We start from the raw sequence: 45,388 nt of genomic DNA, 5'->3' as shown, positions 1-45,388 counted from the left end.
CGCGAGCGCGGGTGCCGCGCGGGCTGGTCGGGCAGGGGCGCGCGTGGCGCCGCGCGGATCAGCCGCGGGCGAGCCAGCCGCCGGGGCCAGCGTTGGGCGTTCGGGACAGGGCGAAGCGGGGCGGCGCGGCTGCAGCATCCGTGGCCAGGTCCGCGAGGATCCGCCCGACCGTCGGCGTGAACTTGAACCCGTGCCCGCTGAAGCCGGCGCCGACCGTGACCGGTCCGACCCTGTCGAGCACGAAGTCCTCGTCTGCCGTGGTCGTGTATGTGCAGCTGACCGGCTCGAGGACGTCGGCGTCGGCACCCGGCAACCACTCGCGCACGTAGCGCTGCAGGGCCGCGAGCTGCACGGGCTCGGGCAGGAAGCTGCGTCGGTCCGGATCGGTGACCGGACCGACACCGTGCCAGCCGGCCTTGATCCCCTCTCCCGGGGTGCGCATGCCGTAGACCGGGGAGTACCAGTAGCCGTACCGCGGGTCCGTGGTGTCGCGGGCGTGGTTGAAGCCGGGCCAGTCCTGGGCCGCCGCGTCGCGCTGGGCGAAGTGCGCCGGCTGCTCCTGAGTCACCCGAAGCCGCGGCACCGCGAGCACCCCGGTGAGCAGGCCGGAGGTCCACGCGCCGACCGTGACGACGACGTGTCGCGCTTCGATGACGCCGGTCTCCGTCGTCACGCGCACCCGGTCGTCCCCGAGCACGTCGACCCGCAGCACCCGCACACCGTTCCGAACCTCGGCCCCTGCTGCGGCCGCGGCCGCCTGCAGTGCCGCCACCGCAGCATCCGCGTTGATGCGCCCGGCGTCGGGGTTGTGCAGCACCCGGCCGTCGAAGCGGATGCCCGGCCAACGCTCCCCCGCCGCCTCCGGAGTGAGGAACTCGGCTCCGAGCCCCGCTGAGCGGAGCGCATCCGCGACGGCGTCGAACGCCGGGTTCGGCCCATGGTTGACCACGCCGACCTGGTCGAAGACCGCGGCCCCCGACTCGGCCTCGAGCTCGTGCCAGAGCGGCACGGCCTCCGCGAGCATGCCGACGTAGGTGGGATCGGCGTACGCGGTGTTGAAGTTGCGCGATGCGCCGTGCGAGGCGCCGTTCTTGTGGCCCGGCTCGAAGCGCTCGAGGAGGAGCACGGGGTGTCCGCGCCGCGCGAGCAGCCACGCCGTCGCCGACCCCATGGCCCCGCCGCCGATGACGACGGTGTCGACGCGCTCGACGGGGGCGGTGTGCACAACTGATCCGAGGCTCATGCGCCCATCCTGCCAGCCTGCGCGGGCACCGGCCCAGCCCGCGAGTCGCTCGGCGTCACAGACCGGCTGAGGTGTCGCAGATCGACGTTCCCCGGCCCAGGGAACGTCGATCTGCGACACCTCAGCACCGGCCGGGCGAGCCGACACCCGGACAGGGCGACCGCGCGCCCCCGGACGCGGGCGGCCGACGCGCATACGATGGACGGATGTCCGCGTATGTCTCGGCCCTCGATCTGTTCTCCATCGGGATCGGCCCCTCCAGCTCCCACACGGTCGGCCCGATGCGGGCCGCCCGCGCCTTCGCCGCCCACCTCACCGAAAGCGGCCGGCTCGGCGAGGTCACCCGGGTGAGCTGCTCGCTCTACGGTTCGCTCGGCTCGACGGGCCTCGGCCACGGCACTCCCGACGCCGTCCTCGCCGGTCTCACCGGCTTGCACCCGGAGACCTGCGACCCTGCCGCCGTCCACGGATCGTGGGCCGACCTGGACGAGGGCGCAACGCTGCTCCTCGACGGCCGCCACACGATAGCGGTCGAGCGCGGCGACATCCGCTTCGAAGCGCGCACCAGGCTGCCCGGCCACCCCAACGCGCTCACCCTGCAAGCGTGGTCGGCGACGGATGCCCTCCCCCTGTTCGAGGAGACCTGGTACTCGATCGGAGGCGGCTTCATCCGGCGCGAGGGCGACCCCATGGTTCCGCCGACGACCTCTCCCCGGCCGATGGACTACGACTCGAGCGCCGAGCTGCTCGCACTCTGCGATGCCCGCGGGGTCGACATCGCCGCGATCGCCCGCGAGAACGAGGAGTCCATCCACGGGGCCGAAGCCCTCGACGCCGGGCTCGACGCGATCTGGGACGCGATGCACGTCTGCGTCGAGGCCGGATTGGCCACGGCCGGCACCCTTCCCGGGGGCCTCAAGGTCAAGCGCCGTGCCGCCGCCATTCGCATGCAGCTCGAGGAATATGAGCTGCTGCCCCTGCGCGAGCGAGACACCTCGACCGAGTGGCTGCACGCCTTCGCCCTCGCGGTCAACGAGGAGAACGCCTCCGGAGGCCGCGTCGTCACGGCACCGACCAACGGTGCGGCGGGAATCATCCCGGCCGTCGGGCACTACTACCTGCGGTTCGTCCCTGGGGCGAACGCCGAGGGCATCCGCCGCTACCTGCTCACGGCGGCCGCGATCGGATCCCTCGTGAAGGCCAACGCCTCCATATCCGGCGCGGAAGGCGGCTGCCAGGCCGAGGTCGGATCAGCGTGCGCGATGGCCTCCGGCGCGCTCTGCGCGGTGCTCGGCGGCACCCCGCGCCAGGTCGAGAACGCCGCCGAGATCGCGATGGAGCACCACCTCGGTCTCACCTGCGACCCCGTCGGAGGCCTCGTGCAGGTGCCGTGCATCGAGCGCAACGCGATCGCGTCGTCGACGGCGGTCTCCGCTGCCCGCCTCGCCCTGCACGGCGACGGCACCCACCTCGTCTCCCTCGACACCGTCATCGAGACCATGCGCCAGACCGGCCTCGACATGATGACGAAGTACAAGGAAACGAGCGAGGGCGGTCTCGCCGTCAACGTGATCGAATGTTGACCCGACCAGCCTAAACTGGGCAGGCACACGCGATACGGATGTCGGGCGCAGCCCTTTCGTTCCCCTGTCGCGCCGCATTCATCACGTTCACGGCATTCCGGGGGTCTCATGCGTATTCGGTCGTCCCAGCACTCATTCCGGGCCGCGGGCCCATCCACCGCGATCCTGGTCTCCGGGATCCTCGTTCTCGGCCTTTCCGGGTGCGCGGCGGCTCCGGCGCCTGCGGTCGTCACGGCCACCGTCGTCGTCACCCAGACACCGACTCCCACGCCGACGCCCACCCCGACGCCCGTGGAGGTGCCGCTCATCCCCAACCCGCCGAAGGGATCGGCACCCACGACAACCCCGAACGCCGCTGCAATCCCCGTCGCGCCGATTCCGGAGGGGCCTGCGACCGATCTGGGAGCGACAGCGGGCGCCGAGGGATCCGCCGCGTCAAACGGCGCCGGCGCACTCCAGACCTACACGGTCGTCGAAGGCGACGACTTCTTCGCGATCGCGCAGCGCTTCGACGTGCCCGTGCAACAGCTCCTCCGGATGAATCCGTCGGTGCCCGGCCTCGGCGAGGACATCTACATCAACGACGTCATCAACCTCGACTGGACAACGAAGCGCTAGTCACACGCCATTCCCGGCGCACGCGCATCAGATTCCCCGCGGATCGCTCCACAGCCCGCACGCGCCTGCCCGGCAGCTTCGTCCGGCAGGGTGGAACCGGCGCCGATACCCGGTCGCCGGGAGGCCGGGAAACGGCACCTCTCGTTCAGTCAATCCACACTGCTCGTTCATCTCGGTGAACGAGAGTACAACCAGTCCCAACGTGTTGGGGCGCTGAAGCCGACCGGCATCGGTCGGACCGGAAGAACGTGATGCGCGGGCGAGCACACGGTTGCCCGGTCCGGCCGGGGCCGGTCGCTTGCTTTAAGCGGGCATCCACCGCACCGAGCGCGGGTGTTCCGCCGGTGCGCGCGTGGTCGACCACGCGCGGAGCGGCGCAACACCAGCGCTCGACGTCGACGTTCGACCGCCCGGCGAGCGGATGCCGCTAACGGGTCTGGCGGAAGATCCGCTCGATGATCCCGACCACGCGCAGCGAGTCCTCCGGGTCGACGGGAGCGGGCGCACCGCGCAGCAGCGCGTCGGCGAGTCCCCGGTAGAAGGCCGCGTAGTCGCCGGGTTCGGTGGGCACCGCGTGCTGGGCGCCGTCGAGCCCGAGCATGCCCCAGGCCGACTCGTGCTCGATACCGAAACCGGCATCCGTCGGAAGAGCACCGGCGGCAAGGGTGGCCTCCTGGCCGTCGAGGCCCCACTTCGTGTACCCCGATTCAGAGCCGAGCACGTGGAAACGCGGCCCGACCTGGGCGGCGGTCCCGTTCATCCACAGGTGCGATCGCACCCCGGAACCGTGGTGCAGCGACACGAAGGTGTCGTCGTCGGCGTTCCCGCCGGGCACGCGGGTCGCGATCTCTGCGTAGATGTCATCGACCGGCCCGAAGAGCTGCAGGGCCTGGTCGATCAGGTGCGCGCCGAGGTCGAAGAGAATCCCGCCGCCCTCACGGATGCCGGCGCTCGCCTTCCAGGCCTTGGCCGACGGTGTCGGGCGCCAGAACTCGAACCGCGACTCGAAGTGCCGCACCTCGCCGAGGGCGCCCTCATCGATGAGCGCCTTCAGGGTCAGGAAGTCACCGTCCCAGCGCCGGTTCTGGAACACGGTGAGCAGCAGGCCGAGGCGTTTGGCCTTCTCGATGAGCCCCTGGCCTGCGATGCTCGTGGGAGCGAACGGCTTGTCGATGACGACGGCGAGGCCCGCGTCGAGCGCGGCATGGGCGAGTGCGACGTGGCTGCCCGGCGGGGAGCCGATCACGACGAGGTCGAGGTCGTCCGCTGCGGCGAGGAGCTCGTCGACGGTGTGCATAAGGCGCACACCCGGATAGGTCTCTGCCGCCTGCTGGCGCCGCACGGGGTCGCCCGTGACGATCGCGTCGAGGGAGAATTCTGGGTTCGCGGCGAGGAACGGGCTGTGGAACACCCTCCCGGAGAGGCCGAAGCCGATCACGGCGGATCGGATCGGACGGGCGATGTTGTCGGCTGCACTCATGCTTCCACGCTACTCCGCGGGGCACCCGCCGCCCGCCGCCACCGCGCTCCAAGCACCAGGTACGGTCTGCACCAGGTAAGGTCTACACCAGGCACGGGCCGACCTTAGAGCCGATTGACCGCCGTGACCCGGACGTGCGCGGCGCCGAGGTCGTCCGATTCGGCGAGGTCGATCGTCGCGCTGATCCCCCAGTCGTGATCGCCCTCCGGGTCGTCGAGGATCTGCCGCACGGTCCACTCCGTTGCGCCCTCGTCGAGGATCAGCATGCCGGACCCGCGCGCGTTGGCGTCGGTGAGGACCTCGTCGTGTTCGGCGAAGTATCCGTCCATGGCGTCTCCCCAGGCATCCGCCGTGAAGCCGTGCTCGCGGTCGAGCTCGCCGAGCGCGTCGTAGTTCTCGAGCGCCGCGAGCTGAACGCGCCGGAACAGCTCGTTGCGCACGAGGATCCGGAAGGCGCGCACGTTCGTGGTGAGCCGACGCGGGGGCGGCGGCAGCACGGACACGGCGCCCTGCTCGTGCGCTTCGAGGTCGGGGTGGATGAGCTCCTCCCACTCGTCGAGGAGGCTCGAGTCGACCTGGCGCACGAGTTCGCCGAGCCACTCGATCAGGTCGAGCAGGTCCTCTGTCTTGGCCTCGTCCGGGATGGTCTGCCGGGCGGCCCGGTAGGCGTCGGACAGGTAGCGCAGCACGACGCCCTCTGAGCGAGCGAGCTTGTAGAACGCGATGAACTCACCGAACGACATCGCACGTTCGTACATGTCGCGCACGACCGTCTTGGGGCTGAGCTCGAAGTCCGCGATCCAGGGCTGCGACTCCTTGTAGGTCGTGAAGGTGTAGGTCAGCAGCTCCTCGAGGGGCTTCGGCCAGGTGATCTCCTCGAGCAGCGCCATCCGCTCGTCGTATTCGATGCCCTCGCGCTTCATCGCGTTGACAGCTTCGCCGCGGGCCGCGAACTGCTGGCCCATCAGCACCGGACGCGGGTCGTCGAGGGTCGCCTCGACGATCGACATCATGTCGAGCGCGTAGGTCGGCGACTCCGGGTCGAGCAGGTCGAACGCGGCGAGCGCGAACGGCGAGAGCGGCTGGTTGAGAGCGAAGTTCGGCTGCAGGTCGACGGTCAGGCGGATGTCCCCGCTCGCGCTCTGCTCGACGATCCCGGCCGCGCGCAGCGTCTTGTAGATGCCGAGGGCACGGCGGGCGTGCGCGAGCTGGCGCTTCCACGGCTCGTGGTTGTCGAACACGAGCTCGTAGACGTGCGCGAAGGCGTCGCCGCCGCGGCCGATCACGTTGATCAGCATCGCGGCGGTCATCTGCATGCTCGAGTGCAGTGTCTCCGGCTCGGCGCTGACGAGGCGCTGGAACGACGGCTCGCCCCAGGACACGAAGCCCTCCGGCGCCTTCTTGCGGATGATCTTGCGCTTCTTCTTGGGGTCGTCCCCGGCCTTCTCGATCGCCTTGAGGTTCTCGGTCTCGTGGTCGGGGGCCTGGATCACGACGGTTCCCGCGGTGTCGTACCCGGCCCGGCCGGCGCGCCCGGCGATCTGGTGGAACTCGCGGGCGTTGAGCTGGCGCATCTTGACGCCGTCGTACTTGGTCAGGGCGGTGAAGAGCACCGTGCGGATCGGCACGTTGATGCCGACTCCGAGGGTGTCGGTGCCGCAGATCACCCGGAGCAGGCCGCGCTGGGCGAGCTGCTCGACGAGTCGGCGGTACTTCGGCAGCATGCCGGCGTGGTGCACGCCGATGCCCATCCGGATCAGCCGCGAGAGGGTCTTGCCGAAGCTCGTCGTGAAGCGGAACTCGCCGATCAGTTCGGCGATCGCTTCCTTCTGCTCCTTGGTGGCGACCTTGACGCTCGAGAGCGCCTGCGCGCGTTCGAGGGCGGCGGCCTGGGAGAAATGCACGATGTAGACGGGCGCCTGGCCGGTCTTGAGCAGGTCCTCGACGGTCTCGTGCACCGGCGTGGTCTCGTAGTAGTAGTTGAGCGGGACCGGGCGTTCGACGCCCGTGACGACCGCGACCGGCCGGCTGGTGCGGCGGGCGAGGTCGTCGGCGATCTCGGTCACGTCCCCGAGGGTCGCGCTCATCAGGATGAACTGCACCCGGGGCAGCAGGAGAAGCGGCACCTGCCAGGCCCAGCCGCGGTCGGGGTCGCCGTAGAAGTGGAATTCGTCCATGACGACCTGGTCGACCTGGGTGTCCTCGCCGCTGCGGAGGGCGAGGTTCGCGAGGATCTCGGCCGTGCAGCAGATGATCGGGGCGTCCGAGTTGACCGAGGAGTCCCCCGTCATCATCCCGACGTTCTCCGCGCCGAAGATCTCGACGAGGGAGAAGAACTTCTCGCTCACGAGCGCCTTGATCGGCGCGGTGTAGAAACTGCGCTTGCCCGCGGAGAGCGCGGCGAAGTGCGCTCCGACCGCGACGAGGGACTTCCCGGTTCCGGTCGGCGTGCTCAGGATCAGGTTCGCCCCCGAGACGATCTCGATGAGCGCCTCCTCCTGGGCGGGGTACAGCGAGAGGCCCTGGTCCGTCGCCCACTCTTCGAATGCCGCGAACAGGGCGTCGGGATCGGTGACGGACGGGAGGGCGCTCAGAGTTGCCATGATCCTTCGATCCTGCCCTATCGCGCTGGCCGTTGCCTGCGGAGGGGGCGGAGGACGGGCAAGCGACGGCTGGAGACTCTGGCGAAAACACCAGCGAATCGTAAGGAATGCGCGGGCGCGCCCCGGTGCGGCCGCCTTAGGCTGAACGGATGACCGGCCCCGACGCGCGCACGCCCTCCCCTGGTTCCCGCGCGCGCCGGACGTGGACCCGCAGGCCCACCGTGCTCGCGGCCCTCGCCGGGATCGCGGCCGCCCTCGCCGGTCTCGGCGCCGCCGAACTGGCCGCTGCGCTGCTCGCGCCGGCCGGCAGTCCGGTCCTCGCCGTCGGCGCCCTCGTGATCGACCTCGTGCCCGGCTGGGTCAAGGAACTCGTCATCTCCCTCTTCGGCACGAACGACAAGGCCGTGCTGATCGTGACCCTCGCCCTCGGCGCAGCGGTGCTCGCCGCGGCCGCCGGGGTGCTCGAACTCCTGCGCCCGCCGGTCGGGCGCGTGCTCACGGTCGCGGCGGGCGGACTCGCCGTGTTCGCGGTGCTCAGCAGGTCGAGCGCTTCGACCCTCGACGCCCTTCCCTCCGTCGTCGCCATGGTCGTCGCGGCCGTGCTCCTGACCGTGCTGATCACCCGGCTCCGCGCCGAGACGGCTCCCGCGCCCGCGCACACCGCACCGGGCGGCGCTGACGTCGACCGTCGCCGCTTCCTCGCCTACACGGGCGCGAGTGCTGCCGTCGGCGCGGTCGCCCTCGTGATCGGCCAGGTCGTGTCCGCCGGCACCCGGGCAGCGGATGCCGCCCGCGCGCTCTTCACCCTGCCAGCGCCGTCCGTCACGGCGCCCGCGATCCCGCCAGCGGCATCCGTCGCCGTTGACGGCATCTCGCCGCTCATCACCGCCAATGCGGACTTCTACCGGATCGACACCGCACTCCAGGTGCCCAGGATCGACCCGAGCACGTGGAGGCTCAAGGTCACCGGAATGGTCGAGAGCGAGGTCGAACTGAGCTTCGCCGACCTGCTCGCCCTGCCCCTCGAAGAGAGCACGACAACGCTGATGTGCGTTTCGAACCCGGTCGGCGGCGACCTGATCGGCAACGCGACGTGGCTCGGATACCCGATCAGGAACCTGCTCTCCCGTGCCGTGCCGACCGCGGGCGCCGACATGGTGCTCTCCCGCAGCCAGGACGGCTGGACCGCGAGCACCCCGCTCGAGGTCCTCACCGACACGGGCCGCAACGCGATCCTCGCGGTCGGCATGAACGGCGTCCCGCTCCCGCTCGAACACGGCTACCCGGTGCGGATGGTCGTGCCCGGCCTCTACGGCTACGTCTCGGCCACGAAATGGGTCGTCGAACTCAACGTCACCCGGTTCGACCAGCACACCGCGTACTGGACGGACCGCGGCTGGTCCGAGCGGGGCCCGGTCAAGGTGTCCTCCCGGATCGACGTGCCGCGCTCGGGCGCCAGGGCCGGAGCGGGCACCGTGACCGTCGCGGGTGTCGCGTGGGCCCAGCACACCGGCATCCGCGGGGTGGAAGTGCAGGTCGACGGCGGCGCCTGGGCCGAGGCGACCCTCGCCACGGCGATCTCGGCCGACACCTGGCGCCAGTGGACCTGGTCCTGGCCTGCGACGGCCGGTGCACACACCCTCCGGGTCCGGGCGACGGATGCCGCCGGCCTCGTCCAGACGGATATCAGGCAAGACGTCATCCCCGACGGTGCGACGGGTCTCGACGAGGTCAGCGTCACGATCGCATAGGGGTCGCGGTTCCCCCCCGCCACTCCATCGGCCACTCCATCCGCCCTCCCCCGGCGCCGGTTCGAGCACGTTGTGCACCAATGCGCAAGCCCCGAGACAGCCCGGAATGCCGGGCGTATTCTCGTCAGAACATTCTGGCTGCCCGTTCCACGGGTGGCCTCAGCGCGAAAGGACCAACCATGCGCACCCACGCCAACTTCACCGCCGCAGAACTCCGTCGCTTCGAGCGTCTTCTCCTCGAAGAACGCCACGACGCATTCCTGGCCAAGGGCCGCATGGACGAGACCCTCTCCGGGGTGCTCGACGCCCGCAACAGCGGAACCGACGACGACGAGCACGACCCCGACGGCCCGACGCTCACGATGGAGTGGTCCCGGATGTCGGGCGTGCACAGTGAACTCGTCGCGAAGTCCGCAGCGATCGACCGTGCGCTCGCCCGGATCCACGAGGGCACCTATGGCCTGTGCGTGCGCCGCGGTGAGCTGATCAGCCGCGAACGGCTCGAGGCCCGTCCTGCCGCGGAACTCTGCATCGACTGCGCCCGCGAGATCGAGGCCGGAGCGCGATAACAGCACCGGCGAAGAAACCCCCGGCGTTCGTCACGCCGTGACGACCCGTCCCACGACGCACAGCACGGCGAGCAGGCCGAGCGCACAGGTCGCGGCGGCGAGCGCCGCGAACGGCCACGCACCACGGGAGGCGAGCGTTGCGGAGTCCCGCAACTCGGCGTGCACTCGCCGGTAGCGGTAGCGCACGCCGATGTACGCGGCAAGGGCGAGCGCGAGCCCGGCCGCGCCGAAGAACACGGCCACGACCCCCACGAGCGGTGCCGCGAACCGCACCCCGGCCGCCACGGCGACGGCGAGCGCGAGCACCGTGCGCTGCCACGCCAGCAGGGTCCGTTCGGGTTGCAGTCCGGGATCGAACGGATGCTCGGCGCCCTCCGGTACCTCCGTCACGACCCCGCCCGCCGGCATCCGCTCACCGGAACTGACCGCTGTTCACGAGACTGCGCCCCGTCAGAGGGCTGCGCCCCTTCACAGGACTGCGCCCCGTCAGAGGGCTGCGCCCCTTCACAGGACTGCGCCGCTTCACGGGGCTGCATCGCTTCACAGAAACAAGCCCGCGAAGATCAGCAGCCCGCCCACGACGATTCCGACGGCGAGAACACCGGACAGCGCTGGGGCCGGCAGTGGCCGGTCCTCGCGGAGGGCGCGTTCGATCCGGCTCCAGTTCAGCCACGCGTGCACGGGAGCCAGCAGCCCGAGCACCAGGAAGACGACGGCCGAGGCGACCCGGAAGTCCCCCCGGATCGGCAGCTCGAGCACCTCGAGGGCGACGCCGACCGCGAGGAGGGCGAGCGAGGTGCGGATCCAGGCGAGGAAGGTGCGCTCGTTGGCGAGGCTGAACCGGGGGTCCGGTTCCCGGCCGTGTCCGTAGACCGACCGGGGAAACCGTCCTTCGGGCATCTGCCTAGACCTCGTCGGTGACGGGAGCGGCGAACTGGGAGTTGTAGAGGGCGAAGTACGCGCCCCCGGCGAGCAGCAGTTCCTCGTGCGTGCCGAGCTCGACGATCCGGCCGGACTCCATCACGAGGATGAGGTCGGCGTCGCGGATCGTGGAGAGCCGGTGCGCGATCACGAAGCTCGTGCGGTCGGCGCGGAGCGCGCTCATCGCCTTCTGCACGAGCACCTCGGTGCGGGTGTCGACGGAGCTCGTCGCCTCGTCGAGGATCAGCACGCTCGGCTTCGCGAGGAACGCCCGTGCGATCGTCAGCAACTGCTTCTCACCGGCGCTGACGTTGCCGCCCTCGTCGTCGAGCACCGTGTCGTAGCCGTCCGGCAGCGAGTGCACGAACCGGTCGACGTAGGTGGCGCGCGCGGCGGCCTGGATGTCCTCCTCCGAAGCGTCCGGACGGCCGTAGGCGATGTTCTCCCGGATCGTGCCGCCGAACAGCCAGGTGTCCTGCAGGACCATGCCCATCCTGCCGCGCAGGTCGTCCCTGGTCATCTTCGCGATGTCGATGCCGTCGAGGGTGATCCGGCCGGAGTCCAGCTCGTAGAAGCGCATCATCAGGTTGACCAGGGTCGTCTTGCCCGCCCCGGTCGGACCGACGATCGCGACCGTCTGGCCCGGTTCCGCGACGAGGTTGATGTGCTCGATGAGCGGCTGGTCTGCCGAGTAGCTGAACGACACGTCCTCGAAGGTGAGCCGGCCGTGGTTGTCCGTCGGGCTCTCAGCGGGCTCGGGGTCTGCGCTCTGCTCTTCGGCGTCGAGCAGGCTGAAGACGCGCTCAGCGGATGCGACGCCGGACTGCAGCAGGTTGGCCATCGACCCGAGCTGCGCGAGCGGCTGGGTGAACTGGCGCGAGTACTGGATGAAGGCCTGCACGTCACCGAGCTGCATGGCGCCGGAGGCGACCTGCAGCCCGCCGACGACGGCGATGCCGACGTAGACGAGGTTGCCGATGAACGTCATCGCTGGCATGATCAGGCCGCTGATGAACTGGGCGCCGAAGCTCGCGACGTAGAGTTCCTCGTTCTTGGCCGCGAAGCGCTCCTCGACCTCCTTCTGGCGTCCGAACACCTTGACGAGGGCGTGGCCGGTGAACGTCTCCTCGATCTGGCCGTTGAGCTCGCCGGTGTTGGTCCACTGGCCGACGAAGAGCTTCTGCGAGCGCTTCGCGATCAGCATCGTCGTCACGAGGGTGAGCGGGATCGTGACGAGGGCGATCAGGGCCAGGAGCGGCGAGAGCAGGAACATCATCACGATGACGCCGACCACGGTCAGCAAAGACGTGACGATCTGGCTCATCGACTGCTGCAGGCTCTGCGAGACGTTGTCGACGTCGTTCGTCACGCGGCTGAGCAGCTCGCCGCGCTGAACGGTGTCGAAGTACTTGAGCGGAAGCCGGTTGATCTTCGCTTCGATCTCCGCGCGGAGGCGGAACACCGTGCGCTGTACGACGCCGTTGAGCACGTAGGCCTGGATCCAGCTGAACGCCGAGGACAGCACGTAGAGGATCATCGCCCAGAGCAGAACGGTGGAGAGCGCGGCGAAGTCGATGCCGAGGCCCGGGGTCAGGGTCATGCCGCTCAACAGGTCGGCCTTGCCGGTGTCGCCGGAGGCGCGGAGGCCCGCGATGACCTGGTCCTGGGTGACCCCGGCCGGGAGCGCCTTCGAGACGATGCCCGCGAAGATCAGGTTGGTGCCCTGGCCGAGGAGGCGCGGGCCGATCACGGAAAAGGTGACGCTGATCACGGCGAGCACGACGACGACCAGGAGCCAGAGCCGTTCCGGCCGGAGCTTGCCCATCAGGCGCTTGGCGGAGGGGCCGAAATTCATGGCCTTCTCCACGGGCATGCTCATTCCGCCCATCGGGCCGTGGCCGCCGCCGGGACCGCGTCCGCCTGGCCCGCGGGCCGGTGCTGCCGCCGCGGGGCGTTCGGTTGACTCGCTCATGCTGCTTCCTCCGCTGTGAGCTGTGAAGACACGATTTCCTGGTAGGTCGTGTTGGTGTCGAGGAGCTCCTCGTGGGTGCCCCGTCCGACGATCCGGCCGTCCTCGAGAACGAGGATCTGGTCGGCGTCGATGATCGTCGACACCCGCTGGGCGACGATGATCATCGTGGCCCCGTCGGTGCCGACCTTGAGCGCCGCCCGGAGCCGGGCATCCGTTGCGAGGTCGAGCGCGGAGAAGGAGTCGTCGAAGATGTAGATCTCCGGCCGTTTGACCAGGGCCCGCGCGATCGCGAGCCGTTGCCGCTGCCCGCCGGAGACGTTGGTGCCGCCCTGGGAGATGGGCGCGTCGAGGCCTTCTGGCATCTCCTCGACGAAGTCCTTCGCCTGCGCGATCGTGAGCGCCTGCCAGAGTTCGGCTTCGGTCGCGTCAGGCTTGCCGTAGAGCAGGTTGCTGCGCACGGTGCCGGAGAACAGGTAGGGCTTCTGCGGCACGAGGCCGATGTGACCCCAGAGCAGGTCGGGGTTGAGCTCGCGCACACCGACGCCGTCGACGAGCACGGTGCCGCTCGTCGTGTCGAAGAGCCGTGGGATCAGGTTGATCAGGGTGGTCTTTCCGGAGCCGGTGCTGCCGATGATCGCGGTCGTCTCGCCGGAACGGGCGAGGAAGCTCACGTTGCTGAGCACGGGCTGCGCGGCGCCGGGGTATTCGAAGCCCACGTCGAGCAGTTCGAGCTCGCCGTGGCCGACGGTGGCGTTGACCGGGTTCTGCGGCGGGCGCACGCTCGACGGGGTGGCGAGCACCTCGCCGATGCGGTCGGCGGAGACGGTCGCCCTCGGGATCATCACGGCCATGAAGGTCGCCATCATGACGGCCATCAGGATCTGCATCAGGTAGCTGAGGAACGCGATCAGGGTACCGACCTGCATCGAGCCGTCCTGGATCCGGAAGGCGCCGAACCAGATCACGGCGACGCTCGACACGTTCAGCACGAGCATCACGATCGGGAACATCAGCGCCATCAGGCGGCCGGCGCGAAGTGCAACGTCGGTGACGTCCTCGTTGGCGACCGCGAAGCGGGCCGTCTCCCGGTCCTCGCGCACGAAGGCGCGAATGACCCGTATGCCGGTGAGCTGTTCCCGGAGGACCCGGTTGACGGTGTCGATCTTGACCTGCATCGTGCGGAACAGGGGAATCATCCGCACGATGATGAGCCCGACGGCGATGAGGAGGACCGGAACGCTCACGGCGATCAGCCAGGACAGCTGCACGTCCTGGCGAATGGCCATGATCACGCCGCCGATGGAAAGGATCGGGGCGGAAACCATCAGGGTCGAGGTCATCAGCACGAGCATCTGCACCTGCTGCACGTCGTTCGTGGAGCGGGTGATCAGCGACGCGGCGCCGAACCGGGTCACCTCCTGCTCGGAGAACTCGCCGACCCGGGTGAAGACCGCGCCGCGCAGGTCGCGGCCCAGGGCCATGGCCGACTTCGCGCCGAAGTAGACGGCGATGATCGAACAGATGATCTGCGCCAGGGTGATCAGCAGCATCAGCCCGCCGGTGCGGAGGATGTAGCCGGTGTCACCGGTGGCGACGCCCTGGTCGATGATGTCGGCGTTGAGCGTCGGCAGGTACAGCGAAGCGATCGACTGCGCGAGCTGGAACACCACCACCGCCGTCAACAGCCGCCAGTATGGCCGTAAGTACTTCACGAGTAATTTCCAGAGCATCGGTTCTCCTAGGGCAAAGCGGGGATCAGGGTGGCGTCTGTGGCCGGCGCGGGGGCCGGGAGGGTGGTGTCGACGAGTGGTGAGCCGGGCGCCGTCGGGCCGGGCGCGGGGGATCCGTCGATCCCGTGCAGGATCAGGGCGGCGATCTCGGCGTCGTCGAACTCGGGCCCGTTACGGACGTGAGGGACCGACGCGGCCAGGGTCAGCATCCGGATGACCTGGGCCGCACGCTCGGCGGACACCGTGAGCCGGTCGAGGTCCGGCGCGAGGATCCGCGCGATGATCTCGACGAATTCCCGTCGAGAGTCGTCGCCGGGGTGCGGGCCGCGGTGGCCGATCACGGACATCAGGCTGAACACCGTCGTGAACCGGTCCCGCATCAGGGCGACGATCGCGGTGATGCGTTGCTCGAGGGGCAGGGTGGTGTCGATGCCGCGCAGCCGGCGCCGGAACGGTTCGGGGTCGACCTGCCGGGCGACGACGGCATCGATCAGGTCGTCCTTGCTGTCGAAGGCCCGGAAAATGGTGCCCTCCGCAATACCGGCCCTGTCGGCGATCTGCCGGGTCGTGACGGCGTTCCCGTGCTCGAGCAGCAACGGAAGGGTCGCTTCGATGAGCATCGCCCTCCGGTCCTCGACCGGCAGCGGCTTGGCACGGGGCGGCTTGGCTGACATCCCCCCAGCTTAGATGAGTGAGCGCTCACTCACAAGCGGATGCCCGGCGAATTTCTCGTGAACAGCCGTCGGCTTCCGGAAACTGCTTGCACACTCCCCGAGAGTGAGTGTACAGTCACTCACATGCCAGCCCCCACCGTTCGCCTGTCCACCGCCGAAGCGCGCCGATCGATCGTGATCGACAGCGCGATCGAGGTGTTCGCGCGGACCGGGTACCTCGGCACGCCGATCGCGGCGATCGCCGAACACGCCAGGATCTCCCCCGCCTACGTCTCCAAACTGTTCCCGAACAAGGAGGCGCTCTTCGTCGCCGCACTGGACGAATGCTTCGATCGTGCGGGGGCCGCCCTTTCCCGCGGGGCGGACACCGGCGTCGACCGGAGCCCCGACGGCATCCTCTCCGCGATGGGCGGCGCATACGCCGACCTCATCGCCGACAGGTCGCTCCTGATGCTCCAGGTGCATGCGCAGTCCGCCGCCACCGTTCCCGAGATCGGTGCGGCGCTCCGGCGGGGCATCGAATCGATCACGACTCTGGTCCGCTCACGCTCGGGGGCATCGGACGAAGCGGTGCAGCGCTTCGTCGCCTACGGCCAGCTCTGCCACCTCATCGTCACCACCGGACTCGACGAGGTACCGGCCGAGTGGGCGCGCCTGCTCACGGCCGGCATCCGCCACCCCTGACGCGCTCCCCCTCACCGGGCCCCGCAGCCCGACCCAGCATTCGTCACTCTCGCATCGTTCATTCTCGCCATCAGTGAGTGATCAGTCACCCACTTTCCGTTTCCGACACGACACCAACACCAACACCAACACCAACACCAGGAGAACACCATGACGAACAACATCCAGCCCGCAATGACACCCGCGACGGCCACCGCTACACCGAACGCCTCCCCCACGCTCACCACCGAGATCGTGATGCCCGGCGTGGTCGAACCGGACGGCTTCCAGATCCGGCGGCGGATGCTGCCGGCACCGTCCCGGGGCCAGGCCCGGGTGCGCGTCGAGGCGAGCGGCATCTCGTTCGCCGAACAGTCGATGCGTCGCGGGCGCTACCCCGGCCAGCCCGCGTTCCCGTTCGTTCCCGGCTACGACCTCGTCGGCGTCGTCGAGGCCGTCGGCCCGGGCGTCGATTCCGCTCTCATCGGCGGGCGTGTCGCCGCAGCGACCAAGACCGGCGGCTGGGCGAGCGAAGCGCTCGTGCCCGCCGCCGACCTCGTGCCGGTGCCAGCCGGGCTCGATCCGGCGATCATCGAGTCTGTCATCGTCAACGGGATCACCGCCTGGCAGATGCTGCACCGGAAGGCGCGTGTCGAGAGCGGCCAGACCATCCTCGTGCACGGGGCGAGCGGCGGAGTCGGCACGATTCTCGTGCAGCTCGCCCGCCACGCGGGAATCCGGGTGATCGGAACGGCCGCTCCCCGGCACCATGAGGCCCTCCGCGGCCTCGGGGTCGAGCCGGTCGACTACTCGGACCCGGACCTCGCCGCCCGCGTCCGCGAGCTCGCCCCCAGCGGTGTCCACGCCGCCTTCGACCACCTCGGCCTCGCGAGCGCCCGGATCTCGAAGAGCCTGCTTGCTCGCGGAGGCACCCTGGTCTCGTACGGCATCGCCTCGGCCCTCAAGGACACCGGGTCCCTCCTGCCGCTCTTCATCGGGCTGCTCGCCCGGCTCACCCTCTGGAACACCCTGCCGGGCGGCCACCGCGCCCTGTTCTACGACTTCTGGGCCGGGCACCGGGTCACGCCGACCGCCTATCGCAGGCACCACAGGGAGGACCTCACCGCGGTCCTCGACCTCGTCGAGCGCGGCATCGTCACCCCGCAGATCGCCGCACGGTTCCCGCTCGTCGAGGCCGCGGCCGCGATGCGGCTCGCGGAGTCGCGCAGCGCCCTCGGCAAGGTGATCCTGATCCCCTGAGCCGCGGCATCCGGCCCGGGCACGGATGCCGCGCCTCCCCACCAGACGCGGCTCGCGCCGGGTTTTCCCCAGGTCCGAAACCCGCCAGAGGCGCGCGCGGACGCCGACTACAGTCGAACCATGGACAGCATCCCGACCGCCTTGATCCGTCTCCCCAGCCCCATCGGCCGGCTGGAACTCACCGGCGACGACGTCGGCGTCCTCACGCTCGCCATCGAGCGCGACGGGCACCTGCCGCTCGAAACCCAGCCGGAGCACCCCTCCCCCGTGCTCGAAGAAGCCGCGAAACAGCTCACCGAGTACTTCGCGGGCACCCGCACCCGTTTCGACGTTCCGATGCACCTCGCCGGCGGCACCGCATTCCAGCGTGCGGTCTGGGCGCGCCTCGACGAGCTCGACTTCGGAACGGTCACGAGTTACGGCGAACTCGGCCTCTCCATCGACCGGCCGGGCTCCGGGCGAGCGATCGGCGGGGCCGTCGGCGCGAACCCGCTGCCGATCCTGATCGGCTGCCACCGCGTGCTCGCGAGCAACGGCCGCATCACCGGCTACAGCGGCGGCAGCGGCATCCCGACCAAGGAGTGGTTGCTCGGCCACGAGGGCATCGAGTACCGTTCGTGACCGACCCGGCACCCAGGGGCGGTGCGACGGCACTCCCGGCGGTGCCCCCGAGCGCCCTCCGCACCGGTGACGACGGAGTCGTACGCTGCGCGTGGGCGAACGGCGACCCCGAGTACCGCCGGTACCACGACGAGGAGTGGGGTCGCCCCCTCCGCGACGATGAGCGGCTCTTCGAGAAGCTCTGCCTCGAGGGGTTCCAGGCCGGGCTCTCCTGGATCACGATCCTTCGTCGTCGACCGGCGTTCCGTGCGGCGTTCCACGGCTTCGACGTCGACAGGGTCGCGGCCATGACCGCGGCCGACGTCGAACGGCTCCTCGACAACGCCGCCATCATCCGGCACCGCGGCAAGATCGAGGCCGCGATCGGCAATGCCAGGGTCACCCAGAACCTCGGCGAGAGTCTCAGCGACCTGATCTGGAGCTTCGCTCCGCCCGCCCGCGCCATCCGGCCGCGGGAACTCGGAGACGTCCCGGCGATCACCCCGGATTCGACGGCGCTCAGCAAGGATCTCCGCACCCGCGGCTACCGTTTCGTCGGCCCGACGACGATGTACGCGCTGATGCAGTCCGCGGGCCTCGTCGACGACCACATCGCCGGCTGCCACCGCGCCCCCTGACCGAGCGAGAGTTCCTTTTCCGGTCGAGAGTGACCGACGCATCTGGCACTTTCGACCGGAAAGGTAACCCTGGCCGAGAGTGAAGAGGCGGTCAGCGGGCGGCGGGAAGAAGGCCGAGGGCGCGCACGTGGTCGCGTTCCTCGATGAGTTCGGCAACGGATGCGTCGATCCGGGTCCGGGAGAAGGCGTTCAGTTCGAGGCCCTGCACGATCTGCCACTGGCCGTCGACCGACCGCACCGGGAAGGAGCAGACCAGGCCCTCCGGCACCCCGTATGAGCCGTCGGAGACGATTGCGGCGGATGTCCAGCGCGCGCCGGTGCCGTGCACCCAGTCGTAGACGTGGTCGATCGTCGCCTCGGCTGCCGACCCCGCCGAGGAGGCGCCGCGCGCGGTGATGATCTCGTAGCCGCGCTTCTCGACCCGCGGAATGAAGGTTCCGGCGAGCCAGTCCTCGTCGACGAGCTCGCGAACCGGTCGCCCAGCGGCCGTCGCGTGGAAGACGTCCGGATACTGCGTCGCCGAGTGGTTGCCCCAGATGGCGAGGCCGTCGATCTCGGAGACGTGCACCCCGAGCCGCACCGCGAGCTGGGCGACGCCGCGGTTGTGGTCGAGCCGGGTCAGCGCGGTGAAGCGCTCGGCGGGAATGTCCGGGGCGAACGCGGCGGCGACGAGCGCGTTCGTGTTGGCCGGGTTGCCCACGACGAGCACGCGAACGTCGGATGCCGCCCCCGCGTTGATGGCGGTGCCGTGCGGCCCGAAGATGCGGCCGTTCCCCTCGAGAAGCGCAACGCGTTCCTCGCCGATGCCGCGCGGACGGGAGCCCACGAGGAGGGCGACGTTCACCCCGTCGAAGGCGCGCGTGGGGTCATCCGTCACCATCACGTCCCGCAACAGTGGGAAGGCGCAGTCCTCGAGTTCGAGGGCCGTCCCCGCCGCGGCGGCGAGCCCGGCCGGGATTTCGAGGAGCCGGAGGTTGACCGGAGTCGTCGGGCCGAACATCTGGCCGGACGCGATCCGGAAGAGCAGCGCGTAGCCGATCTGGCCGCCGGCGCCGGTTACGGTGACATTCATCGTTGGAGTGGACACGCTGCCAGCATACGGCCGGGTGCCGGGGTTCGTCAGGCGAGGGCCCTGGCGAGCGGCGCGTCTTCCAGAAGCTCGAGCGAGGCGGGCCCCGCCGCACGCAGGGTGAAGCCGGCGCCGGGAGCCCAGTCCAGCAAGTCGTCGAGGGTCGCGAGCTCGGGGGCGCTCCGGATCAGGGCACGGGTGAACCGGCCCTTCGCGGTCTTGTTGAAGTGGTTGAGGGCGCGCACCTGCCCGTCGGGGGTCTCCGTCACGACGCGGAGCACGACCGAGCCGACCCGGGCCGGTGCGGCACCGAGGGCGACGTAGCCCGCGGAGCGGAGGTCGAGCACGAGGCCGGGCTCCTGGGCGAGCAGTGCCGCGATGCGCGGGCCCCAGTGCTGCTTCAGCACGAGTCCGGGCAGCCGGCTCGTCGTCGACAGCCGGTAGGCCGGAATCGGATCGAGGGCGCCGATCGGACCGAACAGGGCCGAGTGGACCAGCACGTGGGCCGCGGCCCAGTCGCGGTCGGCGAGGGTCAGGGTCTGGGCGTCGAGCGCGTCGTAGAGCACTCCGGTGTACCGGTCGAGGGCCGCCGTCGTCGGGGCGGTTGTGAGCGCCCGGTTGTGGGCGACCTCGCCGGACTGGGTGCGGCCGAGCTTGAGGGCGGCCATCATGGCTTCGGGGTGCCGGGCGAGTGAGCGCAGCTCACGCACGAGTACCCGCCGCTGAGCGTTCAGCGACGGGTACCTGAGGTGATTCAGATCGAGCGGTTCGCCGGTACCGCCTGTGCGTTTCGTCTCGGACGGCGGCAGCAGGAGCAGCACGGGCTAGATCGACACGGCTAGACGAGCCCCGCTTTGCGCGCGACGATCGTGACCTGGTTGTTGGCGACCGACAGGAAGCCGTCCTCCGCCTGCGCGACGATCTTCTCGCCGCCGGGCAGGGTCAGGCGCACTTCGCCGCTCGCCAGGATGGCGAGCAACGGCTCGTGGCCAGGCAGGATGCCGATCTGGCCTTCGACGGTGCGCGCGACGACCATGGTCGCCTCGCCGGACCAGACTTCCTGGTCGGCAGAGACGACGCTGACGGTGAGCGGGGCTCCTGCCATGGCTAGTCGTTCTCCTTCTGGATTTTCGCCCACTTCTCTTCGACGTCGGAGATGCCACCGACGTTGAAGAATGCCTGCTCGGCGACGTGGTCGAAGTCACCATTGGCGATCGCGGTGAAGGATTCGATGGTGTCCTTGAGCGAAACCGTCGAGCCCTCGACACCGGTGAACTTCTTCGCCATGTAGGTGTTCTGCGAGAGGAACTGCTGGATGCGACGGGCCCGCGAAACGGTGACCTTGTCTTCCTCGGAGAGTTCGTCAACACCGAGGATCGCGATGATCTCCTGGAGTTCCTTGTTCTTCTGGAGGATCGCCTTGACGCGGACGGCCGTGTTGTAGTGGTCGACGCCCAGGTAACGGGGGTCGAGGATACGGCTGGTCGAGGTGAGCGGGTCGACGGCCGGGTAGAGGCCCTTCGACGCGATCTCGCGGGACAGCTCGGTCGTGGCGTCGAGGTGGGCGAAGGTCGTCGCCGGTGCCGGGTCGGTGTAGTCGTCAGCGGGCACGTAGATGGCCTGCAGCGACGTGATCGAGTGGCCACGGGTCGAGGTGATGCGCTCCTGGAGGATGCCCATCTCGTCGGCCAGGGTCGGCTGGTAGCCCACGGCGCTCGGCATGCGACCCAGCAGGGTCGACACCTCGGAGCCGGCCTGGGTGAAGCGGAAGATGTTGTCGATGAAGAGCAACACGTCCTGCTTGGCGACGTCGCGGAAGTACTCGGCCATGGTCAGCGCGGAGAGGGCGACGCGGAGACGCGTTCCCGGCGGCTCGTCCATCTGGCCGAACACGAGGGCGGTCTTGTCGAAGACTCCGGCCTCTTCCATTTCCTTGATGAGGTCGTTGCCCTCACGGGTGCGCTCGCCGACTCCGGCGAACACCGAGACACCGCCGTGGTCCTGCGCGACGCGCTGGATCATTTCCTGGATCAGGACGGTCTTGCCGACGCCGGCTCCACCGAAGAGGCCGATCTTGCCGCCGAGGACGTACGGCGTGAGCAGGTCGATGACCTTGATGCCGGTCTCGAACAGCTGGGTCTTGGCCTCGAGCTGGTCGAAGGGCGGCGGCTTGCGGTGGATGGGCCAGCGCTCCGTGATCTCGATCTTCTCGCCGGGCTCGGCGTTGAGCACCTCACCGATGGCGTTGAAGACGCGGCCCTTGGTGACCTCGCCGACCGGAACCATGATGGGAGCTCCGGTGTCCCGGACCTCCTGGCCGCGGACGAGGCCGTCGGTCGGGTTCAGCGCGATCGCTCGGATCAGGTCGTCTCCGAGGTGCAGGGCGACCTCGAGGGTGATCTCAGTGGAGACGTCACCGATGACGATGGTGGTCTTCAGTGCGTTGTACATGCCCGGGATCGAGTCGTGCGCGAACTCGATGTCGACGACCGGGCCCGTGACGCGGGCGATCCGGCCGACGGCAACGGTCGGGGCCGGCGCGTGGACTGGCGCGGTTGCGATGTCAGTCATTGCTCTCTCTTCTCTGGTTTAGTTCTTGGCGGATGAGAGCGCATCGGCCCCACCCACGATCTCGGAAATCTGCGAGGTGATCTCGGTCTGCCTGGCGTTGTTGGACAGCCGGGTGAAGGTCGTGATCAACTTGTCGGCGTTGTCGGCGGCCGACTGCATCGCCTTCTGGCGTGCTGCGTGCTCGGCGGCGGCCGACTGGAGCATCGCGTTGAACACGCGACTCTCGATGTACACCGGCAGGAGCGCGTCCAGGACCGTCTCGACGTCCGGCTCGAATTCGTAGAGCGGCAGGACCTGCCCGTCTCCGGGCTCCTCCACGCCTTCGACGACCTCGAGGGGAAGCAGGCGGACGACCTGGGGCACCTGGGTGACCATGCTCACGAAGCGGTTGAACACCACGTGAATCTCGTCGACGCCACCGTCTTCGGCATCGCGAAGAAAGGTCTCGAGCAGCGACTCGCTGATCTCCCGCGCAATCTCGAACTGCGGCTGGTCGGTGCCGCCGGTCCAGACCCGCTCGGACGCACGCCGGCGGAAGCCGAAGTAGGCAACAGCCTTGCGTCCGACGAGGAAGTAGACGACGTCCTTGCCCTGGCTGCGCAGCAGTTCGCTGAGTGACTCCGCTTCGCGCAGCACCTGGGAACTGAATGCTCCCGCGAGGCCTCGGTCCGACGTGAAGATGACGACCGCGGCGCGCTCGATCTTCTCCGGTTCGGTGGTCAGAACGTGCGCGACGTTGGAATACGTCGCGACGGCCGAGACCGCCCGGGTGATCGACTGCGAATACGGAGTCGAGGCCGAAACCCTCGCCCTCGCCTTCTGAATGCGCGAGGCCGAAATCAACTCCATGGCCCGAGTGATCTTCTTCATCGTCTGGGCAGACTTGATCTTCTGCCGGTAGACCCGAAGTTGCGCTCCCATGTGTCTCCTGTGCTTCCTTCTCAGTGAATAGTGGTTGTCTCAGCGCGCGGGTTAGCGGCGGTGCTTGACAATCTTTTCCTGGTTCACGTCGTCGGCGGTGATCGCTTCGAACTGTTCCTTGCCGACGGAGGCGAGCGGCTTGCCCTCACCGGTCTGGAATTCGCGCTTGAAGACGCTGACCTCACGCTCGAGGATCTCAACGGTCTCATCGCTCAGCACGTTCGTGTCGCGCAGCGTCTTCAACACCTCGGTGTTGCGTCCGAGGTGGTCGAGGAGGCCACGCTCGAAACGGAGCACGTCCTCGACGGGAACCTCGTCGAACTTGCCGGTCGTGCCTGCCCAGATCGAGACGACCTGGTCCTCGACCGGATACGGCGAGTACTGCGGCTGCTTGAGCAGCTCGGTCAGGCGGGCGCCGCGGGCGAGCTGGCGACGGCTGGCGGCGTCGAGGTCGGATGCGAACATCGCGAAGGCCTCGAGCGAGCGGTACTGCGCCAGTTCGAGCTTGAGCGTTCCGGAGACCTTCTTGATCGACTTGACCTGCGCATCGCCACCGACGCGCGAGACCGAGATACCCACGTCGACCGCCGGACGCTGGTTGGCGTTGAAGAGGTCGGACTGCAGGAAGATCTGGCCGTCGGTGATCGAGATCACGTTGGTCGGGATGTACGCAGACACGTCGTTCGCCTTGGTCTCGATGATCGGCAGGCCGGTCATCGATCCCGCGCCGAGCGCGTCGGACAGCTTGGCGCAACGCTCGAGCAGACGGGAGTGCAGGTAGAACACATCGCCGGGGTACGCTTCGCGTCCCGGCGGACGACGCAGCAGCAGCGAAACGGCGCGGTAGGCCTCCGCCTGCTTGGACAGGTCGTCGAAGATGATGAGGACGTGCTTGCCCGCGTACATCCAGTGCTGGCCGATTGCCGAACCGGTGTACGGCGCGAGGTACTTGAAGCCGGCCGGGTCGGACGCCGGGGAGGCGACGATGGTCGTGTACTCCATCACGCCGGCATCCTCGAGCGCGCCCTTGACGGCGGCGATCGTGGAGCCCTTCTGGCCGATGGCGACGTAGATGCAGCGAACCTGCTTGTTCACGTCTCCCGAGGCCCAGTTGGCCTTCTGGTTGATGATGGTGTCGATCGCGATGGCGGTCTTGCCGGTCTGGCGGTCACCGATGATGAGCTGGCGCTGTCCGCGGCCGATCGGGATCATCGCGTCGATCGCCTTGATGCCGGTCTGCATCGGCTCGTGCACGGACTTGCGGTCCATGACGCCGGGCGCCTGCAGCTCGAGGGCACGACGGCCTTCGCTCTCGATCGGGCCGAGGCCGTCGATCGGGGCGCCGAGCGGGTCCACGACGCGACCGAGGTAGCCGTCGCCGACGGGAACGGAGAGCACCTCTCCGGTGCGGTGCACCTCCATGCCTTCGACGATGCCGGCGAACTCGCCGAGCACGACAACACCGATCTCGTCTTCGTCGAGGTTCTGGGCGAGGCCCAGGGTGCCATCGGCGAACTTGATGAGCTCGTTGGCCATCACGCTGGGCAGGCCCTCGACGTGGGCGATACCGTCGCCGGCTGTCGTGACGTAGCCGACCTCCGCGGTCGCGGTCTTGCTCGGCTCGTAGGACTTGACGAAGTCCTGGAGAGCATCGCGGATCTCATCGGGGCTGATCGTTAGTTCTGCCATCATCTTCCCTTTCCCGTACGGCTGTACAGGTTCTGTCTTGAACGAAGCGTTGCCGCTCGTGGTTTTTCTGTTCCGTCTGACCAGAGGTCAGCCGGCAAGCTGGAGTCGCAAATCCTTGAGGCGGGTGGCGATGGTGCCGTCGATGACGTCGTCACCGATCTGCACGCGGACACCGCCGACGAGGGAGCGGTCGATGACCTGGTTGATCGTCAGCGTACGTCCGTATCGTGCCGTGAGGCTGGTGCGCAGGCGCTCCAGCTGTGCGGAACTCAGTAGCTCGGCCGTCGAGACGGTCGTGATCGCGGTGCCGCCCTCGTCCGCGACGATTGTCGCGGAGAAACGCAGGAGTGCACCGATGCGACGGCCGCGGGGCTGCTGCACGAGGTGGCGCACGATCACGAGGGTCTGTTCCGAAACCTTGCCGGTGAGCAGGGAATCGATGAGCCCGACCTTGGCGCTGACCGCGCCGAGCTTCGAGGCAAGTGCCAGTTCGAGTTCACCGTTCGACGCGACGGCCGTTCCGAATTCGAACAATTCCGCTTCCACGGCACCCGCGACCGGGGCAGAGGCCGCAACGGCCCGCAGCCCCAGTTCTTCGATGCCGGCGAGCAGGTCGGAGTGACTCGACCAGCGCGCGGCGGCCACCGACTGGAGCAGGTCCAGTGCCGTGGGGGTCAGTTTCGCCGAGAACACGGCGGCAACGAGTGCCGCCTTGGCTGCGGCATCCGCGGCGGGATCGACCAGGGCAGACAGCAGCTGCGCAGAGTCGCCGATGACACGGCCGGAGTCGAGCAGGCCTTCGCCCGTTGCGAGATCGGTCGTTCGGCCGTGGGCGGCGAGAACCGCCCTCGTTGAGGCCAAAGCTTCCCTGGTGGCGCTTCCCATTACTTAGCTGCTTTCTCCGAGGCCTCAAGGTCGGCCAGGAAACGGTCGACGATGGCACTCGCCTTCGCGTCGTCCGTCAGGCTTTCGCCGATGACACCGGACGCGAGGTCGATGGCCAGGGTGCCGACTTCGGCACGGAGGGACAGGACTGCCGCCTGACGTTCCGCTTCGATCTGGGCCTTGGCACTCGCGGTGATGCGGGCCGCCTCAGCGCCGGCCTGCTCCTTGAGTTCGGAGATGATCTTCTGGCCGTCCGCACGGGCTACGTCGCGGATCTTGCCTGCTTCCGCACGGGCGTCGGCGAGCTGGGCCGTGTACTGCTCGAGAGCGGCCTCGGCCTTGCGCTGGGCGTCATCCGCCTTGGCGATGTTGCCCTCGATGGCCTCAGCACGGTCGTCGAGCATCTTCTGCATCCTCGGAAGGATGAGCTTCCAGAAGAAGAACAGAATCACGACAAAGCACACCGCGGACCAAATGATGTCCGGCCATGCGGGAAGGAGCGGGTTGTGCGCCTCTTCCGCGGCGGCTGCAATTACTGCGTGAAGCATCATGCCTCCATATCTAGGTGAAAAAGAGGACGATTAGGACGTGAAGATGAAGTACGTTGCGATACCGATGAACGCGAGCGCCTCGGTGAAGGCGATGCCGATGTACATCAGGACCTGGAGCTGGCCGGCCAGTTCGGGCTGACGAGCAACGCCCTCGATGGTCTTGCCGACGACGATACCCACGCCGATTGCCGGGCCGATTGCGGCGAGGCCGTAACCGACAGTGGCGATGTTTCCTGAGATTGCCGCGAGAACGGTAGTTGCGTCCACGTTTGTTTCCTTCCGTTGTGACGAATACGGCGAGTGCCGGGTTCGAGGTTAGTGTTCTTCAGCCACCGCGAGCTGGATGTAAACGGCGGTGAGCAGGGCGAAGATATACGCCTGGAGCACGGCGATCAGCACCTCGAAGAGGGTGAACGCGAGTCCGAAGACGAGGGTGCCCGCACCGAAGAGCTTGAAGGCTCCATCGGCCGTGAAGAAGAAGAACTGGGTCGCCGTGAAGAACAGCACCAGCAGCAGGTGGCCGACGATCATGTTCATCAGCAGTCGCAGGGTCAGCGTGACCGGGCGCACGAGGAAGGTCGAGATGAACTCGATCGGCGTCACGATGATGTAGAGCGCCTTCGGCACGCCGGGCGGGAAGAGCGAGTTCCGGACGAAGTTGCCCGGGTTCTTCTTGAGGCCGGCGTAGATGAAGGTGCAGTACGAGATGACGGCGAGGAGCAGCGGAACGCCGATCACCGACGTGCCCGCGATGTTGAAGAACGGGATCGGTCCGGTGAGGTTCATGAACAGCACGAGGAAGAAGATCGTCGTGAGGAGAGGCAGGAAACGCTTGCCCTCCTTCTTGCCGAGGATGCTTTCCGCGATGTTGACCCTGGCGAAGTCGAGGCCCATCTCCACGAGGCTCTGCAGCCGGGTCGGTACGACCTTCATGCGGCGCGTGCCGAGCCAGAAGAGCAGGATCAGGGCGGCCATCGCAATGAAGCGGATGAGCATGATCCGGTTGATCTCGAATGGCGTCCCAACGAAGAAGACGCCCTCGGGGAAGAACTCATTGATGGATGGACCTTGGAAGGTACCGTCGCCGGTAGCCAACGGGAGCATCAGGTTTACGGCGGTTTCTAGCAGCGCTTTCTCCTGGTTCGGGGCGGGGAGCTCTGCTCTCGCGAAGACGAAAAATGGGTCGGAACGTCGAGCACGACAAAAGCAGCGCTGCGGGGCGAACCGGTCATTACCCTACCAAGAAACCCACCTCGGGCCGAATCCTGCGGGTGAATATTCATCGGTTTTTCTGTTCTCCGCTGCGGGGCAGATCACTCACGTACGGAACGCGGCTCTTGCGGATGACCACCACGTCAACGATCAGGGATCCGATGACGCCGGCGATGATACTCAGGAACAGCACGACCGGCTGCACCCAGGGCTGCCCCTTGAGCAGCACGACGAGCACGAGGAAGATCACGAACTTGAGCAGCCACCCGCCCAGGACGATTCCGAAGAACGCGCCGACGGCCGCTGCGGTCCCGGCGAAGCGGTTGGCGATCAGGATGCTCCCTGCCGTGATCCCCATGAACACGAGCGCCATCCCGGTGCCGATCAGGGCGCTGAGCACTCCGATGCCGCCGGCGGCGAGCCCGCCGGCGATCATCCCGACCACGGCGATGCCGCCGGCGAGGTAGCCGCCGTAGACGAGGATGCTGCGGAACACCCGGTTGGACGTCGGCTGCAGGGATCCGGCTGGCTGGGTGGCGCTCATACGTGCTCCTCGGCTTGCGTCGATGCCTCGTCGAGGCGATCGAGCTTCACGATGTCGTGGGGAAGGGTGGCTGGGTGGGCGAGCTGGGTGGCCGCTTCGATCTTCTTGGAGCGGCTGAGCGGCGCGAGGGTCACGATCGTGCAGGCGACCAGGGCGCAGATCAGGAAGATCGTCGCCCACCAGGTCTGCACGCCGAAGTAGACGGGCAACACGAAATAGAGCAGGCAACCGACGGCTACGGCGGCCGTCCACCCATAGAAGATCAGCACGGCGTGCAGGTGCGAGTGCCCCATGTCGAGCAGCCGGTGGTGCAGGTGCTTCCGGTCGGCGCTGAACGGGGACTTGCCCGCGCGCACCCGGCGGAACACGGCGAGTGCGAAATCGAGCAGCGGGATGATCAGGATCGCGAACGGCAACAGGATGGGGATGAACGCGGGAAAGAGCTGGGACCGGTTCACCGCGGTCGGGTCGACCTGGCCGGTGATCGCGATCGCCGAGGTCGCCATCAGGAGGCCGACGAGCATGGAGCCGGAGTCGCCCATGAAGATCTTGGCGGGACGCCAGTTGAGCGGTAGGAAGCCGATGCAGGCACCCACGAGGATCGCGGCGATCACCGAGGCGAGGTTGAAGTAGTTGCTCGGGGAGGTGTCCCGTACGAGCAGGTAGCTGTAGATGAAGAAGACGCCGTTGGCGATGAGGGCGACCCCGGCGACGAGGCCGTCGAGGCCGTCGATGAAGTTGATCATGTTCATCACGAGCACGATCACGAAGACGGTGATCAGGATCGACATCCACGAGGAGCCGACGGTGAGCCCGCCGATCGGGAGGGAGAGCACCTGGACGCCCTGCCAGGCGACGAGCCCTGCCGCGATGAACTGGCCGGCGAGCTTGGTCATCCAGTCGAGGTCCCAGAGGTCGTCCGCGACGCCGAGCAGCACGATCATCAGGGCGGCGCCGACGATGGCGAGGATCTGCTCAGGATCGGAGAAGACCAGCCGGAGCGGCGCGAACTGGGCGGAGATGAGGTAGGCGACCCCGAAGGCCGCGACAACGCCGAAGAAGATGGCGACCCCGCCGAGCCGGGGGGTCGGCCGGGTGTGCACGTCCCGCAGGCGGATCTTCGGATAGATCTTGTAGCGGTGGCTGACCTTGAGCACGACCCAGGAGAGGACGGCCGTGACAACAGCCGAGACGATGGCCAGCAGGACGAATACGGTCATGGCTAGCCCGCGACATCCGTTTCGGTCGAATCGCCGGTCGCGTCTTCGCGGGCGGATGCTGCGGGCACCTCGTCCTGCGGAGTCGCGGCAACGGGGGCGACGAAGCCTTCCGGTGCGAGCGCGTCGCCGACGACGGCTGCGAGGGCCTCCCGGGAGATCACGCCCTTCCGCACGATCACGAGCTTGCCGCCATTGGTGTGGAAGCCGGTCGCATCGATGATCGTCGAGGAGGTATCGCCGGCCCGGTCGCCGATCGGCTCGTAGCCGGTGCCGGCCGCTCCCCCGTCGAGGTAGACCTCGACGCTCTCGCCGAGCATCTCGGCGGCGGTCGCCGCGTCGACCGCTGACGGCAGGCCGCTCGTATTAGCACTCGAGACGGCGAGGGGGCCGGTGTCGGCGAGGAGATCGAGGGCAATCGGGTTGCTCGGCATCCGCAGGGCGACGGTGCCGCGGGTGTCGCCGAGGTCCCAGACCAGGGAGGGCTGGGCGTGGAGCACCACAGTCAGCCCGCCCGGCCAGAATTCCGCGACGAGCTCCCGCACGGGCTGAGGAATATTGACCGCGAGCGCGTCGAGGGTGCCGATACCCGGAATCAGCACGGGCGGCGGCGACTGCCGGCCGCGGCCCTTCGCGTCGAGCAGGCGTTGCACGGCCTCTGGGCTGAACGCGTCGGCGGCAAGGCCGTAGACCGTGTCGGTGGGGATGACGACGAGCGCGCCGCGAGCGATCGCCGAGCGTGCCAGTCTCATGCCGGTTGCGTAGTCCGAGACAACCGTGCAGTCGTAGATGCGTGTCATTGCGCCCAATTCTAGTGCAGGGGTGTTTCCCAAGGCTGGGAGTGGGGGGTCAGGGCGTAGGGCGGATGGCCGTGGTCGCCCGGTCGCGGGTGGTGTAGTCGCGGTGGGTCGCGGTCGCGCGCCAGCCGTCGCCGGCCAGCAGGGCACGGATGTCGCCGCCCTGCAGTTCGCCGTGCTCGATCACGAGCACTCCGCCGGGGCGCAGCAGGCGCAGGGCCGTCTGCGAGACGTGCCGGACGACGTCGAGGCCGTCCGCCCCGCCGAAGAGTGCGTGCGCGGGATCGAAGAGACGCACCTCGGGGTCGCGCGGCACGGCATCCGCCGGTATATAGGGAGGGTTCGAGATCAGGACGGCGACGGTGCCGTCGAGTTCGGCGAGGATGCCCGTGTCTGCGAGGTCGCCGAAGACGAGGGTCGCATTGGCCGCGTTCACCGCAGTGAAGTTGCGGGTCGTCCAGGCGAAGGCCTCCGGCGAGTTCTCGACGGACCAGATCCGCGCGTTCGGCACTTCGACGGCGAGGGAGAGCGCGATCGCGCCGCTCCCGGTGCCGAGGTCCACGCCGATCGGGTCAGGGTCGGGCACGGAGCGGAGGGCGTCGATCGCGAACTGGGCCACCTGCTCGGTCTCGGGTCGGGGTACGAAGACGCCCGGGCCGACGAGGAGTTCGATCGACCGGAACGGGGCTCGCCCGGTGATGTGCTGCAGCGGTTCGCGCAGGGCGCGGCGAGAGACGAGGACGTCGATAGCGGCGGCATCCGCCGACGTGACAGCGGTGCGAAGGATGACGGCGGCCTGCACCTCTCCGCGGCTCCGGCCGAGCGCGTGGCCGATCAGGAGGTCGGCGTCGACCTCGGGGTCGGCGATGCCGGCGGCGGCGAGGATGCCGATGGTGCGGGCACGGATCGTGTCCACCGCGTCCGGGACCGCTTCGCCCGCGTCGGGGGCGGAAAGAGTGCCGGGAATGGAATGGTCGTCGTCTTCAGTTGTCACACCTTGGAATGTAACGTAATGAAGCGCGCTCTCCCAATGCCGGAGCCGTAGGCTGGGCGAGGTTCCCGATCCGAATGACCCGATGACCCGACCGAAAGGCACTGCGATGACCGCACGCATCTACTCCGACATCACCAAGGCAGTTGGAGGGACACCGCTGGTCAAGCTCAACCGCCTCACGGCGGGCCTCGACGCGACCGTGCTCGTCAAGCTCGAGTTCTACAACCCCTCCGCGAGCGTCAAGGACCGGATCGGCATCGCGATCGTCGATGCCGCAGAGGCCTCCGGCGAACTCCTGCCCGGCGGCACCATCGTCGAGGGCACGAGCGGCAACACCGGCATCGCGCTCGCGCTCGTCGGAGCGGCCCGCGGCTACAAGGTCATCCTGGCGATGCCGGAGACCATGAGCAAGGAACGCCGCGTCCTCCTTCGCGCCTATGGCGCCGAGATCGTGCTGACCCCGGGGGCCGCCGGCATGCGCGGCGCCGTCGAGAAGGCCGAAGAGATCGTCGCGAACACGCCCGGTGCGATTCTCGCCCGTCAGTTCGACAACCCCGCCAACCCGGCGATCCACTTCGCGACGACCGGCGTTGAGATCTGGGACGACACCGAAGGCGCCGTCGACATCTTCGTCGCGGGCATCGGCACCGGCGGCACCATCACGGGCGCCGGACGACTGCTCAAGGAACGCAAGCCCTCCGTGCACATCGTCGGCGTCGAGCCGATCGACTCCCCGATCCTCACCGGCGGCAAGCCGGGTCCGCACAAGATCCAGGGCATCGGCGCGAACTTCATCCCGTCCGTTCTCGACACCGACCTCTACGATGAGGTGACCGATGTCACCCTCGCCGATTCCCTCACCACCGCTCGCGCACTCGCGACCGACGAGGGAATCCTTTCCGGCATCTCGGGCGGCTCCGCCGTCTGGGCGGCCATCGAGCAGGCGAAGAAGCCGGAGAATGCCGGCAAGACCATCGTCGCCATCCTCCCGAGCTTCGGAGAGCGTTACATCTCCACCGTGCTGTACGAGGACCTGCTCGACTAACAAGAACGGGAACAACTGAAAACCGACATGGGAGTCATTTCACGCATCCGTGAGGACATGGCGATGGCGCGCGCCCACGACCCGGCAGCCCGCAGCAACGTGGAGGTCTTCCTCGCGTACAGCGGGCTGCACGCCGTCTGGTCGTACCGCATCGCGCACCGGATGTGGGTGGCCGGGTTGTACCTGCCCGCCCGGCTGGTCTCCCAGTTCACCCGGTTCCTCACCGGGATCGAGATCCACCCCGGCGCCCGGATCGGGCGCCGGTTGTTCATCGACCACGGCATGGGCGTCGTGATCGGGGAAACCGCCGATCTGGGCGACGACGTGATGCTCTATCACGGCGTCACTCTCGGCGGGAAGACCCGGCACGGCGTCGTCCGCGGTGAGAAGCGGCATCCCACCCTCGGCGATGGCGTCACGATCGGCGCGGGCGCGAAGGTGCTCGGCCCGATCACGATCGGCGCCTGGAGCACGATCGGCGCGAACGCCGTCGTCACGAGGGACGCCCCGCCGAAGTCCCTGCTGCTCGGCATCCCCGCGACGATCCAGCCGGTGCGCGCGCAGACGATCGAGGGCGCGCGCGGTCTCCCGGTCTCCGACGAGGACTAGCCGGCTCGCGGCATCTGCCGCCGCCGCCGCCCAGAGTCACCAGAAATGCCCAGAATCGCCGTTCGACCGGCGATTCTGGGCATCTTCTGCGACACTCGGGCGCGAAACCGGTTAGTCGTGGTCCCCGATTTCGGCGAGGCGGGTGGCCTCGTCCGCGAGGATGCAGGACTCGATGACGGCGTCCAGGGCGCCGTTCATCACGGTGTCGAGGTTGTACGCCTTGTAGCCGGTGCGGTGGTCGGCGATACGGTTCTCCGGGAAGTTGTACGTGCGGATGCGCTCTGACCGGTCCATCGTGCGGATCTGGCCCTTGCGGACCAGGGACGCGGCCGCGTCGATCTCTTCCTGCTGCCGGGCGAGGACGCGGGCGCGCAGGACGCGCATCCCGGCTTCCTTGTTCTGCAGCTGGCTCTTCTCGTTCTGCATCGCGACCACGATTCCGGTCGGAAGGTGGGTGATGCGCACCGCGGAGTCCGTCGTGTTGACGGACTGGCCGCCGGGGCCGCTCGACCGGTAGACGTCGATCTTGAGGTCGTTGTGGTTGATCTCGACTTCTTCGGGCTCATCGACCTCTGGAAACACGAGCACGCCCGCCGCAGAGGTGTGGATGCGTCCCTGCGACTCGGTCGCCGGCACCCGCTGGACGCGGTGCACGCCGCCCTCGTACTTGAGGTGCGCCCAGACGCCCTCAGCGGGGTCGTTGGTGTTGCTCTTGATCGCGAGCTGGATGTCCTTGATACCGCCGAGGTCGCTCGTGGTCTGCTCGATGATCTCGGTTTTCCACTTTTTCGACTCGGCGTAGTGCAGGTACATCCGGAGCAGGTCGGCGGCGAACAGTGCGGACTCCGCACCGCCCTCCCCCATCTTGATCTCCATGATCACGTCGCGGGCGTCGAGCTCATCGCGTGGGATGAGCAGACGGCGCAGCTTCGCGGAGGTGTCCTCGAGCTGCACCTCGAGCCCGGGGATCTCCTCGGCGAAGGACGAGTCCTCCTCCGCGAGCTCCCGGGCGGCGTCGAGGTTCTCGCCGATTTCTTTCCACTCGTTCCAGGCCGCGATGATACGGCTCAGCTCGGCGTAGCGCCGGTTGACCTTCTTCGAACGGGCCGGGTTGGAGTGCAACTCCGGGTCGGCCAGTTCAGACTGCAGCTCGTCGAATTCGGCCTGCAGAGTCAGAACAGACTCGAACATTACTTGTCCTTGTCTGACCCGTTCAGGGACGGCATCGACTTCTGAACCTGCATGAGGAACTCCACGTTGGAGGACGTCTCCTTGAGGCGGCCGAGGACGACCTCGAGTGCCTGCTGCTGGTCGAGTCCGGCAAGCGCACGACGGAGCTTCCAGGTGACCTTGACCTCGTCCGAGCTCATCAGCATTTCTTCACGACGGGTTCCCGATGCGTTGACATCGACCGCCGGGAAGATCCGCTTGTCGGCGAGCTGGCGCGAGAGGCGCAGCTCCATGTTGCCGGTGCCCTTGAACTCCTCGAAGATGACCTCGTCCATCTTGGAGCCGGTCTCGACGAGCGCGGACGCGAGGATGGTGAGCGAGCCACCGTTCTCGATGTTGCGCGCGGCGCCGAAGAAGCGCTTGGGCGGGTACAGGGCGGATGCGTCGACTCCACCGGAGAGGATCCGGCCCGACGGCGGCGCGGTCAGGTTGTACGCCCGCCCGAGTCGCGTGATCGAGTCGAGGAGCACGACGACGTCGTGTCCGAGTTCCACGAGGCGCTTGGCACGCTCGATGGCGAGCTCGGCGACCGTGGTGTGGTCCTCGGCCGGGCGGTCGAAGGTGGAGGCGATGACCTCACCCTTGACCGTGCGCTGCATGTCGGTGACCTCTTCCGGCCGCTCATCGACCAGCACGACCATGAGGTGGACCTCGGGGTTGTTGGTGGCGATGGCGTTCGCGATCTGCTGCATGACGATGGTCTTGCCGGCCTTGGGCGGCGCGACGATGAGGCCGCGCTGGCCCTTCCCGATCGGGGCGACGAGGTCGATGATGCGCTGGGTGAGCTTGCCGGGCTCGGTCTCGAGGCGGAGACGCTCCTGCGGGTACAGCGGGGTGAGCTTCTGGAACTCGACGCGATTGGCGGCTTCCTCGACGGACAGGCCGTTGATCGAGTCGACCTTGACGATCGCGTTGTACTTCTGGCGGCCGTTCTGGTCGCCCTCGTGCGGCTGGCGGATGGAACCGACGACGGCGTCACCCTTCCGCAGGTTGTACTTCTTGACCTGGCCGAGGGAGACGTACACGTCGCTCGCACCGGGCAGGTAGCCGGAGGTGCGCACGAACGCGTAGTTGTCGAGGACGTCGAGGATGCCGGCGACGGGGATCAGCACGTCGTCGTCGTTCAGCTCGGGCTCGAAGTCGTCGCCGGCGGTGACGCCGCGGCGCTTGCGGTCACGGAACCGGTTGCGGTTGCTGCGGCTGTTCAGGTCGTCGTCCTGGCCACGGTCCTGCTGGTTGCGGTCCTGCTGGCCGCGCTCCTGCTGCTGGGCCTGACGGTCCTGGTTGCGTTCCTGGTTACGTTCCTGGTTGCGCTCCTGCTGGGCCTGGCGGTCCTGCTGGTTGCGGTCCTGCTGCGCCTGGCGGTCCTGGTTGCGGTCCTGCTGGGACTGGTTGTTCCGGTCCTGCTGCGCCGCGTTGTTGCGGTCCTGGTTGCGGTCCTGATTGCGGTCCTGGTTGTCCTGGCCGCGCTCGGCGTTCTGGTTCTGCTGGTTCTGGTTGCGGTTCGACTGGCGGCCGTTCTGCTGGCGGGAGTTGTCGTCCTGCTCGCCGCCCGCCTGGTTCTGGTTGCCGCCCCGGTTGCGGTTACGGTTACGACCCTGGCGCGGCTGTTCGGCCTGCTCGGTGGACTCGTCGGAGTCCGTGTCGGTGTCCGTGTCGGCGGTGACCGTCTCGGCGTCCGCCGTGCGGTTGCCGGCGAAGTGGTCGACGGGAGCGTCTGCGGATGCCTCGGCGGTCGCGACGTCCTCATCGGTCGCGACGGGGATGCCCGCCGTGCCCTGTGCGAGTTCGTCGTTCAGGGCGTCGATGCGGCTGCGCGCGTCGATGCTGTTGCGGGCGGAACCGTTGCGTCCGTTGCCGCGGGCGCTGCTGCGGCGCGAGCGGCCGGTGGTGACGGGGGCCTCGGTGACCTCGGCGGTCTCGGTGTCGGTCGCTGCGGCATCCGTCGCGGCGGAAGACGCGGGCGCTTCGCTCGTGGGAACCTCGACGACGGGAACCTCGACGACGGGAACCTCGACGACGGGAGCTTCGGCGGAAGGCGCCTCGGTCGGGGCCTCGGTCGCTGCTGCTTCCGCGGCGGCCTTGACCGACACGGACGTGGCGCGCTTGCGCGCCTGGCGGACCGGCTTCTCGGCGGCGACAGGGGCCTCCGTGGTGCCGGTGCCACCGGCGTAGGTGGTGGGGGCCGTCGTGCGACGGGTCGTCGCGGCGGCGTCCGGGAGGATGAGGCCGATGCCGAGGTCGCCGTCAGCGTTGACGTGCGCGGCGGCGGGGGCAGCGGTCGCGGTGGTGGCGCGGCGCGGCGCACGCTTGCGCGGCGGGGCTTCGACGAGAGTCGCGGTCGCGGCTGCTGCCGCGGCCGGCTCGGCGACGGCCGGCTCGGAAACGACCTGCTCGGAGACGACCGGCTCGGTCGCGGCGAAGGCGGGGATTTCGAGCTCGGGGCTCACGGTGTCGCCACCGGCCTGGACGGCGGTGATGGCGGAGACGAGCTCGCCCTTACGGAGCTTGGAGGAGCCGGGGATGCCCAGTTCGAGCGCGAGAGCCTGAAGCTCTGCGACACGGAGGGTTCCCAGGCGGGATGAATCCGCGGCACTTGCGCGGAGGTTGACGTCAGTCACGAAAATTTGTCCTTTCCCCCGGCACGAACGTTTACGAAAACCGGGGAAGCTGTGGCAACGTCGGAGGCGCTGCGGGTGGTTCAATCCCACAGAAAGTGGATTGAAGTGAACACACACAGCCACGCACAGATGTCGCGATAGCAGTGAGTTACGGGAAATGCACCATCGAAAGGAACCGGTCGTTAGGCGATTTCTTCGGGTACGCCATCGACTCTAGCAGAGCATTCCGAGAACGGATGCCGCGCCATCCCCGGCCGCGGCACCCCCCGTTCGCGCGCTTCAGGTCAGGCGGCGACTACCGCGTCCGTGCGGGTGACGGTCGCGCCCTGGAAGTCCACGGCGAGCATGAGTGCCTGCCAGGGGGTCTCCGAGTTCGCGGCGACGAGCTCAGCGGCGACGAGGCGCTGGCCGGGGTCGCTCGCGAGAACGAGGATCGACGGGCCGGCTCCGGAGACGACGGCCGCGAAGCCGTGCTCCCTGAGCAGGGTGATCAACCGGTTGGTCTCGGGCATCGCGGCGGCACGGTAGCTCTGGTGCAGCTTGTCCTCTGTCGCGGCGAGCAGCAGCTCCGGGCTCTGGATGAGCGCGGCGATGAGCAGCGCTGAGCGGGACAGGTTGAAGACGGCGTCCTCGTGCGGCACGGTCTCGGGCTGGAGGCTGCGGGCGAGCGCGGTCGACATGGCCTGCTCAGGCACGAACACGAGCGGCTTCACGCCGCGGTGCACCATCAGCTTCTTGTGCCGGGGGCCCTCCGGGGTCGTCCACGCGATCGTGAGGCCGCCGAAGAGTGCGGGCGCGACGTTGTCCGGGTGCCCCTCCATCTCGGTGGCGAGGGTGAGCAGTGCTTCGGAGTCGATGTCGACGATGCCCTCGAGCAGGCCCTTGGCGGCCATGATCCCGGAGACGATCGCTGCCCCAGAGGATCCCATGCCGCGGCCGTGCGGGATCTTGTTGTGGGCGACGAGCGCGAGGCCCGGCATCCGCTGCCCATAGGCGGCGAAGGTGTGCGCGATGGCCTGCACGACGAGGTTCGTCTCGTCGGTCGGCACCACGCCGGCGCCGACGCCCTGCACGTCGACGAACACGCCGGGTTCCTCACGCACGCTCACGTCGAGGCGGTCGTAGTAGGAGAGGGCGAGGCCGAGGGTGTCGAAGCCGGGGCCGAGGTTCGCGGTCGTCGCGGGAACCTGGACGGTCACCGAACGTCCGGCGAGGAGGGAAGGACCGGACACGGCTTCGGCCAGGGTCACTTCTTGGCCAGACCGAGGACGCTGGCGATTTCGGCGGTGTCGACGGGCACGACGGTCGGAGTGATCTCGGCGCCGTCCGCGGTGCGGAGCGCCCACTGCGGGTCCTTGAGGCCGTGGCCGGTGACCGTGAGCACGACCGTCGCGCCGGCGGGGATGAGCCCGGCTTCGGCACGCTCGAGCAGGCCTGCGACGCTGATCGCGGAGGCGGGTTCGACGAAGATGCCGACCTCTGCGGAGAGGATGCGGTAGGCCTCGAGGATTTTGGCGTCGCTGATCGCGCCGAAGTAGCCGTTCGTGAGCTTCTGCGCCGCGAGGGCGAGGTCCCAGGACGCCGGGTTGCCGATGCGGATGGCGCTCGCGATGGTCTCGGGGTGGTCTACGCGGTGGCCGAGCACGATCGGGGCGCTGCCGGCGGCCTGGAAGCCGAACATGCGCGGGAGCTTCGTGGTCGCGCCGCGCTCGAGTTCTTCGGTGTAGCCGCGGGTGTACGCGGTGTAGTTCCCGGCGTTTCCGACGGGGACGATGTGGATGTCCGGCGCGTCTTCGAGCACCTCGACGACCTCGAAGGCCGCCGTCTTCTGGCCCTCGATGCGGTCGGGGTTGACAGAGTTGACGAGGTGCACCGGGTAGTTGGCCGAGAGGTCGCGGGCGATGTCGAGGCAGTCGTCGAAGTTGCCCTGCACCTGCAGGAGCTGCGCGTTGTGCGCGATGGCCTGGCTGAGCTTGCCGAGGGCGATCTTGCCCTCCGGCACGAGCACGACCGCGAGGATGCCGGCGTGGGTCGCGTATGCGGCGGCCGAGGCAGAGGTGTTGCCGGTCGAGGCGCAGATGACGGCCTTCGCGCCGTCTTCGACGGCCTTCGAGATCGCCATCGTCATGCCGCGGTCCTTGAAGGAGCCGGTCGGGTTCATGCCCTCGTACTTGATCCAGACCTTCGCGCCGGTGCGCTTCGACAGCGCGGGGGCGGGAATCAACGGCGTGCCACCCTCGCCGAGCGTGATGATCGGGGTCGCGTCGGTGATGTTCAGGCGGTCGGCGTATTCACGCAGCACTCCCCGCCACTGACGGGACTGGGTCTTCACGGCCTGCGTGGACTCTCGTTCGCTGGACATCAGGCTCCTTCAACTCTCAAAACGGATGCGACGGTGGTGACAAATCTGTTGGCGGCGAGGTCGGTCACGGTGGCGGCGAGTGCCGCCTCCGTTGCCTCGTGGGTTCCGATCACAAGGGTAGCCGTGGACGGGACGGCCGCGTGACTGGACGTGAGGGGACGTGCGGGGGTCATCGACTGCTCGACGAGGGCCAGCGAGACGCCATGGTCACTGAACACCCCGGCCAGGGTCGCGAGCACGCCCGGCTCGTCGGTCACCTCGAGGGTGACCGCGTAGCGGGTCGTGATGCTGCCGATGTCGAAAACGGGCAGGTCGGCGTGGATCGAGGCCGCGACTCCGGGGCCGCCGGCGATGTGGCGGCGGGCGAGGGAGACCAGGTCGCCGAGCACTGCGGATGCGGTCTCGACTCCCCCGGCGCCCGCGCCGTAGAACATCAGGCTGCCCGCGGATTCGGCCTCGACGAAGACGGCGTTGTTCGCTCCGTGCACGGCCGCGAGCGGGTGGCTGCGCGGCACCATCGCGGGGTAGACCCGGGCGGAGACCCCGGCCTGGCCGGTCGCGGCATCCGTGATGCGTTCGCAGATGGCGAGGAGCTTGACCACGTAGCCGGCCTTGCGGGCGGACTCGATCTGCGCGGGCGTGACCTCGGTGATGCCTTCGCGGTAGACGGATGCGAGCGGCACGTGGGTGTGGAAGGCGAGGCTCGCGAGAATGGCCGCCTTCTGCGCCGCGTCGTAGCCGCCGATGTCCGCGGTCGGGTCGGCTTCGGCGTAGCCGAGCTCCGTCGCGGTGGCGAGGGCTTCCTCGAGGCTGTCGCCGTCGGTGTCCATCCGGTCGAGGATGAAGTTCGTGGTGCCGTTGACGATGCCGAGGATGCGGTTGATCTGGTCGCCGCCGAGGCTGTCGCGCAAGGGCCGCAGGATCGGGATGGCGCCTGCGACGGCGGCCTCGTAGTTGAGCTGGGCGCCGACCTGGTCTGCGACGGCGAAGAGTTCGGGCCCGTGGGTCGCGAGGAGAGCCTTGTTCGCGGTGACGACATCCGCCCCTGAGTTCATCGCCATCAGGATGTAGCTGCGGGCCGGTTCGATGCCGCCGAGCAGTTCGATGACGACGTCCGCGCCGAGGATGAGGGACTCGGCGTCGGTCGTGAAGAGCTCGTGCGGCAGGTCGACGGTGCGTTCGGCGTTGACGTCGCGCACGAGGATGCCGACGAGTTCGAGGCCGGCGCCGACCCGGTTGGCGAATTCCTCGCTCTGCTCGAGCAGCAGCCGGGCGACCTGGGCGCCGACGTTGCCGCCGCCCAGGAGGGCGACGCGCAGGTTGCGGTATTCGATCATCGGATGGCTTCCTTCGGTTGATCGGTGCCGGCGGGGGCCGCGACGACGGCGGTGATCCCGGTGTCGCGGGAGAGCAGGTCGGCGATCGTCTCGCCGCGGACGAGCAACCGGGCGGCGCCGTCCAGCACGGCGACGACCGGCGGGCGGCCGAGGTAGTTGTAGTTACTCGCGAGGGAGTAGCAGTACGCACCGGTCGCGGCGACGGCGACGAGGTCGCCGGGGCCGACGTCGCCGGGCAGGTAGTCGGCGTCGACGACGATGTCGCCGCTCTCGCAGTGCTTGCCCGCGACGCGTACGAGCACGGGCTCCGCGGTGCTCGAGCGGCCCGCGAGCCGCACAGAGTAGTCGGCGCCATAGAGCGCCGCCCGGGCGTTGTCGCTCATGCCGCCGTCGATGCTCACGTAGAGCCGCGGCGCACCCGACACGTCGACGGCCTTGGTGGTGCCGACCTCGTACAGGGTGATGCCCGCCGGGCCGATGATGGAGCGGCCGGGCTCGAAGGCGACGATGGGCACCGGGATGCCGCGCGCCGCACACTCTGCCGCGACGATGTCGGCCAGACGGGCGGCGAGTTCGTGGATCGGGGTGGGCGTGTCCGCGTCGGTGTACGCGATGCCGAAGCCGCCGCCGAGGTTGAGCTCGGGAACAGGCCCGCCGACGAGGAGCGCGGCGTGCACGGCGAGCAGGCGGGAGGCGGACTCTGCGAACCCGTCGGCTCCGAAGATCTGGGAACCGATGTGGCAGTGCAGGCCGATGAAGCGCAGGGCCGGCTCCGCACGGATCAGGGCGACGAGGCGCGGAGCATCCTCGAGCGTGATGCCGAACTTCTGGTCCTCGTGCGCTGTGGCGAGGAACTCGTGCGTGTGCGCGTGCACGCCGCTGTTCACCCGGAGCCGCACGTTCTGCACGATGCCGTGCCGGGCCGCTGCCGCTGCGACGCGGGAGATCTCGACGGTCGAGTCGATCACGATCGTGCCGACGCCGGTGGCACAGGCCTCGTCGATCTCGGCGAGGGACTTGTTGTTGCCGTGGAAGCCGAGGCGGGCGCCGGGCGCGCCGGCCGCAAGGGCGACGGCGAGTTCCCCGCCGCTGCAGACGTCGATGTTGAGGCCCTCGGCGAGCATCCAGCGGGCGACCTCGCTCGACAGGAAGGCCTTGCCGGCGTAGTAGACCTTGACCGTGGTGCCGATGCGGGAGAATTCTGCCTCGAAGGCGGAACGGAGGGCGGATGCGCGGGCGCGGGCATCCGCTTCGTCGATGACGTAGAGCGGGGTGCCGAACCGGGCGGCCAGGTCAGGCGCGGAGACGCCGCCGATGACGAGGTCGCCGGCAGGCGCGCGGTGCATGGTCGCGGGCCAGAGGCCGGCCGAGAGCGCGTTGGCGTCTCCGGGCAGGACGAGCCAGTCGGGGGCGAGCGGGTTGGTGGCCACGGGTGAAAACCTCACGGGAAAGTCGAGTGGGTGTCTCACTGAGTGGCGAGCGAACCCGGATTGGTCCCTGAAGCCAGTGAAGATTCCGCCGGTATGACAGCGAACCTGCACCGATTCTAGCGAGCAAGGGGTGCGCGCGCCGAATCAGCCGGCGGAGCAGGTGCCGAGGGTGGTCAGCGACTGCGCGGTGAGCATCAGGGTGCTCGACTCCAGCGTAATGCGCGCCCGCCCCGGTGTGACGTCGACGCCGGCGAGGTTGACGCCCTCGGGGAGGTACCCGGCCACGCACACCCGGACCGGCTGCTGGCCGAGCACGAGCGGCAGGATTGCCGTCGCATCGAGGCTGCCCGCCCCGGTGGTGATCGTCGCATTGCTCGGTGTGAAGAGCAGCGAGTCGGCCGCAGCGGTCGGGGTGGCGGTGGCCTGGTAGCCGATGTCCAGGCCGAAGACGCTCACGCTGCCCTCGTACTGCACGGTGCCGTCGCCGAGCACGAGGTTGGCTGCGGGCGCCCCCTTCGGCAGGGCCGCCGCGAGCAGGGTGTTGAGCGCCGCCTGGTCGAGGTCGACCGTTCCGCGCACGTCGCCGACCTGTTCGGCCTGGTCGACGGGCACGTCGGTCGCGACGAGGTGAACGGATGCCGGCACGCCGTTCACCGTGAGGGCGGGAGCGACCAGGGTGACCCGGTCGAAGCTCCCCATCAGGTACTGCGCGATCACGGACAGGCCGCCGATCGAGACGGACACGTCGCCCGTGACCGAATCGGGCAGGTGCGCCGCGATCTCGGCCTTCGCCCGGTTCTCGGCGTAGTTGCGCACGCCGGCATCGGCGATGAAGAAGGCGGCGACGAGGGCGAGCACCACGATCGTCGCGATGATGAAACCGCTCAGGCCACGGCGCCTGCGCGTTGCGGCTCCCCTGCCCGTTGCGGCGTCGCGGTCCACGGTCACATCCGCTCGGGAGCAGCCACGCCGAGGAGGCCGAGGCCGTTGCGGATGACCTGGCCGGTCGCGTCGTTGAGCCAGAGGCGCGTGCGGTGCAGTTCCGTGACGGGCTCGTCGCCAAGCGGGATCACCCGGCAGTTGTCGTACCAGCGGTGGTAGTAGCCGGCGACCTCTTCGATGTACCGGGCGATGCGATGCGGCTCGCGCAGTTCGGCGGCGAGGGCGACCATGCGCGGGTATTCCTGGAGCACGCCGAGCAGGGCGGACTCGCTGTCGTGCACGAGCAGCTCAGGGGCGAAGTCGGTGCGTTCGACGCCCGCTGCCGCGGCGTTGCGGGCGACGGAGCAGGTGCGCGCGTGGGCGTACTGCACGTAGAAGACCGGGTTCTCGTTGCTGTGCTTGCCGAGCAGGTCGAGGTCGATGTCGAGCGCGGTGTCGCTCGAGGAGCGCACGAGCGAGTAGCGGCCGGCGTCGACGCCGACGGCGTCGACGAGGTCGTCGAGGGTCACGATCGTGCCGGCGCGCTTGGACATCCGCAACGGTTCGCCGTCCTTGAGCAGGTTGACCATCTGGCCGATCAGAATCTGCAGGTTGACCCTTGGGACGTCACCGAAGGCCTCGACCATGGCCATCATGCGGCCGACGTAGCCGTGGTGGTCTGCACCGAGCATGATCAGGTTCTGGTCGAAGCCGCGCTCGCGCTTGTCGAGGTAGTAGCCGAGGTCGCCGGAGATATAGGCCGGTTCACCGTTCGAGCGGATGATGACCCGGTCACGGTCATCGCCGAAGGTCGTCGTACGGAGCCAGATGGCGCCATCCGCTTCGAAGATGTGGCCGAGGCCGCGCAGGCGCTCGATGGCCCGGTTGACCGCGCCGGACTCGTGCAGCGAGTCCTCGTGGAAGTAGACGTCGAAGTCGACGCCGAAGCCGTGCAGCTTCTCCTTGATCTCGGTGAACATCAGGTCGACGCCGATCGAGCGGAAGGTTTCCTGCTGTTCCTCGCGGGGCAGGTCGGCGATCGGGGTTGTTCCGTCGTACTTCGCGACGACCTGGTCGGCGATGTCGCCGATGTACGCTCCGCCGTAGCCGTCCTCGGGAGTGTGCTCGCCGAGATAGGCGGCCAGGACGCTGCGGGCGAAACGGTCGATCTGCGAACCGTGGTCGTTGAAGTAGTACTCGCGCGTGACATCCGCACCCTCCGCCTGAAGCACCCGGGCGAGGCTGTCGCCCACGGCGGCCCAGCGGACGCCGCCCATGTGGATGGGGCCGGTGGGGTTGGCCGAGACGAACTCGAGGTTGATCTTGATGCCGTCGTAGAGGTGGCCGGTGCCGTATGCCGGGCCGGCTTCGACGATGGTCTTCGCGAGCGCGCCGGCGGATGCCGCTTCGAGGCGGATGTTGATGAAGCCGGGGCCGGCGATTTCGACGGAGGCGACGTCGGGCAGCGCCTCGAGCCCTGCCGCGAGTTCGGTGGCGACCTCGCGCGGCTTGTAGCCGAGCGGCTTGGCGATCTTCATCGCGATGCTCGAGGCCCAGTCGCCGTGGTCGCGGTTGCGCGGGCGTTCAAGGGTGACGTCGCCGGCGTTGGCCAGGACGAGGTCGAGCCCACCGGTGTCGATGCCTTCTGCGCGTCGGCGCTCACCCAACTGCTGGATCAGGGCGAACAGGGATTCGGAAAGCTCGGCGGGGGTCACGGAAACCAAGCTTACCGGCCCGGTTTCGCGGACCTCGCTTGGTAAGGTCAACCCGTGACTCTCTTCGATTCGCCCGCCTCCCCGTCCGCCCGGCGCTTGCGCGCCGGAGTCTTCCTCTGCGTCGGCGCACTGAGTCTCATCGGCTTGTCCGGCTGCGCAGCGGATGCAGCGCCCTCGGCCTCCGGTTCGGCGAGCGCCCCCGCGACCGGGGGTTCTTCCTCGTCAGCGAGCGCATCGGCCGCCGCGACGGCAACACCGACGCCCACGCCGACCCCGGCAGGGACCGCTGTCGCGATGACGTGCACCGACCTGCTCACCCTGGACGACGTCTACGCGTTCAACCCGAACTACGGCACCGACCCCTCCTACAAGCCGACATCCTCATCGGCCAAGACCGCGGCCTCCTTCCAGGGACTCACGTGCGGCCTGCTCAACCAGTCGAGCGACGGCACAATCGAAATCTCGCTCACCCAGCCCAACGCGCAGCTCATGACGCAGCAGCAGGACAACGCCGTCGCGTCGTCGAAGATCGTCCCGACCTATGGCACTCCCCCGACCGCCCAGGGCTTCTTCGCCGTGACCAACGGCATCGGCGAGGCTCAGGTCTTCACCGACACGTACTGGCTCACGATCAGCTCATCGAACTTCCTGGAGCCCGGCGACGCCGAGTCCCTCGTCTCCGCGGCCCTCGGCCACCTGAAGTAGATCGCCCGGCCTGGCCGATTCGCCGGGCAAGGTGCCGATGGGAACACCGGCCTCCCGGATGCTGGTAACCTAGTGTTTTCCCTGGCCCCCATAGCTCAGGGGATAGAGCACTGCCCTCCGGAGGCAGGGGCGGCAGTTCGAATCTGCCTGGGGGCACATTGTCGCGTGACACGCTAGTTCGAACTTTTGTCACCTAGTTCGGACAAGCTCTCTCTCAAGCCCTTTGTTTTACCACAGTGGGCGCAAATTCCGATTCTGTTGAATCTGGGTGCCAGAAATAGTGGACAACGAATGTCGTGCGAATCTTCAGATGCTCTGCGGAGGCCGCACATTCCCGCCCGTCGAGCAATCGATCAACTCCCCGAAGGCCATCGGCTTCACGCTGCCCCTATAGGGATTCGAACCCTAGATCCGCCCCGGTCCTAGCCCCACACAGGGCCAACTTCCGCGTAATTTAAGCGTTTTACGCTCACCTTCGCACCACTGAAATCAAGGTAATTTCTGGCAACTGTGGGCAAAATGTGGGCACGGGCGACTTCTCCACCGCATGTGTGATGTATCTGGACATGGGTGACAGTTCTGTATCAGGACATCGGTAACACTTCCTGTATCAGGACATCGGTGACAGTTAGATAGTTTTCGGTCGCCGTCCGCGCGG

Annotated in this window: 41 protein-coding genes and 1 tRNA gene; 12 read left to right on the top strand and 30 right to left on the bottom strand. The window is 68.4% G+C overall.

Features of this window, described 5'->3' with window-relative positions:
* Positions 1 to 58: 58 nt before the first annotated feature.
* Positions 59 to 1,243, bottom strand: a complete 1,185-nt coding sequence (locus E3O46_RS15000; protein WP_134561998.1) for an FAD-dependent oxidoreductase — start codon at positions 1,241 to 1,243, stop codon at positions 59 to 61.
* Between the two features lie 206 nt (positions 1,244 to 1,449).
* On the opposite strand from E3O46_RS15000, the gene E3O46_RS14995 reads away from it, so the two are divergent.
* Positions 1,450 to 2,826: an L-serine ammonia-lyase gene (locus E3O46_RS14995; RefSeq protein WP_134448195.1), complete on the top strand. Its 1,377-nt coding sequence runs from the start codon at positions 1,450 to 1,452 to the stop codon at positions 2,824 to 2,826.
* Positions 2,827 to 2,934: 108 nt separating this feature from the next.
* Complete coding sequence (locus tag E3O46_RS14990; protein ID WP_134561997.1) at positions 2,935 to 3,444, top strand: LysM peptidoglycan-binding domain-containing protein; 510 nt, start codon at positions 2,935 to 2,937, stop codon at positions 3,442 to 3,444.
* Between the two features lie 427 nt (positions 3,445 to 3,871).
* Here the strand turns inward: E3O46_RS14990 and E3O46_RS14985 are convergent, their stop codons facing one another.
* A complete protein-coding gene (locus tag E3O46_RS14985) occupies positions 3,872 to 4,924 on the bottom strand; it encodes a Gfo/Idh/MocA family protein (RefSeq protein ID WP_134561996.1) in 1,053 nt (350 codons plus the stop codon).
* Positions 4,925 to 5,028: 104 nt separating this feature from the next.
* Positions 5,029 to 7,527 carry a DEAD/DEAH box helicase gene (locus E3O46_RS14980; RefSeq protein WP_134561995.1) on the bottom strand — a complete coding sequence of 833 codons (2,499 nt, stop codon included), beginning with the start codon at positions 7,525 to 7,527 and terminating at the stop codon, positions 5,029 to 5,031.
* A gap of 149 nt (positions 7,528 to 7,676) precedes the next feature.
* Here E3O46_RS14980 and E3O46_RS14975 point away from each other — a divergent pair, with 149 nt between their 5' ends.
* Both E3O46_RS14975 and E3O46_RS14970 read left to right on the top strand, forming a co-directional pair.
* The gene (locus tag E3O46_RS14975) at positions 7,677 to 9,278 is read left to right on the top strand and encodes a molybdopterin-dependent oxidoreductase (RefSeq protein WP_134561994.1); all 1,602 of its coding nucleotides are present in this window, start codon (positions 7,677 to 7,679) and stop codon (positions 9,276 to 9,278) included.
* Between the two features lie 179 nt (positions 9,279 to 9,457).
* The gene (locus tag E3O46_RS14970; protein ID WP_166787332.1) at positions 9,458 to 9,847 is read left to right on the top strand and encodes a TraR/DksA family transcriptional regulator; all 390 of its coding nucleotides are present in this window, start codon (positions 9,458 to 9,460) and stop codon (positions 9,845 to 9,847) included.
* A 30-nt stretch (positions 9,848 to 9,877) separates the two neighbouring features.
* Here E3O46_RS14970 and E3O46_RS18450 read toward each other — a convergent pair whose 3' ends face one another.
* From E3O46_RS18450 to E3O46_RS14945, 5 genes are all read right to left on the bottom strand, one after another.
* The gene (locus E3O46_RS18450; protein ID WP_174774597.1) at positions 9,878 to 10,237 is read right to left on the bottom strand and encodes a DUF202 domain-containing protein; all 360 of its coding nucleotides are present in this window, start codon (positions 10,235 to 10,237) and stop codon (positions 9,878 to 9,880) included.
* Between the two features lie 150 nt (positions 10,238 to 10,387).
* Positions 10,388 to 10,747, bottom strand: coding sequence for a YidH family protein (locus tag E3O46_RS14960; RefSeq protein WP_134448184.1), 360 nt, complete (start codon positions 10,745 to 10,747; stop codon positions 10,388 to 10,390).
* 4 nt (positions 10,748 to 10,751) lie between these two features.
* Positions 10,752 to 12,740: an ABC transporter ATP-binding protein gene (locus E3O46_RS14955; protein WP_134561992.1), complete on the bottom strand. Its 1,989-nt coding sequence runs from the start codon at positions 12,738 to 12,740 to the stop codon at positions 10,752 to 10,754.
* Positions 12,737 to 14,470 (bottom strand): ABC transporter ATP-binding protein, encoded by a 1,734-nt coding sequence (locus E3O46_RS14950; RefSeq protein ID WP_134561991.1) that lies wholly within the window; start codon positions 14,468 to 14,470, stop codon positions 12,737 to 12,739. The genes E3O46_RS14955 and E3O46_RS14950 overlap by 4 nt, the downstream gene beginning before the upstream one ends.
* A gap of 8 nt (positions 14,471 to 14,478) precedes the next feature.
* The gene (locus E3O46_RS14945; RefSeq protein WP_134561990.1) at positions 14,479 to 15,144 is read right to left on the bottom strand and encodes a TetR/AcrR family transcriptional regulator; all 666 of its coding nucleotides are present in this window, start codon (positions 15,142 to 15,144) and stop codon (positions 14,479 to 14,481) included.
* 123 nt (positions 15,145 to 15,267) lie between these two features.
* Here E3O46_RS14945 and E3O46_RS14940 point away from each other — a divergent pair, with 123 nt between their 5' ends.
* The 4 genes from E3O46_RS14940 (at position 15,268) to E3O46_RS14925 (ending at position 18,305) form a co-directional block, all read left to right on the top strand.
* A complete protein-coding gene (locus E3O46_RS14940) occupies positions 15,268 to 15,828 on the top strand; it encodes a TetR/AcrR family transcriptional regulator (RefSeq protein WP_134448176.1) in 561 nt (186 codons plus the stop codon).
* Between the two features lie 150 nt (positions 15,829 to 15,978).
* Positions 15,979 to 17,067 (top strand): medium chain dehydrogenase/reductase family protein, encoded by a 1,089-nt coding sequence (locus E3O46_RS14935; protein ID WP_206750901.1) that lies wholly within the window; start codon positions 15,979 to 15,981, stop codon positions 17,065 to 17,067.
* Positions 17,068 to 17,187: 120 nt separating this feature from the next.
* The gene (locus E3O46_RS14930; protein ID WP_134561989.1) at positions 17,188 to 17,688 is read left to right on the top strand and encodes a methylated-DNA--[protein]-cysteine S-methyltransferase; all 501 of its coding nucleotides are present in this window, start codon (positions 17,188 to 17,190) and stop codon (positions 17,686 to 17,688) included.
* A 41-nt stretch (positions 17,689 to 17,729) separates the two neighbouring features.
* On the top strand, positions 17,730 to 18,305 hold the full coding sequence (locus tag E3O46_RS14925; RefSeq protein ID WP_134558704.1) for a DNA-3-methyladenine glycosylase I: 576 nt from the start codon (positions 17,730 to 17,732) through the stop codon (positions 18,303 to 18,305).
* A 91-nt stretch (positions 18,306 to 18,396) separates the two neighbouring features.
* Here the strand turns inward: E3O46_RS14925 and E3O46_RS14920 are convergent, their stop codons facing one another.
* The 14 genes from E3O46_RS14920 to prmC all read right to left on the bottom strand — a co-directional run bounded on the left by E3O46_RS14920 (position 18,397) and on the right by prmC (position 30,728).
* Positions 18,397 to 19,377, bottom strand: a complete 981-nt coding sequence (locus E3O46_RS14920) for a malate dehydrogenase (protein WP_134558690.1) — start codon at positions 19,375 to 19,377, stop codon at positions 18,397 to 18,399.
* A 47-nt stretch (positions 19,378 to 19,424) separates the two neighbouring features.
* Positions 19,425 to 20,195, bottom strand: coding sequence for a YaaA family protein (locus E3O46_RS14915; protein ID WP_134561988.1), 771 nt, complete (start codon positions 20,193 to 20,195; stop codon positions 19,425 to 19,427).
* A gap of 17 nt (positions 20,196 to 20,212) precedes the next feature.
* Positions 20,213 to 20,479 carry a F0F1 ATP synthase subunit epsilon gene (locus E3O46_RS14910; protein WP_134448166.1) on the bottom strand — a complete coding sequence of 89 codons (267 nt, stop codon included), beginning with the start codon at positions 20,477 to 20,479 and terminating at the stop codon, positions 20,213 to 20,215.
* Between the two features lie 2 nt (positions 20,480 to 20,481).
* Positions 20,482 to 21,945, bottom strand: a complete 1,464-nt coding sequence (atpD, locus tag E3O46_RS14905) for a F0F1 ATP synthase subunit beta (protein ID WP_134448164.1) — start codon at positions 21,943 to 21,945, stop codon at positions 20,482 to 20,484.
* An 18-nt stretch (positions 21,946 to 21,963) separates the two neighbouring features.
* Positions 21,964 to 22,866: a F0F1 ATP synthase subunit gamma gene (locus E3O46_RS14900; protein ID WP_134448163.1), complete on the bottom strand. Its 903-nt coding sequence runs from the start codon at positions 22,864 to 22,866 to the stop codon at positions 21,964 to 21,966.
* Positions 22,867 to 22,917: 51 nt separating this feature from the next.
* A complete protein-coding gene (atpA, locus tag E3O46_RS14895; protein ID WP_134448325.1) occupies positions 22,918 to 24,555 on the bottom strand; it encodes a F0F1 ATP synthase subunit alpha in 1,638 nt (545 codons plus the stop codon).
* An 87-nt stretch (positions 24,556 to 24,642) separates the two neighbouring features.
* The gene (locus E3O46_RS14890) at positions 24,643 to 25,440 is read right to left on the bottom strand and encodes a F0F1 ATP synthase subunit delta (RefSeq protein ID WP_134561987.1); all 798 of its coding nucleotides are present in this window, start codon (positions 25,438 to 25,440) and stop codon (positions 24,643 to 24,645) included.
* The gene (locus E3O46_RS14885; RefSeq protein WP_134558703.1) at positions 25,440 to 25,988 is read right to left on the bottom strand and encodes a F0F1 ATP synthase subunit B; all 549 of its coding nucleotides are present in this window, start codon (positions 25,986 to 25,988) and stop codon (positions 25,440 to 25,442) included. The genes E3O46_RS14890 and E3O46_RS14885 overlap by 1 nt, the downstream gene beginning before the upstream one ends.
* A gap of 33 nt (positions 25,989 to 26,021) precedes the next feature.
* Entirely contained in the window at positions 26,022 to 26,258 is a 237-nt protein-coding gene (gene atpE / locus E3O46_RS14880) for an ATP synthase F0 subunit C (protein ID WP_134448159.1), read from the bottom strand.
* A 48-nt stretch (positions 26,259 to 26,306) separates the two neighbouring features.
* Positions 26,307 to 27,095, bottom strand: coding sequence for a F0F1 ATP synthase subunit A (gene atpB, locus E3O46_RS14875; RefSeq protein ID WP_134448157.1), 789 nt, complete (start codon positions 27,093 to 27,095; stop codon positions 26,307 to 26,309).
* 175 nt (positions 27,096 to 27,270) lie between these two features.
* On the bottom strand, positions 27,271 to 27,747 hold the full coding sequence (locus E3O46_RS14870) for a Cg1360 family ATP-synthase-associated protein (RefSeq protein ID WP_134448155.1): 477 nt from the start codon (positions 27,745 to 27,747) through the stop codon (positions 27,271 to 27,273).
* Complete coding sequence (locus E3O46_RS14865) at positions 27,744 to 28,967, bottom strand: MraY family glycosyltransferase (protein ID WP_134448150.1); 1,224 nt, start codon at positions 28,965 to 28,967, stop codon at positions 27,744 to 27,746. The genes E3O46_RS14870 and E3O46_RS14865 overlap by 4 nt, the downstream gene beginning before the upstream one ends.
* A gap of 2 nt (positions 28,968 to 28,969) precedes the next feature.
* Positions 28,970 to 29,764 (bottom strand): L-threonylcarbamoyladenylate synthase, encoded by a 795-nt coding sequence (locus E3O46_RS14860; protein WP_134448148.1) that lies wholly within the window; start codon positions 29,762 to 29,764, stop codon positions 28,970 to 28,972.
* Positions 29,765 to 29,813: 49 nt separating this feature from the next.
* Positions 29,814 to 30,728 (bottom strand): peptide chain release factor N(5)-glutamine methyltransferase, encoded by a 915-nt coding sequence (gene prmC, locus E3O46_RS14855; RefSeq protein WP_420897749.1) that lies wholly within the window; start codon positions 30,726 to 30,728, stop codon positions 29,814 to 29,816.
* A gap of 133 nt (positions 30,729 to 30,861) precedes the next feature.
* Between prmC and cysK the strand changes: the two genes are divergently transcribed.
* Both cysK and epsC read left to right on the top strand, forming a co-directional pair.
* Positions 30,862 to 31,800 (top strand): cysteine synthase A, encoded by a 939-nt coding sequence (cysK, locus tag E3O46_RS14850; RefSeq protein WP_134448145.1) that lies wholly within the window; start codon positions 30,862 to 30,864, stop codon positions 31,798 to 31,800.
* A gap of 27 nt (positions 31,801 to 31,827) precedes the next feature.
* Complete coding sequence (epsC, locus tag E3O46_RS14845; RefSeq protein WP_134561985.1) at positions 31,828 to 32,409, top strand: serine O-acetyltransferase EpsC; 582 nt, start codon at positions 31,828 to 31,830, stop codon at positions 32,407 to 32,409.
* A gap of 111 nt (positions 32,410 to 32,520) precedes the next feature.
* Here the strand turns inward: epsC and prfA are convergent, their stop codons facing one another.
* From prfA to argS, 8 genes are all read right to left on the bottom strand, one after another.
* On the bottom strand, positions 32,521 to 33,600 hold the full coding sequence (prfA, locus tag E3O46_RS14840) for a peptide chain release factor 1 (protein ID WP_134448141.1): 1,080 nt from the start codon (positions 33,598 to 33,600) through the stop codon (positions 32,521 to 32,523).
* Positions 33,600 to 36,260: a transcription termination factor Rho gene (gene rho, locus E3O46_RS14835; RefSeq protein ID WP_134561984.1), complete on the bottom strand. Its 2,661-nt coding sequence runs from the start codon at positions 36,258 to 36,260 to the stop codon at positions 33,600 to 33,602. Before rho ends, prfA begins: the two co-directional genes overlap by 1 nt.
* Positions 36,261 to 36,544: 284 nt before the next feature.
* On the bottom strand, positions 36,545 to 37,510 hold the full coding sequence (gene thrB / locus E3O46_RS14830) for a homoserine kinase (protein WP_420897748.1): 966 nt from the start codon (positions 37,508 to 37,510) through the stop codon (positions 36,545 to 36,547).
* Positions 37,507 to 38,622: a threonine synthase gene (gene thrC, locus E3O46_RS14825; RefSeq protein WP_134448137.1), complete on the bottom strand. Its 1,116-nt coding sequence runs from the start codon at positions 38,620 to 38,622 to the stop codon at positions 37,507 to 37,509. Before thrC ends, thrB begins: the two co-directional genes overlap by 4 nt.
* Positions 38,622 to 39,959, bottom strand: a complete 1,338-nt coding sequence (locus E3O46_RS14820) for a homoserine dehydrogenase (RefSeq protein ID WP_134448135.1) — start codon at positions 39,957 to 39,959, stop codon at positions 38,622 to 38,624. The genes thrC and E3O46_RS14820 overlap by 1 nt, the downstream gene beginning before the upstream one ends.
* The gene (lysA, locus tag E3O46_RS14815; RefSeq protein ID WP_134561983.1) at positions 39,956 to 41,389 is read right to left on the bottom strand and encodes a diaminopimelate decarboxylase; all 1,434 of its coding nucleotides are present in this window, start codon (positions 41,387 to 41,389) and stop codon (positions 39,956 to 39,958) included. Before lysA ends, E3O46_RS14820 begins: the two co-directional genes overlap by 4 nt.
* Positions 41,390 to 41,533: 144 nt before the next feature.
* Positions 41,534 to 42,331 carry an LmeA family phospholipid-binding protein gene (locus tag E3O46_RS14810; RefSeq protein WP_166791090.1) on the bottom strand — a complete coding sequence of 266 codons (798 nt, stop codon included), beginning with the start codon at positions 42,329 to 42,331 and terminating at the stop codon, positions 41,534 to 41,536.
* 2 nt (positions 42,332 to 42,333) lie between these two features.
* Positions 42,334 to 44,025, bottom strand: coding sequence for an arginine--tRNA ligase (gene argS / locus E3O46_RS14805; protein WP_134561981.1), 1,692 nt, complete (start codon positions 44,023 to 44,025; stop codon positions 42,334 to 42,336).
* A 54-nt stretch (positions 44,026 to 44,079) separates the two neighbouring features.
* Between argS and E3O46_RS18350 the strand changes: the two genes are divergently transcribed.
* Positions 44,080 to 44,730 carry a hypothetical protein gene (locus E3O46_RS18350; protein WP_166791089.1) on the top strand — a complete coding sequence of 217 codons (651 nt, stop codon included), beginning with the start codon at positions 44,080 to 44,082 and terminating at the stop codon, positions 44,728 to 44,730.
* Positions 44,731 to 44,814: 84 nt separating this feature from the next.
* A tRNA-Arg gene (locus E3O46_RS14790) sits at positions 44,815 to 44,886 on the top strand.
* The last annotated feature ends 502 nt before the right edge of the window (positions 44,887 to 45,388 follow it).

The organism is Cryobacterium glucosi (genome assembly GCF_004402235.1).
In the GTDB taxonomy this organism is placed as follows: domain Bacteria; phylum Actinomycetota; class Actinomycetes; order Actinomycetales; family Microbacteriaceae; genus Cryobacterium; species Cryobacterium glucosi.
This window is presented reverse-complemented; position numbering and strand designations above follow the sequence as displayed.

Bases quoted from the DNA above. Each gene is read 5' to 3' on its own strand.
- E3O46_RS14945 (WP_134561990.1), bottom strand. From the start codon at position 15,144: ATGTCAGCCAAGCCGCCCCGTGCCAAGCCGCTGCCGGTCGAGGACCGG.
- E3O46_RS14910 (WP_134448166.1), bottom strand. From the start codon at position 20,479: ATGGCAGGAGCCCCGCTCACCGTCAGCGTCGTCTCTGCCGACCAGGAA.
- E3O46_RS15000 (WP_134561998.1), bottom strand. From the start codon at position 1,243: ATGAGCCTCGGATCAGTTGTGCACACCGCCCCCGTCGAGCGCGTCGAC.
- E3O46_RS14900 (WP_134448163.1), bottom strand. From the start codon at position 22,866: ATGGGAGCGCAACTTCGGGTCTACCGGCAGAAGATCAAGTCTGCCCAG.
- E3O46_RS14885 (WP_134558703.1), bottom strand. From the start codon at position 25,988: ATGCTTCACGCAGTAATTGCAGCCGCCGCGGAAGAGGCGCACAACCCG.
- E3O46_RS14890 (WP_134561987.1), bottom strand. From the start codon at position 25,440: ATGGGAAGCGCCACCAGGGAAGCTTTGGCCTCAACGAGGGCGGTTCTC.
- E3O46_RS14920 (WP_134558690.1), bottom strand. From the start codon at position 19,377: ATGAATGTCACCGTAACCGGCGCCGGCGGCCAGATCGGCTACGCGCTG.
- E3O46_RS14935 (WP_206750901.1), top strand. From the start codon at position 15,979: ATGACGAACAACATCCAGCCCGCAATGACACCCGCGACGGCCACCGCT.
- E3O46_RS14820 (WP_134448135.1), bottom strand. From the start codon at position 39,959: ATGATCGAATACCGCAACCTGCGCGTCGCCCTCCTGGGCGGCGGCAAC.
- E3O46_RS14970 (WP_166787332.1), top strand. From the start codon at position 9,458: ATGCGCACCCACGCCAACTTCACCGCCGCAGAACTCCGTCGCTTCGAG.
- E3O46_RS14865 (WP_134448150.1), bottom strand. From the start codon at position 28,967: ATGACCGTATTCGTCCTGCTGGCCATCGTCTCGGCTGTTGTCACGGCC.
- E3O46_RS14990 (WP_134561997.1), top strand. From the start codon at position 2,935: ATGCGTATTCGGTCGTCCCAGCACTCATTCCGGGCCGCGGGCCCATCC.
- E3O46_RS14995 (WP_134448195.1), top strand. From the start codon at position 1,450: ATGTCCGCGTATGTCTCGGCCCTCGATCTGTTCTCCATCGGGATCGGC.
- E3O46_RS14985 (WP_134561996.1), bottom strand. From the start codon at position 4,924: ATGAGTGCAGCCGACAACATCGCCCGTCCGATCCGATCCGCCGTGATC.
- E3O46_RS14980 (WP_134561995.1), bottom strand. From the start codon at position 7,527: ATGGCAACTCTGAGCGCCCTCCCGTCCGTCACCGATCCCGACGCCCTG.
- atpD (WP_134448164.1), bottom strand. From the start codon at position 21,945: ATGACTGACATCGCAACCGCGCCAGTCCACGCGCCGGCCCCGACCGTT.
- atpA (WP_134448325.1), bottom strand. From the start codon at position 24,555: ATGGCAGAACTAACGATCAGCCCCGATGAGATCCGCGATGCTCTCCAG.
- cysK (WP_134448145.1), top strand. From the start codon at position 30,862: ATGACCGCACGCATCTACTCCGACATCACCAAGGCAGTTGGAGGGACA.
- epsC (WP_134561985.1), top strand. From the start codon at position 31,828: ATGGGAGTCATTTCACGCATCCGTGAGGACATGGCGATGGCGCGCGCC.
- E3O46_RS14940 (WP_134448176.1), top strand. From the start codon at position 15,268: ATGCCAGCCCCCACCGTTCGCCTGTCCACCGCCGAAGCGCGCCGATCG.
- atpB (WP_134448157.1), bottom strand. From the start codon at position 27,095: ATGCTCCCGTTGGCTACCGGCGACGGTACCTTCCAAGGTCCATCCATC.
- E3O46_RS14955 (WP_134561992.1), bottom strand. From the start codon at position 12,740: ATGAGCGAGTCAACCGAACGCCCCGCGGCGGCAGCACCGGCCCGCGGG.
- E3O46_RS14960 (WP_134448184.1), bottom strand. From the start codon at position 10,747: ATGCCCGAAGGACGGTTTCCCCGGTCGGTCTACGGACACGGCCGGGAA.
- E3O46_RS14870 (WP_134448155.1), bottom strand. From the start codon at position 27,747: ATGAGCGCCACCCAGCCAGCCGGATCCCTGCAGCCGACGTCCAACCGG.
- prfA (WP_134448141.1), bottom strand. From the start codon at position 33,600: ATGTTCGAGTCTGTTCTGACTCTGCAGGCCGAATTCGACGAGCTGCAG.
- E3O46_RS14860 (WP_134448148.1), bottom strand. From the start codon at position 29,764: ATGACACGCATCTACGACTGCACGGTTGTCTCGGACTACGCAACCGGC.
- E3O46_RS14930 (WP_134561989.1), top strand. From the start codon at position 17,188: ATGGACAGCATCCCGACCGCCTTGATCCGTCTCCCCAGCCCCATCGGC.
- thrC (WP_134448137.1), bottom strand. From the start codon at position 38,622: ATGTCCAGCGAACGAGAGTCCACGCAGGCCGTGAAGACCCAGTCCCGT.
- E3O46_RS14975 (WP_134561994.1), top strand. From the start codon at position 7,677: ATGACCGGCCCCGACGCGCGCACGCCCTCCCCTGGTTCCCGCGCGCGC.
- E3O46_RS14950 (WP_134561991.1), bottom strand. From the start codon at position 14,470: ATGCTCTGGAAATTACTCGTGAAGTACTTACGGCCATACTGGCGGCTG.